This window comes from Cupriavidus sp. HMR-1 (assembly GCF_000319775.1).
In the GTDB taxonomy this organism is placed as follows: domain Bacteria; phylum Pseudomonadota; class Gammaproteobacteria; order Burkholderiales; family Burkholderiaceae; genus Cupriavidus; species Cupriavidus metallidurans.
The window spans coordinates 1-53,814 of sequence record NZ_ANKP01000062.1; the positions used below are offsets into that span (position 1 = coordinate 1).

General features: G+C 63.1%; 37 protein-coding genes and 1 pseudogene. 23 read left to right on the forward strand and 15 right to left on the reverse strand.

Annotation, left to right across the window (positions count from 1 at the left end):
• Positions 1-140: 140 nt before the first annotated feature.
• From D769_RS09650 to D769_RS09690, 9 genes are all read left to right on the forward strand, one after another.
• Positions 141-488: a hypothetical protein gene (locus tag D769_RS09650; protein WP_008644454.1), complete on the forward strand. Its 348-nt coding sequence runs from the start codon at positions 141-143 to the stop codon at positions 486-488.
• Positions 489-534: 46 nt separating this feature from the next.
• Complete coding sequence (locus D769_RS09655; RefSeq protein WP_008644460.1) at positions 535-1,815, forward strand: TadE/TadG family type IV pilus assembly protein; 1,281 nt, start codon at positions 535-537, stop codon at positions 1,813-1,815.
• Between the two features lie 21 nt (positions 1,816-1,836).
• Positions 1,837-2,367 carry a TadE/TadG family type IV pilus assembly protein gene (locus tag D769_RS09660; protein ID WP_008644461.1) on the forward strand — a complete coding sequence of 177 codons (531 nt, stop codon included), beginning with the start codon at positions 1,837-1,839 and terminating at the stop codon, positions 2,365-2,367.
• Positions 2,364-2,822 (forward strand): TadE/TadG family type IV pilus assembly protein, encoded by a 459-nt coding sequence (locus D769_RS09665; RefSeq protein WP_008644462.1) that lies wholly within the window; start codon positions 2,364-2,366, stop codon positions 2,820-2,822. Before D769_RS09660 ends, D769_RS09665 begins: the two co-directional genes overlap by 4 nt.
• Positions 2,823-2,872: 50 nt before the next feature.
• Positions 2,873-4,066, forward strand: coding sequence for an AAA family ATPase (locus D769_RS09670; protein ID WP_008644463.1), 1,194 nt, complete (start codon positions 2,873-2,875; stop codon positions 4,064-4,066).
• Positions 4,067-4,164: 98 nt separating this feature from the next.
• On the forward strand, positions 4,165-5,535 hold the full coding sequence (locus D769_RS09675) for a CpaF family protein (RefSeq protein ID WP_008644464.1): 1,371 nt from the start codon (positions 4,165-4,167) through the stop codon (positions 5,533-5,535).
• Positions 5,536-5,577: 42 nt separating this feature from the next.
• Positions 5,578-6,555, forward strand: coding sequence for a type II secretion system F family protein (locus D769_RS09680; protein WP_008644465.1), 978 nt, complete (start codon positions 5,578-5,580; stop codon positions 6,553-6,555).
• Between the two features lie 51 nt (positions 6,556-6,606).
• Positions 6,607-7,578: a type II secretion system F family protein gene (locus D769_RS09685; protein WP_008644466.1), complete on the forward strand. Its 972-nt coding sequence runs from the start codon at positions 6,607-6,609 to the stop codon at positions 7,576-7,578.
• 232 nt (positions 7,579-7,810) lie between these two features.
• The gene (locus D769_RS09690; protein ID WP_008644467.1) at positions 7,811-8,599 is read left to right on the forward strand and encodes a metallophosphoesterase; all 789 of its coding nucleotides are present in this window, start codon (positions 7,811-7,813) and stop codon (positions 8,597-8,599) included.
• A gap of 133 nt (positions 8,600-8,732) precedes the next feature.
• On the opposite strand, the gene tssJ is transcribed toward D769_RS09690, so the two are convergent.
• From tssJ to vgrG, 10 genes are all read right to left on the reverse strand, one after another.
• Positions 8,733-9,302, reverse strand: coding sequence for a type VI secretion system lipoprotein TssJ (gene tssJ / locus D769_RS09695; protein ID WP_035881517.1), 570 nt, complete (start codon positions 9,300-9,302; stop codon positions 8,733-8,735).
• A 36-nt stretch (positions 9,303-9,338) separates the two neighbouring features.
• On the reverse strand, positions 9,339-10,421 hold the full coding sequence (gene tssG / locus D769_RS09700) for a type VI secretion system baseplate subunit TssG (RefSeq protein ID WP_035881461.1): 1,083 nt from the start codon (positions 10,419-10,421) through the stop codon (positions 9,339-9,341).
• A 17-nt stretch (positions 10,422-10,438) separates the two neighbouring features.
• On the reverse strand, positions 10,439-12,259 hold the full coding sequence (gene tssF / locus D769_RS09705; protein ID WP_008644471.1) for a type VI secretion system baseplate subunit TssF: 1,821 nt from the start codon (positions 12,257-12,259) through the stop codon (positions 10,439-10,441).
• A gap of 21 nt (positions 12,260-12,280) precedes the next feature.
• Positions 12,281-13,867: a type VI secretion system protein TssA gene (tssA, locus tag D769_RS09710; protein WP_008644473.1), complete on the reverse strand. Its 1,587-nt coding sequence runs from the start codon at positions 13,865-13,867 to the stop codon at positions 12,281-12,283.
• A 183-nt stretch (positions 13,868-14,050) separates the two neighbouring features.
• Positions 14,051-17,521, reverse strand: a complete 3,471-nt coding sequence (locus D769_RS09715) for an ImcF-related family protein (protein WP_008644475.1) — start codon at positions 17,519-17,521, stop codon at positions 14,051-14,053.
• Entirely contained in the window at positions 17,518-18,759 is a 1,242-nt protein-coding gene (locus tag D769_RS09720) for a hypothetical protein (RefSeq protein WP_035881458.1), read from the reverse strand. The genes D769_RS09715 and D769_RS09720 overlap by 4 nt, the downstream gene beginning before the upstream one ends.
• Positions 18,760-19,017, reverse strand: a complete 258-nt coding sequence (locus tag D769_RS30965) for a PAAR domain-containing protein (protein ID WP_008644479.1) — start codon at positions 19,015-19,017, stop codon at positions 18,760-18,762.
• A 527-nt stretch (positions 19,018-19,544) separates the two neighbouring features.
• Positions 19,545-20,444 (reverse strand): tetratricopeptide repeat protein, encoded by a 900-nt coding sequence (locus D769_RS31780; protein WP_152414954.1) that lies wholly within the window; start codon positions 20,442-20,444, stop codon positions 19,545-19,547.
• Positions 20,441-23,044 (reverse strand): chitinase-like protein, encoded by a 2,604-nt coding sequence (locus D769_RS09725; RefSeq protein WP_008644481.1) that lies wholly within the window; start codon positions 23,042-23,044, stop codon positions 20,441-20,443. Before D769_RS09725 ends, D769_RS31780 begins: the two co-directional genes overlap by 4 nt.
• A 9-nt stretch (positions 23,045-23,053) precedes the next feature.
• Positions 23,054-25,408, reverse strand: a complete 2,355-nt coding sequence (gene vgrG, locus D769_RS09730; protein WP_008644483.1) for a type VI secretion system Vgr family protein — start codon at positions 25,406-25,408, stop codon at positions 23,054-23,056.
• Between the two features lie 288 nt (positions 25,409-25,696).
• Between vgrG and tssB the strand changes: the two genes are divergently transcribed.
• The 8 genes from tssB to tssE all read left to right on the forward strand — a co-directional run bounded on the left by tssB (position 25,697) and on the right by tssE (position 35,291).
• On the forward strand, positions 25,697-26,212 hold the full coding sequence (tssB, locus tag D769_RS09735) for a type VI secretion system contractile sheath small subunit (protein ID WP_008644485.1): 516 nt from the start codon (positions 25,697-25,699) through the stop codon (positions 26,210-26,212).
• Between the two features lie 25 nt (positions 26,213-26,237).
• Entirely contained in the window at positions 26,238-27,815 is a 1,578-nt protein-coding gene (tssC, locus tag D769_RS09740) for a type VI secretion system contractile sheath large subunit (RefSeq protein ID WP_008644486.1), read from the forward strand.
• Between the two features lie 116 nt (positions 27,816-27,931).
• Positions 27,932-29,278 (forward strand): type VI secretion system baseplate subunit TssK, encoded by a 1,347-nt coding sequence (tssK, locus tag D769_RS09745; RefSeq protein ID WP_081596785.1) that lies wholly within the window; start codon positions 27,932-27,934, stop codon positions 29,276-29,278.
• Entirely contained in the window at positions 29,275-29,925 is a 651-nt protein-coding gene (locus tag D769_RS09750) for a DotU family type IV/VI secretion system protein (RefSeq protein WP_008644488.1), read from the forward strand. Before tssK ends, D769_RS09750 begins: the two co-directional genes overlap by 4 nt.
• A 10-nt stretch (positions 29,926-29,935) precedes the next feature.
• Complete coding sequence (locus D769_RS09755) at positions 29,936-31,654, forward strand: OmpA family protein (protein WP_008644489.1); 1,719 nt, start codon at positions 29,936-29,938, stop codon at positions 31,652-31,654.
• Between the two features lie 14 nt (positions 31,655-31,668).
• Positions 31,669-32,154, forward strand: a complete 486-nt coding sequence (locus tag D769_RS09760) for an Hcp family type VI secretion system effector (RefSeq protein ID WP_008644490.1) — start codon at positions 31,669-31,671, stop codon at positions 32,152-32,154.
• A gap of 24 nt (positions 32,155-32,178) precedes the next feature.
• Complete coding sequence (tssH, locus tag D769_RS09765) at positions 32,179-34,860, forward strand: type VI secretion system ATPase TssH (RefSeq protein ID WP_008644491.1); 2,682 nt, start codon at positions 32,179-32,181, stop codon at positions 34,858-34,860.
• Entirely contained in the window at positions 34,857-35,291 is a 435-nt protein-coding gene (gene tssE, locus D769_RS09770) for a type VI secretion system baseplate subunit TssE (protein WP_008644492.1), read from the forward strand. Before tssH ends, tssE begins: the two co-directional genes overlap by 4 nt.
• Before the next feature lie 292 nt (positions 35,292-35,583).
• On the opposite strand, the gene groL is transcribed toward tssE, so the two are convergent.
• Together groL and groES are read right to left on the reverse strand one after the other, a co-directional pair.
• On the reverse strand, positions 35,584-37,227 hold the full coding sequence (groL, locus tag D769_RS09775; RefSeq protein WP_008644493.1) for a chaperonin GroEL: 1,644 nt from the start codon (positions 37,225-37,227) through the stop codon (positions 35,584-35,586).
• An 84-nt stretch (positions 37,228-37,311) separates the two neighbouring features.
• The gene (gene groES, locus D769_RS09780) at positions 37,312-37,602 is read right to left on the reverse strand and encodes a co-chaperone GroES (protein ID WP_008644494.1); all 291 of its coding nucleotides are present in this window, start codon (positions 37,600-37,602) and stop codon (positions 37,312-37,314) included.
• 361 nt (positions 37,603-37,963) lie between these two features.
• Here groES and D769_RS30970 point away from each other — a divergent pair.
• Positions 37,964-42,511 (forward strand): annotated as a pseudogene (locus tag D769_RS30970) (autotransporter outer membrane beta-barrel domain-containing protein); the annotation flags it as partial.
• Here the strand turns inward: D769_RS30970 and D769_RS09785 are convergent.
• The 3 genes from D769_RS09785 to D769_RS09795 form a co-directional block, all read right to left on the reverse strand.
• On the reverse strand, positions 42,449-44,386 hold the full coding sequence (locus D769_RS09785) for a 7TM diverse intracellular signaling domain-containing protein (RefSeq protein WP_008644505.1): 1,938 nt from the start codon (positions 44,384-44,386) through the stop codon (positions 42,449-42,451). The pseudogene D769_RS30970 and the gene D769_RS09785 sit on opposite strands and share 63 nt — an antisense overlap.
• Before the next feature lie 11 nt (positions 44,387-44,397).
• Positions 44,398-45,105 carry a response regulator transcription factor gene (locus D769_RS09790; protein WP_008644506.1) on the reverse strand — a complete coding sequence of 236 codons (708 nt, stop codon included), beginning with the start codon at positions 45,103-45,105 and terminating at the stop codon, positions 44,398-44,400.
• Positions 45,106-45,263: 158 nt separating this feature from the next.
• Positions 45,264-46,010 (reverse strand): TetR/AcrR family transcriptional regulator, encoded by a 747-nt coding sequence (locus D769_RS09795; RefSeq protein ID WP_008644507.1) that lies wholly within the window; start codon positions 46,008-46,010, stop codon positions 45,264-45,266.
• A gap of 245 nt (positions 46,011-46,255) precedes the next feature.
• On the opposite strand from D769_RS09795, the gene D769_RS09800 reads away from it, so the two are divergent.
• From D769_RS09800 to D769_RS09820, 5 genes are all read left to right on the forward strand, one after another.
• Complete coding sequence (locus D769_RS09800) at positions 46,256-47,968, forward strand: fatty acid CoA ligase family protein (protein WP_008644508.1); 1,713 nt, start codon at positions 46,256-46,258, stop codon at positions 47,966-47,968.
• Between the two features lie 4 nt (positions 47,969-47,972).
• Positions 47,973-49,580, forward strand: coding sequence for a carboxyl transferase domain-containing protein (locus D769_RS09805; RefSeq protein WP_008644509.1), 1,608 nt, complete (start codon positions 47,973-47,975; stop codon positions 49,578-49,580).
• Between the two features lie 13 nt (positions 49,581-49,593).
• Positions 49,594-51,633 carry an acetyl/propionyl/methylcrotonyl-CoA carboxylase subunit alpha gene (locus tag D769_RS09810; RefSeq protein WP_008644510.1) on the forward strand — a complete coding sequence of 680 codons (2,040 nt, stop codon included), beginning with the start codon at positions 49,594-49,596 and terminating at the stop codon, positions 51,631-51,633.
• A gap of 201 nt (positions 51,634-51,834) precedes the next feature.
• On the forward strand, positions 51,835-52,767 hold the full coding sequence (locus D769_RS09815) for a hydroxymethylglutaryl-CoA lyase (RefSeq protein WP_008644511.1): 933 nt from the start codon (positions 51,835-51,837) through the stop codon (positions 52,765-52,767).
• Positions 52,768-52,850: 83 nt separating this feature from the next.
• Positions 52,851-53,814, forward strand: a 964-nt coding sequence (locus tag D769_RS09820) for a SulP family inorganic anion transporter (protein WP_008644512.1), incomplete at its 3' end; no start/stop codon positions are given.

The window sequence follows — 53,814 nt, forward strand, 5'->3', positions numbered from 1 at the left end:
GAGGACAACAGTGCGCGTGTCGCGCGCATCGAGGCCACCGCGCTCCGCCTGGCCCAGGCAAGGGCCGGGGCCGCGACCACCACCGGCACCACGGGCAGCAACTGATCCGCCGCGCGCAAGGGAAACCAAGGAGAACGATCATGAACAAGACACTCAAGCTTTCGCGTGGCGCCACAGTGCTGGCGATTGGCACCCTGGCCTGCATCGGACTGTCCGGCTGCATGACCTCGACGCCGTCGTGGGACCAGCATCGCGGCGAGGCCCTCGCCGCGGTCAAGCAGCAGCAGATCATCAACCCGGATGCGCCGGCCGGATTGCCGACCATGGACGGCACCGACGGCAAGACCGCCGTAGCCGCCATGCGTAACTTCGACCGCTCGCTGATCCGCTTCCAGACCGGAACGGGCAGCCCCGTCGGTGGTTTCGGCATCGACTTCGGCGCGGGCGGATATGGCGGCGTGGGTATGGGCGGCGGCAGCCAACGCTAAGCAAACCGCGGGGAGCACCATCATGTCCACAACCAGGTCTCGCGGCATGTCACTGCCTCGCATTCACGAGAGGCAGCGCGGCGCCGTTGCCATCATCGTCGGCCTCATGATCGTGGTGCTGGTCGGCTTCATCGGCCTGGCACTCGATCTCGGCAAACTGTATGTGAGCAAGAGCGAGTTGCAGAACCGCGCGGATTCGTGCGCGCTGGCCGCAGCGCGCGACCTGACCGGTGCTACCCCGCTAACGGTTTCCGAAGCCGCCGGCCTGACCGCGGCGGCCCGCAATCTGGTGCTGTTCCAGGGCAACCTGGAACAGCAGCCGAACATCACATCGGCCGAATCCGTGACCTACAGCGATTCGCTGGCGGATCCCTTTCTGGACAAGAACTCTGTCACCTATGCGCTGAACACGATCAAGTACGTCAAATGCGACGTCTCGCGCGGCAACATCGCGAACTGGTTCGCGCAGGTACTGAATGCAATTCCCGGCATCCACATCGGAGCGAATACTGTTGGGGCCTTCGCTGTCGCAACGACGACTTCGGCGCAGACCACCTGCGCGATTCCTGTGTACATCTGCAGACCCGACACCGCTACGCCGGCGGTGCCCGGCGGATACACGATCGGTCAATGGCTGACAGCCAAGATAGGGACCTCGGGCGGAGGCGTCTACGGAGGCGGGAATTTCGGCTGGGCCGACCTGAGCGGTGGCAAGGGCAACACACCTGCTCTGGACACCCAGCTTCAGGGAGCGGGGCAATGCAATCTGCCCGCCTTGAACACCCAGATCGGTACGACCGGCAACAAGGCCTCGCTCTCGGACGCGTGGAACAGCCGCTTCGGCATCGCCACGAACAAGACCACCGGCGTGACCGACTTTACGGGTTTCGCCTACACGAGCACAACGTGGACGGCGCAGAGCAACGCTTACAACGGCACATCGACCGACAGCAAGGGTACCTCCCAGCCGAACTTCCTGGCTGCCCGCAAGGCTTATCAGCCCTATCAGGGGGACTCCGTTACCGGCCTGAGCACGAAAGGCACAGCCGCGTCGCAGGCCACCTATCAGGCTGGCGCTGACCGGCGCCTGGTGCTGGCGCCGATCGTTGACTGCTCGACGTTCAGCACGCCGGGCACCCATCAGGCCAACGTCACGGGCTGGGCCTGCGTGTTGATGGTCGACCCCATGCAGCAGGGCGGCAACATCGACACGGTACATCTCGAGTATCGCGGCGACTCGAGCCTGCCAGGCAGCCCCTGCGCCACGCAGGGCATGCCGGGTGCGAGTACCGGCGTCGGCCCGCTCGTCCCAGTGCTGGTGCAATAGGCGTCAAAACGGGAGTCGATCATGAAACGACTGACCAACGCACACAGGCAATCACGCAGGCGCCAGCGCGGCGTCGCCGCAGTCGAGTTCGGCATCATGCTCGTGCCGATGCTGCTGATGGCGTGCGGCGTGGCCGAGTTCGGCCGCGCGATCTACCAGTACGACACGCTGACCAAGGCCACCCGCTCGGCAGCGCGCTACCTGTCGCAATACTCGCCCGATGACGTCGCCTACCCGACGGCGGCCACCAAGTGTCTGGCGGCCTATGGGAACACCGCCTGCTCGGGCCAGCCTCTGGCACCCGGGTTGACCACCGCCATGGTGATCATCTGCGATCGCGTCGATTCGTCCGGCTGCCCCGGCGCCACCCAAACGTTCAGCAACGTCGCAACCTACGACAGCACCAGTGGTGGCAGCGGCACGCAGGCCGGCACCGTGAACCTGATCGCCGTCAGGATCAGCGGCTACACCTACACGCCGCTGCAGTCGTTCATCAACGTGTCCGGCCTGACTTTCGGCGACATCACCACCGTCATGAGGCAAGTGCTATGAAACATCGCGCCCATCCGCTCCGCGTCGCACGCCAGCGCGGCCTGGCCGCCGTGGAGTTCGCCCTTATCGCCGGCATGTTCTTCACGCTGCTGATCGGCATCATGGAGTTCTCGCGCGTGCTGTTCTACTGGAACACTGCGGCCGAAGTCACGCGCATGGCCGCGCGATCGGCCGTGGTCTGCGACTCCGGCGCCAGCATCATCAAGACCAGGATGGAGAACATGCTGCCGCTGCTGCAGGACTCGAACATCAGCGTGGTCTACGCCCCGACGGGCTGCGACAGCGATCCCGCCACGGCGCGCTCCACCTGTCAGACAGTAACCGTGAGCGTGTCCAACGTGACCATCGCCACCATGATCCCCGTGACGCGGTTGCGCATCGGCATGCCGCCGTTCACGACCACCATGACACGCGAGAGCATGCAGACATCGACCGGCGGGTCGGTTTGTAGCTGACATCCAATACACCCATTCCATCCATCCGACCCGAACATCGCGAGGACACCATGCTGAAGATCCTGATTGCATCCGATGACACCGCACGGCTGGCGGAGATCAATCGGCTCGCTACCATCGCCGGAAACTTCCAGACCACGTCGCTGCAGGAAGGACTGGCGCGGCTGCCGTTCCAGGCGAGCCGGCTGCGCATGGCCGATTTGCTGGTGCTCGATCTGTCCGAAATCGGACCCGCGCAGATGTTCGGGGTGGAAACCCTGCGCCAGCAGCACCCCGAACTTCCCTGCATCCTGATCACGCAATCCCAGGACTCCAGCGTGCTGATCCAGGCGATGCGCGCCGGCGTGCGCGATGTGTTGCCCTGGCCGCTGGACAAAGGCCAGCTTGTCGAGGCGCTGAAGCGCGTGGAAGCCACACACGTGCCGCGCATGCAGGAGGTAGCGCAGGTCATATCGATGATCTCCTGCAAGGGTGGCGCGGGCACCAGCTTCGTGGCCGCAAACCTTGGCGACGCCCTCGCCCGCCACTTCGGCAAGCGCGTGCTCGTCGTCGACCTGAACCGCCATTTCGGGGATCTCACGTACATCGTCTCGGACAAGGCGCCGCCCAGCACGTTGTCGGAGATCTGCAGCCAGATCGATCGCATGGACGCGGCGTTCCTGGAAGCCTGTCTCGTTCACGTGGACAACGGATTCGACATGCTGGCGGGCGCGGCCGACCCGGTGCGTGCCAGCCAGATCCAGAAGGAAAAGCTCGAGTGGATCCTGTCGGTCATGCAGCCGAACTACGACTACGTGATCTTCGATGTCGGGCAGAGCATCGACCCGCTGTCGATCAGCATGCTCGACCACAGCGACCGCATTTGCGTAGTGACCGAGCCGAGCATCGCATTCGGCCGCCCCAGCCGACGGTTGCTCGACATCCTGCGCGCGCTGCACTACCCCGACGACAAGATTCGCGTGGTGCTGAACCGCGTAGGCCGCAAGAACGAAGTGCCCCGAACCACGATGGAGGAGATCTTCGGCATGAAGGTGTCCTTCACCCTGCCAGACGATCCGGCGGCCGTGGACGAAGCCGTCAGCCACGGCGAGCCGGTTGCGAAGCTGAGCAAGCGCAGCAGCATCGCCCGGGCGCTGCAGGCGATGGCCATGCAGTTGGCGCCCTCGCATGAAGCCGAGCGCCGCAGCCGGCAGGAGGGCGTGTCGCCGTTGCGCAAGCTGATGCTGCGCGCCCGTAGCACCTGAATCCGCAGGCCATCGATCCGTCAGAGCCATCAGAGCCATCAGAGTCGTCAGTGCCATCAGTGCCACCCGAACCGAATACGCTTAGCAAGGAGTCCATCATGTCAATCCGCGAACAGCTCGCCAGCGCCGGGACACCCTACACGGCAAATGGTCACGCCGCGATCCATTTCTCGATGGCCACCAACACGACATCGCCGGGGTACCACGCGCTGAAGCGCGACGTGCACGAGACCGTGCTGGACCGCGTGGAGCTGGAACGCCTGGCGCACTTCCCGCAGGAACAGGTGCGTCAGGAGATCGCCTCGCTGGTGAGCCTGATCATCGAGGAACATAAGGTGCTGCTCAACGACAACGAGCGGCGACAACTCACCGTCGAGATCTATGACGAGATGTTCGGCTTCGGGCCGCTGGAACCACTGTTGAAGGACCCCACGGTCTCGGACATCCTGGTCAACACGGCACGGCAAACCTACGTGGAGCGGCGCGGCAAGCTCGAGCTGACGAATGTGGTGTTCTATGACGACGCCCATCTGATGAAAGTCATCGAGAAAATCGTGTCCCGCGTCGGCCGCCGTATCGACGAAACCAGCCCGATGGTGGATGCGCGCCTGCCGGACGGCTCTCGCGTCAACGCCATCATCCCGCCGTCTGCCATCGATGGTCCGCTGCTGTCGATTCGTCGCTTCTCGGTGAACCCGTTGCAAGTGTCCGACCTGGTCGAGCTGAAGAGCCTCACGCAGCCGATGGCGCAAATGCTGCAGGCGCTGGCGCATGCCAAGATCAACGTGCTGGTCTCGGGCGGCACGGGCAGCGGGAAAACCACGCTGCTGAACATCCTGTCCGGTTTCATCCCGGAAGACGAACGCGTGGTGACCATCGAGGATGCCGCCGAACTCCAACTGCGCCAGCCTCATGTCCTGCGCCTGGAAACCCGGCCGCCCAATATCGAGGGCAAGGGAGAAATCACCCAGCGCGCGCTAGTGCGCAACGCCCTGCGGATGCGCCCTGACCGCATCATCCTCGGCGAAATCCGTGGCGGCGAGGCGCTGGACATGCTCAACGCCATGAACACCGGCCACGAGGGCTCGCTCACGACGATTCACGCCAACACCCCGCGCGATGCGCTGACGCGGCTCGAGAACATGGTCAGCATGGCAGGCCTGACCATGCCGGCCAAGGCCATGCGCCAGCAGATCGCCTCGGCGATCACCGTGATCGTGCAGGCGGCGCGTCTGACAGACGGCCGGCGCAAGATCATCAGCATCCAGGAAATCACCGGCATGGAAGGCGACATCATCAACACGCAGGAGATCTTCACGTTCCAGCGCACAGGTGTGGCCGAGGATGGCGCGGTCCGCGGCCACTTCAAGGCCACGGGCGTGTATCCGAAGTTCGCGGAGCGGCTGCGCGTCTTTGGCGTCGGGCTGCCGGACGAGACCTACGATCCCGCGCGGCGCTACGAAGTCTGAGCCCACGCACTGATCAACGACAACATATCCGGGGGGTAACACATGAGCACGATCTTCTATGCCTTCGGCATCCTGCTGTTCGTCGCCGTGGTGCTCAGTGTCGAAGCCATCTATCTGTGGTGGAACAATGCCCACGGCCCCGCGGCCAAGCGCATCGAAGCGCGGCTGAGAGCGCTTTCGGCCGGCGGACACGTCAGCGCCGAACGGCTGTCCATTCTCAAGAAGCGCCTTCTCAGCGATTCGCCGCGGATGCAGCGCTGGCTAATGAGCGTGCCGCGTATCGGCGCGCTGGACCGCTGGCTCGAGCAGTCCGGCAGCACATGGTCCGTGGCACAGCTGTTCGGCTACTGCGGCCTGGTGGTGCTGTGCGCGGTGGCGCTGATTCCGTTGGTGCCGGTGCCGCTGCCGATCATACTGGGCTGCGTGGCATTCGTCTGGTTGCTGCCGTTCCTGCATGTCATGCGGCTGCGCACCAAGCGGCTCAAGCAAATGGAAGTGCAGCTGCCAGACGCCGTCGACATGATCAGCCGCGCGCTGCGTGCGGGCCACTCGTTCGCCGGGGCGCTCGGCATGGTCGGCCAGGAAATCAAGGCGCCGCTGGGTCCCGAGTTCCGCACCACGTTCGAAGAGATCAACTATGGCGTGGCGCTCGACGAGGCCATGACGAACCTCGCCATGCGTGTGCCTGTTGGCGACCTCCGCTACTTCGTCATCGCCGTGCTAATCCAGCGCGAGAGTGGCGGCAACCTGGCGGAGATCCTCGACACGATCGCCACGATGGTGCGCGAGCGGCTGAAGCTCTTCGACAAGATCCGCGTGCTCTCGGCCGAAGGGCGACTCTCCGCGTGGATTCTCGGCCTGCTGCCGTTCGGCACGGCGGGCCTGATCATGGTGGTCAACCCGGGATTCATGCGGGTGCTGTGGGAAGACCCGATTGGATGGCGAATGGTGGGTACCGCCATGACGTCGATGATCTTCGGCGTGCTGTGGATGCGCAAGATCATCCGCATCCGGGTATGAGTCAGATAACAACAGGCAGGCTTGAGCGCGCATCCTGAGGGGGAGTCGATCATGCAAGACATCATGCAGGGGTTTCGGGCAGACCAGTTGATCGTGCTGGCGCTGGTCTTCGTTGCGGCATTCGGCACGGTACTTGGCGTGCTCTATGTGTTCTCGCCAGACCGCATGCGCGGCAGGATGGAACAGATCGCCAACGAGACTGGCACTGTCCCGGGCAACGCCGGGCAGCAGCAGGCCTGGGTCGAGAAGCTCGTGAAATGGGCGCAGCCGGTCTCGCGGCTCTCGTTGCCCAAGGAGGGTTGGGAGAATTCGCAGCTGCGCGTGCGCTTCATGAACGCCGGATGGCGCGATGCGAGCGCCGCCCCGCTGTACTTCGCCGCCAAGACGCTGCTGGCGGTGGCGCTCCCGATGATCGGACTGATCGCGACAAGCAGTGTCCCGGCATTCCAGGAACAGAGCATGATGTTCGCGGTGCTGGCAGTGCTGGCCGCGATCGGTTACTACATTCCGAATATCGTGCTGTCCCGGAAAGTGACGGCACGCCAGAGAACGGTGTTCGAGGAGTTCCCCGACGTCATCGACCTGCTGACGGTCTGCGTGGAAGCCGGCCTCGGCCTTGATGCCGCACTGATGCGCGTGGCCGACGAACTTGCGCTGCGCTGCCCGGTGCTGGCCGACGAACTGCAACTGATGCTGCTGGAGCTCCGCTCCGGCTTCTCGAAGGAGAAAGCGTTGAGCAATCTGTCGCTGCGCACCGGCGTCGAGGACGTCGACAAATTCGCGTCCATGCTGATCCAGGCGGACCGTTTCGGTACCAGCCTTGGCGAATCCTTGCGGGTGCTGTCCGACATGCTTCGCACCAAGCGCCGGATGCGCGCGGAGGAGCAGGCGGCGAAGATTGCGCTGAAGCTGCTGTTTCCGCTGATTTTCACGATCTTCCCCACACTCCTGCTGGTGTTGCTAGGGCCCGCGTTCATCCAGATCTACCGCGTGTTGCTGCCAACCATGACCGGCACCAACTGACGGTCGCACAAGCGGCGCCTTGCCATAGCGGTTCCCCCGGCTGTCTCGCCCTGGTGCAACACCAGGTGGACAGTCTTGCCCGGACAGTGTCCGGGCTTTTCTGCTTTCTGCGGCGACGACGCGTCAGTGACCCGGTCGTGGCTGGCGGCTTGACCCGCGCGCCAGTCTTCTGAAAAATACTGGGCAAACCCATCCCCCACCCCTGTCCGTACAGTCATCCGGGAGCCGCCGCATGAAGATCCGCATCCTGAGCGATCTGCACATCGAACACAACATGCCCGAGGAGGTCCCCGCCTGTGGCGCGGACCTCACGATCCTGGCCGGAGACATCGCCAACGGCCGCGACGGCATCGACTGGGCGGCGCGCGTGTTCGAGGGGCCCGTGCTCTACGTGCCGGGTAATCACGAGTACTACGAAAGCACGTTCGACGCAGTGGATCGGCAGATGGCCGACGCGGCCGGGGAGTCGGGGAATGTCACGCTGCTCAGCGACGGCATCGCCGAGTTCGAGGACGCCGACGGCCAGCGCGTGCGCGTGATCGGCACCACGTGGTGGACCGACTACTGCCTCTATGGCGTCGATCGTGTCGACGAAGCCATGCAGGCGTGCTCGCGCGTGATGTTTGATCATCGCCTGATCGCTACCGCCGATGCCGACGGCCAGCACCGCCCATTCACGCCCGCCGATGCGCTGGCTCGCCATCACGCGGCCACGGCGTGGCTGGCCGGTGCACTGGCGCAACCGTTCGACGGCAAGACCGTGGTGGTCACCCATCACGGCCCCGACCTCGGCAGCCTCGACGCACGCTATGCGCACGACATCGTCTCGGCCGGCTTTATCTCCCGCCGCCCGGATCTAGTGGCCCAGGCCGACCTCTGGATCCATGGCCATACCCATACGAGCTTCGACTACTGGATCGACAGTTCACGCGTGGTGTGCAACCCGCGCGGCTACATCTCCCGACGCAGTGGCGAGCCGGAGAACCCGGCGTTCGACTGGAGCAAGGCTGTGGCGCTTTGAAGCGGCTTATGAATACGAATCTTGATTTGTGTTCATAAGAGACATACTGCCTACGCCGTACTCCGGCAAGCGCGGGCCGGTCTCGTTACTGCCGCGCATCTCGCCGCATCAAGGCGACAGGCGCCGACGGTCGTCACGTATCGCTCGTTGCGCCAAGCTGTGACGCCTGCGACTTGAGTGCACCTGACGGCACCCCGATACGTTCGAGGACATTCCCACGCGCCTCGATCTTCACGGGATCGGTCTTCTTCCACTGCTTCTTCGGGATGACCAGCTTCCACACCGCGTTGTTGCCCACGTCGCGGAACAACGCCGCGACGCCAACGTACTCGCAGTCCTCTCGCATCGGTTCTGCAAGACTCACGCTCGCCGCCGGGCGCAGCACCACATCGTTGCTTGCGAGCAGATCCGCCTTCAGCGACTCCAGGTCATTTGTCTGCAACTGCACGTAGCTCAGCTGTTCGAAAGCCTGCGGCGTTTTCAACTGATAGATCCGCACCACTGTCGACAACGATTCGCCTGCGCTGTTTGTATTCAACGACGACCGGCTGACGAGATCGAGGTTCATGGTCTTGACCTGCGTCGTGAAGGCCCACTTCGCTGCTTCCACTGTGCTGTTCTTCACGGCTTGTGCGGCCCCGCATCCGGCAACGGTAAGGGTGGCGACTAAGGCTATGCCCCCGTTTCGCAGCGCTTGCTTCATCGTGTTCATCCCTTCGTTCTAGTGTGCGGCTTGATTTCATTGACTGCGATGGCTTGGCGGCGCGGATGCACCGGCGCTGAGTCCATTCCATGTTCCCAACTGCACGCGCGTGATCGCGTCTTTCCGGGTCGCGTTGGCGGTGGCCACGGAGTACTGGAGTTGCGTGCTATATCCAAGGTTCACTTCATTCGAGTTCAGGACCGGAGCCGGCATCAGCGCTGGCCTCACCTGCATTTCCAGATGCGCGTGCGCGGCATGGCCGAGATAGAAACGCAACAGCGCCATCAGCTCCCGGTGCATGGCCCGACCCGGCATCAGCCCAAGCACCGATTCGGGCGTCTGGGGCGTGATCACCACACGCACGGTGTTCGCCCGGTCGTAGAAGCCGCGTCCCAGCACGCAGTTCTCGCCGAGTGGCATGCGCTCGGTGGCATCGAGGCGCACCCACACGGGGTAGAACTCCTCCACCAGGATCTGCGCATCCGGCACGGCGTGCTGCAATACGCCAGCAAGACCCTCGGCAGTCCGCGTGCGCTGGCTGGCCAGTCCCAGCATCGACAACAGCTTGCGCGGGCTGACGGTACCTTCGACGTGTTCGCCCTGTGCAACGCTTGGCTGCCCGGCTCCCGGCTCGCGCAGCCCCAGCCCGAGCAGACTGAGCAGGTAGCGTGAAACCTCGTCTTGTCCGCCCGGCAGGAAACCCATCGGATAGCGATACTTGCGCGCGACCCGGTAGAACTGCGTGACAACGCGGTGGTGAAACAGGTCCAGGAAGGCCGCCAGCGGCTCCGCGCCATCGCGACGCTGGGCAATCTCGTCCACGAAATAGGACGGCATACGCGCGTCGACGCCGTACAGGCCAAGGAAGGCCGTGCGGATGACTGGTGGCCGGTCGGGGTCGTCATCGTCGTACTCAACCGCATCGATCTCACGTCCCGGAAATCCAAGCCCCCCACTGGAGCGGAAGCGCACCGGTTCGTCGGCCAGGGAATCCGTGGTGCCCAACGGCGGGCGATGCGGCGCGGACAGCTCGATCAGTTCACAAAGCCGGAAGAAATTCATCCGGTGTGCATTGGCGAGCAACGCTCGCAACAAGGGGCCTTCCTTCGGGGGTGACATGGTCTGACTCGGTGCGCTCAAAACGGAGCCCCCTCCCCTTTGCTGTCGGGCCACACCTGGCGCTTGCCGCTAGGCTGCGACACGATCACCAAGCGCGTATAGAGATTGACGGTTGCGTATAGCGACAGGAAGCGGTTAAGCATCTCGCCAAACAATTCCACATCGCCTTCGCCGGCAAAGCGCGTGCTATCCAGCACCACTTCGATCTCCACGCCGCGCAACAGGCCGCCTTTGACGAGCTTCTGGAGCGGGCGGTGCCGCACGTCTGTGATGGCCTCGATACGCCGACGGTTCAGTTCCCCATCGGTCCAGTCGTACAGCGCCAGGCTGCCGCGCAAAACCTCGGCGTCGAGCAGCGACAGGTAGTTGGGCGCCAGGTGCGACAGCACGCGCCAATGGAAGCGATCGGCGGTAGGTGGATACACCGGCAGCGTCGGCGCGGTCAGGTTGCGCACGGTGCCAATGTGCGTAAATCCCCCGCTCGTGCGGGTGATGCCTGCCTCGCGCAGGCCCTTGCGCGGCAGCATGCCATTGGTGCCGATGACCGACAGTGACAGCGTCTCCTCGGGCAGGGACTGTTGATGATCCCAGGCGTGCCCTCCCAGCACCACCCAGGTGTCGAACCTCCCCGAAGGACCGCGGCGCACGCGGGTGTGGAAATAGCGCTCCGGCATCTCGTGGCGCAGCATGCCACCCCGGTGGCGGAACGCGGCGAACGGCGCGTACTCGAAGCGCTTGCCACTGCCCGCCTCGAAGCCCCGTACGGTTTCCACCGAATAGGGCTCCACATGTTGACCATGCTGTTCCATGGCCCGCACCCGGTACTCGGTCTCGAAGTGGGTGATGGTGATCGGGTCGGCTTCCAGCTCGAACAAGTTGATGATCGGCGTGCAAAAGAGGCGCACGTTATCGGCCGAGAAGCGCATGTCATCCGGGAACGGCCGATTGAGTATCACCTCCACATCAAAGTGCTCGATGCCTTCCGGGATGGCGTCCAGATCGAGCCCCACGAGATCTACGAACATGAACTTCTCGGGGAAGGTGAAGTACTCCAGCAACAGTTGGTAGCCCCCGAAGGCGTTGTCAGCCTTCGGCCACAGGCGTTCCTCGGTCGCGAATCCGGCTGGCTCCAGCCGCACCCCCGTCATCGGCTGCGGTGCGCCGGGCCGGTCGGCCGGATAGCCCGGTACCCGCACTTGTATGGCCAATGGCTCAGCGGTGAGCGCCGAATAGAGCGCCAGCGCCAGCGGACGATCGGCATGCAGGTAGAGCCGCAGGCGCGGCACCGCCAACTGCTCGCGGCGCCCCTGAGTTTGTAGTGCCAGCCGCAGCCGGATGACCGAGCGGCCATCCTCGCGCGCATAGGCGTTGGCTTCAGTGAGCCGCAACGGGTATAGATCGACCGGTTGCGTGGTCCGGTAAGTGCATTCGACACTGCCCTCACTCCCGCCTTGTATCGCGAGCGCGATGGGGTCGGAGACCACCTCCAGCCCGGCCGGCAGCGTTTCATGGCGCTGCAGCGTTCCGCCGTTCGGGGTCAGTTCCAGGATCGACAATGACGGGATCATGCGCAGGTAATGCGGCCATAGCATGCTGACCAGGCCCTCGGTCAGTTCCGGCAACTCGTCGTCCAGCTTATGGCGCAGCCGCCCCATCAGGAAGGCGAAGCCCTCGAACAGCCGTTCGACGTGGGGGTCCCGCTCGCCGATACGGTCGATGTTGAGCATGCGGGCGCGGTCAGGGAACGCCTGTGCGAACTCCTTTCCGGCTTCGCGCAGGTAGCGCATCTCCGCTTCGTAGTAACGCAGGATCTCGTTGTCTTGGGTGGGATGGTTCATGCAGTACAGGATGGGTACGCTTTAGGCGGCGGCGGCGACGGCCACGGCCACGGCGCGGGCAGGATCGATGGCGATCAGGTCGCCCACCAGCGCCTCGATGCGCGCGCTCAGGGCTGCCTTGTCCGCGTCCTTGCGGGTGAGGCGCACTTTCAGCAGGCGCAGCAGTTGCTGCTTGACCTCGAACGCGAGGGCGGGCTCCCAGTTGGCCAGCTGATAGCGCTGGGTGCCGGATTCGAGCGCGGACAGCAGGTGCAAGGCAGTATCGGCCCGGTCGGCGCGCTCGGCCACTCGCGCCATCACCAGTTGCCGGACAAAGCGATCGCGCTCGCCAGCCGGTGCCGGCAACCCCTGCAGCCAGGCAAAGGCAGCCTCCAGGCTCTGCTGTGCGGCGAGGTCGGCCGCCTGCGCTTCCGTTTCCGCCAAGTCGGTACTCACAGAGGCCACCGCAACCGGCGTCACAGGTTCGCCGCGCTCGATATCCCGCACGGTGGCGTAGCGCGCAATCCATTCGAGCGTGGCGTCGTCAGCAAACGGCGTGCCGTCCGAGAAGGCAAGCTGGTCCAGGCCCGGCAGACGTTCCAGCATCAGGGCGCAGTCGGTGGCCAGCAGGTCGCGCACGCGTGCGTAGGCGCCACCCGCCTGGTCCTGCGCCATGAACGCGTAGTACTGCAAGTCCAGCCAGAAATGATTGGCGCCCTCGGCGAAGGCCGGCTCGATCCGGTCGAGCAATTCCGGCCACTGCTTTTGCAACGCCAATCGCTTGATTTGCGCGCGTAGTTCGGCGCGTGGGGCTATCAGACGGGTCCTGCCGCTGGCTTCATGCGGCGGCGCCTCGGTAAGGGTGTCCCAACGCACGCAGCGCATCAGCCGGTAGGCGGCGAGATAGCCGTCGGGCTGCTGGCGCAGGAACAGCGCCATCTGGCGCGCCCGATCCACCAGGTCGCGCGTGGAGGCCACCTCTCCGTCCAAGAGCGACGCCGTGGCGAGGGCTTTCGGAGCAGCGATGTTCCCCTCACCCTCCGCCGACAACGGCGTCTCGACCCGTTCCTCGAACCGGCGAAACAGCGCATCGAGCGCCGGACGGGCCGGCTCGGGCCACTTTCCGATGCCCTCCAGAATCAACGCCATCGCCGACAGCGTGCGCTCCAGCGGGCCACCGACCAATCCCTTTACCCCGTCAAGCCGGTCGGTGAAGGTGGCACCGGCCAACCATTCGAGTGCGGCCTTTTGGCTTTCCGCGCGGGCGGGTAGCAACTTGGGGCCGAAGCGATCGATCAGTGCCGCCAGTAATTCGAAGCCGTCGGCGATCCCTTCCGCACCGTCGCGCCTCATACGGCCATAGATGTAGTAGACCGTCAGGCGGACATCCTTGGCGCCGGTCTTGAGCAGGCGCTCGGCCGACTCCACGATCAAGGCATCATTGATATCCGAGCGCTTGGCCACTTCCTCCTTGATGGCGAGGAAGTCATCCTCGTAACCCGGGTCGTCTCCGACCGGTGCCTCCTGACGGACCGGCTGCAGCCATGGCTCCCACCGGGCCAGCGTGGAGCGGGCCAGATCGGCGGGGGCACGGGCGCCGAACAGCGCGTTGAACAGGTTATTGAACATGCGCTTCCTTCGCGTGCTTTACGTGTTTTACGTGCTTTAAGTGCTTTACGTGCTTCAAGTGCGCGTTGGCTCGCGCGGCCGAAAGGTCGAGGCATAGGCAGACGCTTCCATCGCCAGTGTCAGGTGCCCCTGCGATGAATGGACATGGGCGAAGTGCCGTGACGCCGACCATCCTCGTATTCATCACACGCCTCCGCGTTTGGCTTTCCGTGCTGCGTGCGATGGCACATCCACCGCTGCGCCGCCCTTGCCGACCAGGAACACGCGCTGCGGCAGCTTGAGGCCCATCAGGGGCAGCAGTTCCAATATCCCTTGGCCAGCCTCACTACGCATCAGGAAGCGAATCTCGTAAGGCGCCTTGGCAGACCGGGTGTCGGTGGATTCCTCCAAGAGGCCACGTGTATCCGGCACAGCCGGCCACGTGATCTGCACTGTGGCGCTATCGATCGGGGCAATGTGGCCGAGTCCGATCATGCGCAGCAGCGCAAAGCGTCCGCCATATTCGTAGTTCTTGTTGGTGCCTGCCTTCTCGGTTTGCCATTGCAGAAGCGTGCCCGGATCCTGGAGGTTGCTCGCGGGCCATGTCATCCGTTGCCAGGTTTCACGCTGGTTGTAGTAGTGCAGCTTCTGGCCGTCGATGGTGAGCTTCGTATCGGTGAGTCCCGGCGTCGCAATCGGCTTGAGTTCGAAGCGGTACCGCGGATCCCCCTGGACCAGCATGTGGGCGCCGATGCGCTGCAGGATGTTGATGGTCTTGAGGAACTCCGGGTCAAACGTAATGCCACGCGCGCCCGCTGCAGGCACCCACTGACCGCCCTGCAACTCCAGCACCCCCGCTAGCTGGGTGGCCAGGAATGTCTGGATCGTGCCACCCTGCGGACGCAGGAACTGCGCGAGTTCAGGCAGTGAGGCGTCGTTGGTCGTGTTGGCGAATGGATAGCGCCCGGCGAAAATCCGATTCCACTCCGCCACAATGAACCGTTGCCAGACGTCGTTCAGACTGGCCTGTGCCGGCAGCACGATGGCCTGCGTCGCCTGCGCAACCGGACGCACAAACAGCGCTTCGCCCATGCCCGCCCATTCCGCGCCGAGGCTCGCCGCGACCAGTTGCGCGTAGGCCTGCGTATCGGCCAGATCCGAACTCGTGCCCCGGAACATCGCCTGCGCCATCTGGCGGGCCCGGTCATCCGCGTCGGCGCCGGTACTGACCTGTTGCAGGTGCAGGCGCAAGGCCGTGATCCGGTCCAGATACCGCTGCAGACTCAGGTCGTTGTTGCCACCTTGCACTGCTTGGCCGGGCTGTCCCGCCAGGCGCAGTACCGGGCCAAACGCGGCGTCCAGCGGGCCGGTCGGGGCCGCCTTCGCGCTGTCAGGCGCGTCGTCCTTCTTGCCAAGGATGTCCTTGGCCTTGCTCACCAGCGCGTCCGACAGGGAAGTCTTCTGCACGCCCGCGCCGCCCTGGTAGGCAAGCGACTTCATCAGCGCGATCGCCGGGGATTGGCGCGCATCGGCCAGCAGCTTGAGCTGGTCGATGGCGCCGGGCAAGGTGGCCGCCGACTCCCACTGCAGGCTGTTCATGAAGTCCTGCCAGTGCGCGGCATACTCCGCAAAGTACTGCTCGGTCAGGGCCGCACGCAGTTCGTCGGAGGATTTGGTAGCCATGACGCCGGCCACTTGGCTGCCGGTCAGTACCCAGTCGGCGGCGACATCGCGACGCGTGGCGGCGGCGTCAATCGCGTTCGCCACATAGCCCTCGTACGCCTGGCGCGTAAAAACGCCAGGTACAGCGGCGGTGGATCGCAGCAGGCCGCGCGTATCCGTACCAGCGGTCAGCGACGGCAGCGTCAGGTCCGGATACTTGTTGCCGGCGCCGCTCAGGATGCCCCGGTACAGCGTCTCCTGGGCACTGCGCGCGCCGATGACCGCCAGCAGCGTCTGGCGCGCACCGGCCACCAGTTCGGGGCGGGGCTCAATCTTCCAGTCCGGGTTGGCCTTCAGGTGCCGCGCGTAGAACTTGAAAAGGCGCTCGGCCAGATCCTGTTTCTCTCCCGGTGTGATGCGGGCTTCGGTGGACCAGTCCTGCGGGAGACGCCTGGCAAGGAAATCAGGCTCGGTGCGCTCCGGATGGGCCAGCATCAGGTAGGCTTTGAGGTCGTCACGACCGCCGAGCGCCCACTGGCTGGTCTTGTCGTCCAGCGCCGTAGTCTGCAACTGGCCGAGGTCCACCAGCGTCGCCTCCAGATTCTGCTGCACCGGCGCGACAAGCCTCTCACGGCTGGCCTTCGCGTAGGGCTGCCACAGGGCGGCCAGCACATCGGCGTCACGGTTCAGGCCGAAGCGGGTCAGCAGCGGTGCGTGCTGCTGCGTGCGGTATTCGTAGCGCTCGATCTGCTGCTGCAGGGCCAGCAGTGCATGCAGGCGGGCGGCGGGGTTCGATGCCGAACGGATCTCCGTGACGGCTTGCAGCGCAGCATGAACATCCCGGCTGTTGAACCAGCTTGATGCCAGCATGCCTGCGAACCACAAGCCGACTGCCGCCAGCGCGAATCCAGCGCACACCGTCATCGGGTGCCAGCCGATTCGCTTGCCGGGCTGGCGGCGAGCCGCCTCACTGAGGTAGCGCCAGTGCGGCAGATTGGCACTGCCTAGCATCTCGGGCTGAGTGCTCGTCCCCGAGGGGTATGGGGCAAAGGCGATGCCACGAATGGGAATGGCCCAACGCTGGCGAGCAGTCAGACCGGCGCTCCAGTCAATCAGCGCCTTGCTGCGGGTATCGAGTTGCTGGGATAGTTTGGCAAGGTAGGAATTGCGATCCCCGTGAGCTAACTGCGCCATGCCACGCTGCGCCAACTGGCCGCCTAGTGACCGCAGTGCTACCTCGATGGCGGTCGCATCAGCGTGATTCGACAATTCACAGGCGACGACCGGCGAGTTGCTGCTGCCTGCAGCGTTCGTTGCCGCCACATCCAGCATGTAGACCGGCGCCGACCACCGCAGGGCCTTTACGACACGCGCGAGACTCATGCCATAGGGGTGAGTGCCGTGGCGCTGGCTCGGAAGATCCGCCTCGCCGTCGGTTACAGCGATCACCGCATCCACTGGACGGTGGCGTCGCAACTTGTAGAGCTGCTTGAGCCACGCGACGTCCGGCTGACCGCTCTGGCTGGCCCCGGACCACAGCAGTACGCCATCGTCGGTCAATAACCACCCGGAGGTAACGAGGCCTGGCAGGAGGCGAGCAATAGCCGTATCGTTGCATGTGAGCAGCAGCCACGGCTGGCGAAAGCGCCAACGCCAACCCCAATGCGCACGCAGCGCCTCGCGCAATGCTCGGCACTGCTCCTTAGCGTCCAGACTTGATTGTCCGGCATTTGCAGCAGCACCGAGACTGTGCTTCTGCTGCAAATGCGCCCGCAAATATCGAATCGCTTTCATGCTGGCAATCCACAAGAAAACAGCGTGCAACACCTTCAGGAATACCAGCCCGAGTAGCAACAGTACCAGCAGGCACAGTTCCGTGATCACCAACCACTCAGTCGTCCAGCGCCGTTCAGACACCAGAAGCGGCGCCGTCAGTGCCAATGCGACATAGACAAGAAACAGGGCTACGCCAAGATAGAACTCTGCGGATAGTTTGGGATTGTTATCGCTCATACCTGCTTTCTGCACACTAAGGCGACGATGTGGTCATCGTTTTGGGAAACAACAATCTGCGGGGATTCGGTGCGAGAGGCGTATTCGATAGCAAGCACCGTGGCAAGCCAGGCTCCGGCGCTAGCGCAGTCGCCAACCGCAGCATCGATATCGAACCATGGCGCATGCGGATCGAACGCAGACACGCCCTTGATCTGCCGCACCGCACCCTCTGTCAGCGCATGAGCCCAAATTACTTGGGCTTGTGGGGCCGCAGCTTTTCCCCAGCGCACGGCAAGATGCGCAGCCTGGCCCGCGTTCTCAAGCGAGTCGATGGCTGGCCGATGCAAGAACAGCGGCGCCATCAAAGGCGACGCACTGCGAGCGAGTTCGGGTCGAGTCACCAGCAAGGCCACACCTGCCTCCGCCACTCCGTCCTCCAACCGCTGGCTAATGGCGGGACGAAGCCGCACCGCTAACAGCAAATGCGCATCGTGCGCCGCCAATCCGTCGTGCCACACATCTGCCTCAGACAGTGGCATCTCGTTTGCGCTCACAGTAGTGGTCACTCGCAATGCGGGGGTGGTAGCCGAAATGAGCTTCGCTAGGCCAAGACGCACCTCTTCCACTTCGCACAAGGCTTGCAGGCTCAGATGCACGTGAAGGGAGCAACCCGCCGGCAACACCAGCAAACCTGCGCTGATCCGCTCGACCAGTCTGCCAAGCAGCCAGTCAGTGATTACCTGTTGGCGAACGAACTCGGTCTGCGCGTTGCCAGGGGGAAGCGGTTTACCGGGTATTTCCAGCCAGCGCGCCTGCACATCAGTACCGGGCTCCGCGCCACTGGATCTCAAGCCCAATAGTGTCGCGCCGCTGACGATGCCATCGACATCGTCCTCTTTCTCGTCACCAGCAAAACACCAGCCATGCCCAAGCACCGCGAGGGGCACGCTGGCCTCCGCGTGACATTCGACGTCAATCTTGTCACTGGCGGCATTGTCGGCAATGGTCTGACGGCATCGCAGATGACCGTGCCCAAGGTATAGAAAGAGTAGGAATGCCCACAGAAACGGCGCATAGGCGACACAGCAAAGCCAGAAAAACGCATCAAGTGGCTTCCCGGCAGGCCACGACGTAATGGTGAGCGCGGCCCCGGCCCCCATGATGACCACGAACAGCAGCGCCCACACCACCACCGACGGTTGAGGCGACTCCGGCACCGCGACGCGCGGCGGAACTCTAGCAAAATCGACAGGCATCTATCGAACCGTCGCGCCTTCCGAGGTAGCAATCAGGACGCTGCCGCATTCGGTTTGGTCTCCATCCCGTGCCAAAGGAACACCAGCGTCGGTCATGCGGGCGCTTCCTGAGGTAATCGGATTGTCCCCATGAATCGGGCACGACACGATGTCGCCAACACGGGCGGCCCGCCGCCCCTTCACCTTAATGCGGTCGGAGCCCGTCAGGATCTTGCCGCCGTGGGTCGTGTCGTCGTTTTCGCATGCAAGGTTTTTCACGTATTCATTCCTACTAGGTTATCTTTCAACCTTTGCGAACAAGGAAGACATCTTTGCGGCACAAAGTTATTAGCCAAAATGCAATAGGTTTTCGTATCAACTACCGGGCAACACTGTCGACTGGCTACGTAACTTGTTACCCGCCCGGGACTATCACCGACCACGAGCCCTGATAGTTGACAGGACGACATATCTTCCGTTGGGCGATACACGAGAATAATCTGCACCAGAAAAGAAGGCACCTCCCGTGGAGGTCATTCTCTCGGAGGACAGGAGTTCCACCACCTCCCCTCGCGACTTTATTAACGTCGCCCGCCTCCAGCCTTTCCCAGATACTTTCTGATCCTGACCATGAAGAGGACCGGAGAATTCCATTTGAAATTTATCATTTACCGGAAGAGTCCTTTTGCTCGACATCACGGCAGATGCGAAAAATGCAAGGCGTACCACTTCCACTCAGATTTTCTCCGAGTATTAATATATTATATATAGTTATAATAAGCCCCCCCAACACAAAGCAATCACCTCTATTTAATTCTCTCAATAACTCGAGATGGAATTTTACCGCCCATATTTTTCGAAATCATACCGTCATAATATTGGCCATATAATTTCCTTGCCTTCCGACCAATATCGACATTCCAGTAGGCGTCCGCCAGATTCAATTTTGCGACGATTCGATCTGGAAATTCTTTTACTATTTCCTCCAGGAGAGCTATAGCATCACCAGATCTCCCATTTTCTATCAAGAAATACGCAATATTATTGAAATCTGCCACATTATCTGAATCAACATACTCAGCAAGCTCAGATACGTCATAAGGCGCCATCGAGGACAAATAGGCTCTTAGGGTATCCTTGCCTCTACTTGCCTGCCGAAAGGCACTTAGATTAGCTTGAATCTTCTTGCGGACATCTACGACTGATTCATATCCATATGAGCCGGTTGACCCAATGATCGCGCAACCAGAAACTCTAGCCACTCTCTCTGACGAATAATATTTTTCATTAACAACATCGGCACGCTCACCCGTAACCCGCCTAACAAGGCACCAATTCGAGTAATTTGAGTTCCATTCATATACATCCCTGTATATTTGTCCACCATTACTTGAACAGCTACCGTCAATCGCGATTCGACGAGTATTTTGAATTTTGTAAATTGACATGGAACTACATTCATCAAATTTATCAATCGAATATTTGAACGTCTTATTTAGGAACTGTGATTTATATTCAACATAAATTCCGCCCCCACTATCGCGATATATTATTCTTCCTGGCATTCCGTTGTTTTCAAAATCATCTACCAGATCGAAGTCAGCTGGATTGGCCAGAGCCAATGCATAACCTCCAGCGTCAGTTAGCAGGAACAAGAAAAAATGGAAAATATAATATATCTGACGGAAGCTCAATATTGATTTCACGATGAAGCCTCCAATGCTGCAAGTCTGTTCTGCACGTATGTTTTAACCGAGCCAGATATTCCATACCAATTCTTGTCTTTTGGCTGGCCGGCTACATCTACTGGGCTTCCCGCTGCCAAGTCGAGTTCCAGATAGCGTTTGTACCCCCTCTTCGCCTCATCGTTACTTTTCCTCGCTATTCCGCCTTTGCCAAGCCCAGAGTCGTTCCACATGCCCCATGCGCAAGATGCCCTCTTCTCGTTGTAGGCACGACTTTCCTCGAATCGATACTTGCCATCTCTGTTGAGTTTGAGGCAACCCTGAAGATTTAGGGACTGTACTGCCCGGTTGAAATATTTAAGGCGGTCATCGTATCCGTTAAATCCACCATTAATAACTCTAGTAATCCAAATAAAATCGTCGGCATTACTTGGATCACGCAATCCTTCCTTAACAATATAAAACCAGGCTGCAGACAACAATGCATGATTTGGTTTCTCAAGTTCAGCCATGGCCATCTGATTGGATGTGCAATCCACTCCGGAATAGGCCTGATATTCTTTGTAGTTCTTTTCAAAAGTTATCTGCATTAACCCGCGGCCACGCCAAGGGTCATATGTTTTCGCCCCACCGAGTTCTTTGGTGAATTTGAACTCACCACTTTCGTGAAGAATTTGCGCAAGAAAATGCCCCTGAGATATACAAGAATCGAATCTGTGATCGACAAAAGCACGATTTAGAGGGCTAACGTACTCATCAAGCAGCTCATCCGATGTTGCTCGAGCTACCTGTTTCAGCATATCGGTGGTAATTTCCAGAGCCTTGCAGTTTTCCCTTGCAAAATTCCCAACCAATCCAATCGGATGAATATGAAACACATCCGATCCCGGCAGATCACTCACACCGGCCTTCACCTCATCCCACCAGACCAGCTTCTCGATACGCTTCTGCTCGGCCTCGTGCTGGACTTGCGGCCCGGTTCGTGTCTCAATTTCCTGGATAAGGCGCCTCCACTTGACCGGGTTAGCCCATTCGCTTTCGTGTTTGATAATCAGGCGTGACATGCGCAGCGCGCGCCACGGATCGTTGGCGGCATCGCACAACTCATCCGCCGCCTGTCTGCCGTCCCCGGTGGCGTAAATGGCCCGATATACCTTTGCCATCAAGGGACTGAGTTTGGCGAGTGCGCCTGGAGCGGGGACATCGGCACCCAGTAAGTAATCGACATACGCCTTGGTGGTGGCGAACATCGTATGTGTCGGATCGTGCGGGTCGTCGAAAGAAGCATCGAAGTCAATCCAGGCCTGCGCAAATTCGCGGGTCACCCGGCCGCCGGCAAAACTCTGCTCGCGCACCCAACCACTGACGACCCGGCTTCGCACATCCGCACTGTCCACCTTCCACCACGGCCGCTTCTGGTTGTCTGTACCCGGCGTGGTCTCCATGACCTTGTTGTCTTTCAGCCTGGCCAACCCGGCCAACGACAGCACCTGGATGACGCCGGTCTGCGGGGCGTCTTGTCCTTCGTTGAGGGCGGCCTTGTACAGCTTGGTCTGCCTGGCAATCCGCAAAATAGTTGGCTCGCTCGGTAGCCCGAGTTGCTTCCAACGATCGGGAAAGGGAGAGTGTTGCTCAATCCAGGCGCGACCTTGTTGGAGGAATGGCTTGATGGCGTCGCCGCAGAAGACCTCGATATGCACCATCTGATTCGATGTCTGCTGACCCAACGAGTCATAGCGGCCCAGGTAGCCGATCAGGTCGCCTGCTTTGATGGGCACCGGTTGGGGTGGCACCACCACTTGGTCCAACATGGAGTCCGGCATGACCGCTTCAGCTACATAGCCACCATGCTCCTTGCCCAGAAACGCCCAGCCACCGACCGCAGCGGATGGCGCGACGTACGCCCCCACAGTCGGCGGATACGCCTGTGTCCCGTGTATATCCTTGATCTTGCCCCAATCGCCCGCGCGTTCGCTGATGCTGAACTGCGTGCCTTGCGGCAGGATGCAACGGGGTGCGCCGTGCGGATGGGTGGCCCGGACCCTCAGGCCTTTCTGCTCCGACGGCGCAGTCACGCCGCGCGGGCTGACATGGGGCTTGTCCTGGGCATATTCTGTAACTTTGAATTCCGGAGTCCAGTAAGCTGGCTTGGGCAGTGTCGCATCGCTCTCGTACCCAGCGAGGTCCTGCAGATGCATGTACAGGCTGAAGAACGTAAGTTTGGTGCCCCTGGGGAACTCCATCGCATGGCGCACCAGGGCAAAGCCCGTGCTGTAGGGGGCACTGAAAGCTGGCTTGCCGTTTTGCGCAGGCAGTTCGCTGATGGGGTAGCTGCGATTCAGGCGCCATGCGACCACGTCACCGTCGGCGATGCAACGCACACCGCCTTTCAGGTCAAGGGCTTGGCCGGCGCCAGCTTCCGATATGTGGATGCCACCGTGCCACATTCCCTTGCTGCTGAGGGAATACGTCCCGGATGGCTCGTTCTTCAGGATTCTGTGAAATTCGTGCTCGTCCGTAATCTCGATGGATGCGGTGCCATTGCCTTTCTTGCGGAACGGGAACGTGAAGCGCAATAGCTTCAGTGGTGGCAGAGACGGAGTCGTCGGGGTAGTCGCCATGCGCTTGCCTTACTCGGAGAACCCGAAGTTCATGTCGCCCTTGATGTCTTTCACCGGGGCGTTTATCCAGTTCGGGAAAGTAAAGTTGCCGCCTGCGGGATCCTCGACATTCAGGTTGCCCCTGGCTTCGATCTGACCGCTCGGGCTGGCCAGCACGATCTTTCCGTTGCCAATCGTGATGTACGCGCCGGAGCCGTCGCCCAACGTGATGCCCTGAGACGCGGTGACCATGACCTTGCCCTCGGACGAACTGACGACAACATCCTTCAGCGCCATCAACTCCAACGCATCACCTTGCGCCTGGATCTGAACCTTGCCCTTGGCCGCAAAGAGACGGATACCCAGCTTCGCGGCAAATAGCGATATGGCCTCCCCAGCGGCGACCGTCATTCGTTTAAGAACGCCGATGTCCAGACCACTGCCAGCGGTCACGAACATTTGTTTGCGCGCTGCCAGTTGCATGTTCTCCCCACTCGTCACGCCTACGCCATGCGGGGCCGTGGCAATGAGGACAGGCTTCTGCAGGCTCAGCAGCTTCTGTTCAATGAGCGTGCGTTGCTGGTCGATGTCTGCGAGCCAAGCCTTGGCCGCGCTGGCCGAGTCGTTGAGGGAGCTTAGTATCTCCTTGCCTTGCTTGAGCGTGGCTTCGACATCCTGCATGTCGAGCTGCTGGCCTGTCGCCCCCGGCTGATCATCCGCCGATAGGAACAGCCCCTTGCCACCCCGGATCGCACCCCAACCCGAAGTACGCAGCTCAAACCCATCGCCTCGCTTTTTCTTCTTGTGATCGACGAGGTAGCCAAGATTGAGCTGGGTCTTGCCACCGTACTCCGTGGATAGCTTGACGCTCTCCTGCCCCTGCCAATCCTCGAAGCGCAGCTTGTTATTGGCCTGCGTGCGGAAGACGCTGCGTGACATCCACCGGTCCTGATTGGTGACGTGATCGGGCTGCAGGCTTGCGTGTAATGCGCCACTAATAAAAGGCTTGTTGGGATTCCCATCATGGAAGGCAATCGCCACCTCGGTACCGTCAATCAGCGGAAAGTGAAATCCCGTCTGCAAGGCCCCGGCAAACGGCTTGGCGAGGCGTAGCGGCACGCTCTCGCCGCCCTTGGGCCACTCGTCAAAGTCGAAGTCGAACCGGACGATGTAGTGCCCGTCCTGCGTCAGGTACGCATACTTGTACTGGCCTGGCGACGTGATCCGGCCACTGAGCGCTCCGGCAATGCGCGGCCATTTTGACTCGTCCATCGGCAGGCGGAAGCGCCGGTCGCAAGGAATGGCCTTGTAGGTATTGCGGTACGCTTGATCGCGGGCGCCGGTGTGGATGACTTCGGTGATGACCTGCCCATTGGGCGCGTCCGGCAAGGTCGTGTCGATGCGCAAAATGCGCGCCGGACGCAATGCCAGCACGTTACTTTGACCCGCGTAGATAAGCTGCCAAGCGATAGCCGCTTCGTGCCGCAGTTGCGCTTGCCATTTCGCTCCGGCCTGGTCCAGGTGATGCGTGCCGTAGACGTAGGGCTGGCCGTAGGTCGTCTTGTCCTTGTAGGCGATATTGGCTTCGGCCACTTTTCGTTCCCACGAATCGGCCGAGTTGTAGTCCGCCACCTTGACCGACGCCGGCACCGTTATTGCGTGCGTCTGGATTTCGTAGACTGCTTCCAGGCCCGACTCAAGGCCTGCTGTTTCGCGGTAGGGCACGCACAGCTCGGGCTGGTAGATGTAGTGGTCGATGTCGTCCCCGAACACCACCATCTCACCGAACTTGCCCGGCGTGAAGTAGCAGTACAACCCTTCTTGTTCCATCAGCAGCCGGATGTAGTCCCAATCGGACATCTCGTACTGCATGCGAAAGGCGAGCTGCGGATAGGTGCGCCGGGTCTTGAAAGCGAACTGATGACCCTTCAGCTCATGGCCACGCAGGATGGCCTCGACAATCTGTGGGGCAGTCTTCTGCTGGTAAATGCGACTGCGTTTCGTCAGCCTCAACCGCGCGACCTGCGGCACAACAACCACCTCGTAAGCGCAGAAGTCGCGGGTCTGACGGGTCTTCGAGAACTCCGAAATCCAGCCCGCGAACTTGCGCGGCTCACTGTCGTCGACCGCATTGATGATGAAGGTGGCGTCCCGGTTCAGGTACTCGGCCCGGTCCAACTCCAGCGGATGTGTCAGCCGTACCCGAACTTCATAGGGCTCGCCCAGGCGTTCCACTGCCTCGAAAGACACCACAGACAACGCTGCGGCACTGGCGGTGCCTGGTACCTCGAGGAAGTACGCCTGCCGCCCGGTAACCGTCATGGCCACCGCATTGCGCAGCGCCCCTGCTCCGTTTGCCTTCAGTCCATCCAACTCACCCGCCATGCTTCTTGCTCCGTTGTCAGCGTGATCGAACCAACTACAAGGAGCCAACATCTAGCGACGATATGCGCTCCCGCGCATCGAACGCTACCTGCAATTTGTGGTGCCGGGAATGCGAATCCAGCCTCAGTTGAGTGCAAAGCAAGGTCCAGTGCAAAACCGGATAAATGCGATTTCCCTGCCGACCGGATTCCACTACTCTGCGCGCCGGATCGTTGTTCCTTGGTTGCACAAACCTTCGGAATTTAAGATCGCTTAATTGCGAATTTCGCGAATTAAATAGGATTGAATATGGCCGAGAGTTTTCAGAATGAAGTGCCTAAGGCGCGGGTCAACATCAAGCTAGACCTGCATACGGGTGGCACGCAGAAGAAAGTCGAGCTGCCACTGAAGCTGCTGGTGATTGGCGACTATAGCAACGGGCAGGAAACGCAAGCTCTCGCTGAGCGCGAGAAGGTGTCGATCAACAAGAACAACTTCAACTCCGTCCTCGCCGACTTCAACCCGAAGGCGCGGATCGCGGTCGAGAACACCCTCGCGCTGGATGGTTCGGAGTTGTCGGTCGATCTGGACTTCAAGTCCATGGATGACTTCCAGCCGGAAGTGGTCGCGAGCCGCGTGCCCGAGCTGCGGGCCCTGATGGCCGCACGCAACCTGCTGCGCGATCTCAAGTCGAATCTGCTCGACAACGCCATGTTTCGTCGCGAGCTCGAAAAGATCCTTAAGGACCCCGGTCTGTCCGAGCGCCTGCGGGCCGATCTGCAGAAGATCAGCGAGGCCGCACCGGCTTCCCAATCTGCCCAGTAACCCGACTTCTTGAGGATTGAACCCCATGGCCCAGCATGAAATGTCCCCCCGCGCCAACAGCGAAACTGACGCCGTCGTCCTGGACGCGCCGGGCAAGAGCGTCTACGAGTCCCTGTGCGAGAAAATCAACCTGACCCCGGTCAAGGCGACGCGCCCGATGGAGTCGTTCCAGAGCGCCGATGCACTATCCGAATCGTCGCTGGATGAGCGTGTCGCCCAGGCGATGACCGTGTTCCTGAAAATGATCCAGGACTCATCGCAACAGGTCGATCGCCTCGACAAGAGCCTGCTCGACTTCCATATCGCGCATCTGGACCAACAGATCAGCCAGCAGTTGGACGCGATCATGCACCATGAGACGCTCCAGCAAATCGAATCAGCGTGGCGCGGCCTGAAGTTCCTGGTCGACCGGACAGACTTCCGCAAGAACGTCAAGATCGAAGTGCTGGATGTGTCTAAGGACGCGCTGCGCCAGGATTTCGAGGACACCCCAGAGGTCATCCAGAGCGGGTTGTACCTGCACACCTACATTCAGGAGTACGACACCCCCGGCGGTGAACCCATCGGCTCGATCATCTCCAACTACGAGTTCGACCGCAGCCAGCAGGATATTGTCTTGCTGCGCAATATCTCCAAGGTGTCCGCCGCCGCCCATATGCCGTTCATCGGCTCGGTGTCGCCGAAGTTCTTTGGCAAGGACTCGATGGACGAGGTGGCCAGCATCCGCGATATCGGTAATTACTTCGATCGCGCCGAGTATCTGAAGTGGAAGAGCTTCCGCGATTCAGATGACGCCCGCTATATCGGCCTGACCCTGCCGCGCTTCCTCGCGCGTTTGCCCTATGGCCCGGATACGGTACCTGTGCGCGCCTTCAACTACACCGAAGCCGTCAAAGGGCCGGATCACAGCCGCTATCTGTGGGGCAACGCCTCGTTCGCCTTTGCCGTGAACATGGTGCATAGCTTCATCAAGAACGGCTGGTGCGTGCAGATCCGTGGCCCGCAGGCCGGTGGTCTCGTCGAGGATCTGCCGATCCACCTGTATGACCTGGGCACCGGTAATCAGGCCAAAATCCCGACCGAGGTGCTGATCCCAGAGACGCGCGAGTTCGAGTTCGCCAATCTGGGATTCATCCCGCTGTCGTACTACAAGAACCACGACTTCGCGTGCTTCTTCTCGGCCCACTCTGCCCAGAAGCCAGCGCTCTACGACACCAGAGAGGCTACGGCGAATAGCCGCGTCAATGCGCGCCTGCCATATATCTTCCTGCTGTCACGCATCGCCCACTACCTGAAACTGATTCAGCGCGAGAACATCGGTACCACCAAGGACCGCCGCGTGCTGGAGTTGGAGCTGAACACCTGGATCAAGACGCTCGTCACCGAGATGACAGATCCGGGCGATGAACTTCAGGCCTCGCACCCGCTGCGCGAAGCCAAGGTGATCGTCGAGGACATCGAAGACAACCCGGGCTTCTTCCGCGTCAAGCTCTTCATCGTGCCGCACTTCCAGATCGAAGGGATGGATATCAATCTATCGCTGGTCTCGCAGATGCCCAAGGCGAAAGCCGATCGACTGCTGTCGGCTTCGACGGCGATTTAGACAGCTCGCAGACATGTCGTAGGCCTGCCGCACGGTAGCTATGAGTCACCGTGCAGCGTCTCCCATGTGGAAAGGGTTGTTTCGGCGTATGAGCCGATCACGATGAATCGATCAAGATGAAGATAGCAAGGCCACTGTGGGCGCAGGGCATTTTCATGACCCCGCAGCATTTCCAGCAACAAGCGCTGTGGGAACAGTACACCAACGAGCACATTGCGCGCATCGCGAGCCCCGAGCCATGGGGTACGGTGCGGGTGGAGATCGATTCGCAGGCGCTATCCATCCATCGACTGATGGTCAATGCGCTGGCGATCCGCCTGCCGGATGGCACGGTGATCGACACGGACACTGTAGACCAGACCCCACCCACACGCGATCTCGCCGACGTGCCGTCCAACGTCGACAGCGTCGTGGTGCTGATCGGCCTGCCTCTGGTCGATACGCAAGGCGGCAACTGCGTCGAGACCGGCGAGCGGCCCGTCCGGCCGCGGCGCTTCCTGCGCGAGTATCTCGAAGTCGCCGACCTGCATGGGGAAGGCAAGGAAGAGATCAGTGTCGAGCGGCACGCACTGGCCCTGCTCTTCGATTTCGAGACGCACGGCGACTACGTGACCTGCCCGATCACGCGGCTGGTACGCACATCGCAGGGGCGTTTCGAACTCGATCCGGTGTTCGTGCCGCCATGCCTCTTGCTGTCAGCGAACGACCGGCTCACCGAGCGCATGCGCCGACTCTCGGAGATCCTGGCTGCCAAGAGCGCGAGCCTTGCTGTGCGCAGGCGTGAGCGTTCCGACCAGATTGCGGATTTTGCAGTCGCTGACGTCGCACTCTTTTGGCTATTGCACAGCGTGAACGGAACCTGGCCGGATTTGGCCCGCCTGTGCGCAGCACCGCAGCAGCATCCGGAGCGGCTTTATGCTGTTCTCTCCCGTCTGGCCGGGTCGCTCCTGACCTTCTCCACCACAGAAACGCTGCAGGCCATCCCGGCCTATGACCACCAGACGCCCGAACCGATGTTCGCGGAGCTGGAATCGCTTATCCGTACGCTCCTGGATACGGTGATTCCGTCGCGGGTCGTCCCTGTGGCGCTTGAGCAAATCCGGCCCACGGTCTGGATGGGCAAGATCCTCGACGAGCGGCTTGTCGAAGGCGCCGAATACTACCTGTCGGTCCAGGCGAGACTGCCCGCCCAGATACTGATCGAGCAACTGCCCCGTCTGTGCAAGGCCGGGGCGCCCGATGAGGTCGAACAGATCGTCAATTCGGCCTTGCCGGGGATTCCATTGCGAACCATGTCACGTCTGCCCGCGGCCATTCCGGTTCGGATCGAGAACCAATATTTCGCGCTCGACAGTGGCCATCCAGCATTCCAACGCATGCTGGCTGCTCGGGCCTGCCAGTTCTATGTCCCCGCTTCGGTGCAGGACATCTCCCTTGAGCTCTTTGCGGTATTGCCAGCATGACAACGCTGACCACCATTCTGCCCCTCGCCCTGCGCGACACCGCGCTCACCGTAACGGAGCTAGCCGATGACGCTGCGCCCGGCGATACCTTCGCAGTATTTCGAGAAAAGTGTCTCGATCAAGTGACCCGCCTGCGGGAGGAGTTCCAGGCCGCGGGCCACGCCCCGGCCGTGGCCGAGGATGCCGTCTATGCCCAGTGTGCCTTGTTGGACGAGTACGCATTGCGTTGGCTCGCCGGCGACGAGCGTAGCGCCTGGGAGCGCGAGCCATTGCAGGTCCAGGAGTTCCAGAGCCATAACGCGGGCGAGGAGTTGATTGCGCGCATCGAACGCAGGCTGGCGGAAGCGCAGCCGGTCATTCCCCTGCTGGTCGTCTTTTATACGGTACTGGGCTTGGGCTTCCAGGGCAAATTTGCGTTGGAGGGCAACGCCGCCCGCGAGGCGCTGGTGCACGCCATCGATGAGCGCCTCAAGCACGCCGGCGTGCAGAAGACTACCGGGCCGGTCATCGTCACCGCCGGCAAGGCGCGGGGATGGCGCGGCCTGTCGCCACTGGCCTGGGTAGCCATTGCACTGGTCAGTACTGGTCTGGTGTATTTTGCGCTGGATCGATGGCTGGCCGTCTCTATTGCCCGGCTGGCGAGCTAAAAGGGACGTCGTGACCGGCTACCCCTACCGCAGCCTGTTCGGCTGGATCGCGGCACTCGCGCTGGCCTGGCTGGCGTTCAGTTCGCCCTGGCGGCCTGCGTGGAACCTGTTACTCGGGGCATTCGTCATCGCGGTGGTAGCTACCGCCATCGTGGTAGCCACACGGCGCGTTCGCGCACGCCAACGCGCCTCCCGAGACGTGCTTGAGGCCATCAACGTGTTGCTGGATGCGCTGCCGGGCGATACTCGCCGTAACACGCCGTTGGCGCTGGTGGTGGGAGATCGCGACGGAGCGCCAGCGAGGGCATTCGGCGAGGCGTTGGTCCGGATCACCGATACAGCGATCTGGGTGCGCGTCGATGATGCAACGCGGCTAGCGGTTGTGGCCGACGCACTCAAGCGCTGGCGCGAAGGACAGGGCCCGGACGCCGTTGCCTGCCTGATTGCAGCGGACCACGCTCGCGACGCCGCCGCGCTGATCGTCGGACTCAGGCGCTGGCGTGTCGCCGTTGGCGAAGCCAGCCGGGCTGTTGGCTATTCCTTGCCCGTCTGCGTTGCCGTCTATGCCGAAGAAGCCGGCGGACCGGCCGACGATTGCGCGTGGTTCGGCGTGTCCGGCGGCACCGTCCCTTCAGCCGAAACGCTGTGCTCGCAGCTTTGGGATGGTCTCATGAGCTTGCCACAGGCGGCCGTCCCTGCAGACCGCGAGGCACGCATGCACCGTGCGGCCCGCCTCGACGCGCTAATCAGGTGGGCATCCGGCGCCTTGTTGCCGCCGTTGCGTGACGACGAGCGTAATGGCTTACGCAGCGGTCCCCCCGTCGATATCAGCGCGTTTGGGGTGACCGCCATCGACGGTGCGCCGGTCCCTGATTCTCTCTATGCGCGCTTCGTTACGCAAGTAACCGGGTTGGCACGCGGCACGGGAGTGGGGCGCAACGCGTCTTATCCCTTGCCGGAGCCGCTACTGCGTGGCATCGCCTTGCAGCCTGTGCAGCGGGCTATGCCGCGTGCAATAGCGCATGCACTCGCCTGGCTCGCGCTCGCCTTCTGCGCAGCGGCTGCGGCCTCCGCGTGGCAAAACCGTGCCCTGGTCGCACGTGTCATGACCGACATGGCTCGCTATCGAGTGATCGGCCCGGACCATGATGTTGCGCGCGTGGATGCACTACAGGCGCTCAAGCGGGACCGCGATGAGCTCGATCAATACGGCCGGTCCGGCGTGCCGCCTCGCCTCGGGTTGGGCTTCTACCGGGGTGCCGCACTGCTCGCGCCCCTCAATACTCTGATCGCCGCCTATCAACCCCCAGCGCCGCTGCCCGCGACCATCGAACTCGACAGCCTGTCGCTTTTCAAGAGCGGTAGCGCGCTGCTCAGCCCCGGCTCCAATCGCGTGCTGATCGGTGCGCTGGAGATGATCAAGGCCCATCCCGAGAAGCGCGTGCTCGTGGCTGGGCACACAGACTCGGTGGGAGATCCGCGAGCCAACCTGAAGCTTTCCGAAGCGCGCGCCGCGTCCGTGCGGGATTGGCTGGCGGACGCCGCCGACCTGCCGGTCACCCGCTTCGCCATCCAGGGCTACGGCGAGACCCGTCCCAAGGCTCCCAACGAATCGGAAGCCGGGCGCGCGGCCAACCGCCGTGTCGAGATCACGCTAATCCCCGATTGTCGCGACGAACATCACGACAACCGGGAATCCCTGGGCCATCCGGCCTGTTCATTGCAGTAGAAGGAGCAAGAAAAATGGCAATTCCCGCATATATGTGGATCAAGGACGACGGTGGCGCCGACATCAAGGGCTCGGTCACTGTCTCGGAGCGTGAGGGCAGCGTCGAAGTCGTGGCATTCAATCACTCGGTCAGCATCCCGACCGACGCCAACACCGGCAAGCTGACTGGCACACGCGTGCACATGCCGATCCTGTTCACCAAGGAAACTGACGCTTCGACCCCGTATCTGTACAAGGCGGTCACCAGCGGCCAGACGCTCAAGTCGATCGAGATCAAGTGGTACAGGATTGACGACGCCGGCAAGGAAAAGGAGTACTTCAACACCAAACTGGAGAACGTGAAGGTGGTTGGCGTCACGCCTAAGATGCTGGACATCAAGAACCCGGTTTTCGAGAAGCACAATCACCTCGAAGACGTCGAGCTGCGCTACGAGAAGATCACCTGGTCGTACAAGGACGGCAACATCATCCACGCCGACAGCTGGAACGAGCGCTCGTAAGCGCCACCGCAGCGATACGCCACCATGACCACCCGCGACTACTCTCCCTTTCTGCGACGCCTGAACGACCACTGCGCCCGTGCTCTGGCGAATGCAGCCAGTCTTTGCGAAACCCGCGCGCACCGTGACATCGAGGTGGAGCACTGGCTGATCAAACTGCTGGAGCAAGGCGAAGGCGACCTGCTTGCCATCCTGCGTCGCCACGAACTGGATGCCGATGGGATCTGGAACGGACTGTTGGCTGCGGTCGACCACCTGCCGCATGACCTCCGGGGCAAGCCGGGGCTATCGCAGCGCCTGGGCCAGTGGCTGGAGGCCGCGTGGATGCGTGCCTCGCTCGAATCCACGGCCCCGGGCATAGACAGATCGATTCGTTCGGCCCACTTGCTGGCGGCGCTGGCGGAGACGCCGCACCTGTTGCGCGCCCCGGATGCCTGGCCGCTGCTGAGCGTGTCTGCCGCGCAGATTGAGCGGCTGATGCCTGAACTGGACAAGATATCTGTCGAGGCAACATCGCCGGTCACGCCGAGCCAGGGACCGCCGAGCATCGCTACAAGGCGCCCTGCCGACCAGCCCGACAATTCAGCCCTCTCTCGTTTCACCACGGACGTCACGCAGAAGGCGCGCGATGGCAAGATCGACCCCGTGTTTGGCCGCGACTTCGAGATCCGGCAGATGGTCGATATCCTCGCCCGGCGCCGCAAGAACAATCCGATTCTGGTCGGCGAACCGGGGGTGGGCAAAACTGCGCTCGTCGAAGGGCTGGCGCTCAAGATCGCCGAAGAGGACGTGCCCGCAGCCATCCGGGACGTGACCGTACTCACCTTGGATATGGGCCTCCTGCAAGCCGGTGCGGGCGTCAAGGGCGAGTTCGAGCAGCGCCTCAAGAATGTCATTGAGGCCGTCCAGCAGTCGCCGACGCCCATTCTGCTTTTCATCGACGAGGCGCACACCCTGATTGGCGCCGGCAATACGGCCGGAGGCGCCGATGCCGCCAACCTGCTCAAGCCTGCACTGGCGCGGGGCGAATTACGCACGATCGCGGCGACCACCTGGTCCGAATATAAGCAGTACTTCGAGCGCGACGCGGCGCTGGAGCGCCGCTTCCAGATGGTCAAGGTCGATGAGCCCGATGATGAGAACGCCTGCCTGATGTTGCGCGGGCTCAAGGATCGGTACGCGCAGCACCACAACGTCCATATCACCGATGCCGCCGTCGCAGCCGCCGTCCGTCTTTCACGTCGCTATCTGATTGGGCGCCAGCTCCCCGACAAAGCGGTTGACCTGATCGACACGGCGGCTGCGCGGGTGCGCATGAGCCAGGAGGCCAGGCCCGTGGCGATCTGCACTCTTGAAGCCGAACGCGCAGCGCTGGGGGTCGAGTCCTCGGCGCTGCAGCAGGATCAGGGGGCCACCGGCGAGGACAAGCGCAATCGTCTGTCGGCCATCAAGACGCGCCTACGCGAGCTTGCCATCGAACTCGGACAGCTCGAGTCCGAATTTGCGAAGCAGAAAGACGCTGCCGACAAGCTGATGGTGCTGCGTGCCCAATGGCAGGCCGCGACCGACGCTTCCGAGCGCCACGATCTCGCGTCCTCCATTCAGGCCGCCCACCAGGTCCTGGCCGCGCACGGTCAGGCGACACTTCTACATGCAGAAGTTGCTGAGACTGTCGTAGCACAGGTAATCGCCGACTGGACCGGCGTGCCGGTTGACAACCTGTTGTCGAATGAACTGGCCACCCTGCTGGAACTGGAGGCACGCCTCGGACGGGTCGTGGTTGGGCAGGACGAGGCTCTTGCCGCGCTCGGCAAGAGCCTGCGCGCCGCCAAGGCGGGCTTGAAGTCCGAGGAGGCACCGCTGGGCGTCTTTCTCCTCGTGGGGCCTTCTGGGGTCGGCAAGACCGAAACGGCGCGGGCACTGGCCGATCTCATGTTCGGCGGTGAACGCTCGCTCATCACGATCAACCTGTCGGAGTATCAGGAAGCCCACACCGTATCGCAATTGAAGGGGTCGCCGCCGGGCTATGTCGGCTATGGCGAGGGCGGCATCCTGACTCAGGCTGTCCGTCAGCGACCCTACAGCGTGGTCCTCCTGGACGAGGTGGAGAAAGCCCATCGGGACGTGGTCAACCTGTTCTACCAGGTCTTCGATCGCGGCTTCATGCGCGATGGCGAAGGCCGGGTCATTGATTTCCGCAACACCGTCATCCTGATGACGTCGAATCTCGGCAGCGAGCAAATCCTGGCGGCCACCGACGCCGCAACGGAGGCTGGCGGGGAAATCCCCGCCAGCGCGCTGATGGAGACCATCCGGCCGCTCCTGATCGACCGCTTCCAGCCCGCGCTGCTGGCGCGCTTCCAGACCATTGTGTACCGGCCGCTCGCCGCCGAGGCCATGGCCACGATCGTACGGATGAAGCTAGCCAAGGTGGCCGAGCGCATCGAACGCCGGTTCGGCGTGCCGCTGTGCTGTGACGACGCCCTGGTGGCCGAACTGGTGCGCGCCTGTCTGTTGCCCGATTCCGGCGCACGCAATATCGACAACCTGCTCGACCAGCAGATCTTGCCCGTGCTGTCGCGTGAGTTACTGGTACGCATGACCAGCAAGCGGGCACCTGCATCTATCCGCCTTTCGTTCTCTGAGGACGACGGCATTGGGCTGGACTTCGATGATGCGGCAACCACCACAGAGGAACACGCGTGACGCGCGGCGGGCCAGGTCTCTTCGAAGCGGTTACCGGGTTCTTTGCGAATGGCGTTGCCGTTGACGAGTTAGATGCCTCGACCCAGACCTTCCTGTCGGTCCAGGACAACATCCAGCGCATCCTTAACAGTCGGCGCGGTGGCCTTGCGCATCTGCCTGACTACGGACTGGGAGATCTGTCCCGCATCTACCGCCACCTGCCTGCCTCGGCGCACACGCTCAAGCGGGAAATCGAGACGACGCTCCTGCGCTACGAGCCGAGATTGAAGGCCCTCGACCTCGAGATCGAGGAGCCCGAACCGGGCATGCTGTTGAGCTTCACGATGACCTGTCACTTGCATCAATCTGGACTGGTGCGATTCGGCACGCATTTCATGCCGGACGGCAAGACACGGCTCAAGCTGCTGAGGTCGGTGCACGATCATGACTAACCACCAATCCCCCCTGAGCGCTGCCAGGGATCTCAGCGGCACATGCCGCCGCACACTACTAAAGCACCGAACGCGCCGGCGGCAGCACCAACGACATTGCCGAACAACTGGCCAAACTGCTGCCCGAGGTGATTTGCAGCCCCGAGCGCATTCTGGATAGGCTGACCGCCGCTGCGGACGCGCTTGGAAAGGCGTTGTCCGCGATCTGAACGGCCAATGAAAAACCCCCGAGGGCTCGCGCTCTCGGGGGTTTTTCTCAGACAGGCTGATTGGCTCAGCAGTCCGGCATGAATTACATCATGCCTTCCATGCCGCCCATGCCGCCCATGCCGCCCGGCATTGCCGGAGCCGACTCTTCCTTCGGCGATTCGGCCACTGCGCAGTCGGTCGTCAGCATCAGCGAAGCCACCGAAGCGGCGTTCTGCAGCGCGGTGCGGGTCACCTTGGTCGGATCCAGCACGCCCATTTCCACCAGGTCGCCGTACTCGCCCGAAGCCGCGTTGTAACCGTAGTTACCCTTGCCTTCGATAACCTTGGCCACCACGACCGAAGCTTCTTCACCAGCGTTCAGCACGATCTGGCGCAGCGGCTCTTCCATGGCGCGCAGCACGATCTTGATACCGGCGTTCTGGTCGGGGTTCTCGCCGTGCAGGCCAGCGATCGCAGCACGAGCACGCAGCAGGGCCACACCACCGCCCGGGACGATGCCTTCTTCCACGGCAGCACGGGTAGCGTGCAGTGCATCTTCCACGCGTGCCTTCTTTTCCTTCATTTCGACTTCGGTGGCTGCACCAACCTTGATCACGGCAACACCGCCGGCCAGCTTGGCCACGCGCTCTTGCAGCTTCTCACGGTCGTAGTCCGAGGTCGCCTCTTCGATCTGGGCGCGGATTTGCTTCACGCGGCCTTCGATCGCCGATGCGTCGCCGGCGCCGTCGATGATGATGGTGTTTTCCTTGCCGATCTCGATGCGCTTGGCCTGGCCCAGGTCCTGCAGCGTGGCCTTTTCCAGCGTCAGACCGATTTCCTCGGCGATCACGGTACCGCCGGTCAGGATGGCGATGTCTTCCAGCATGGCCTTGCGGCGGTCGCCGAAGCCCGGAGCCTTCACGGCGGCGGTCTTCAGGATGCCACGGATGTTGTTCACCACCAGCGTGGCCAGGGCTTCGCCTTCCACGTCTTCAGCGATGATCAGCAGCGGGCGGCCAGCCTTGGCCACTTGCTCCAGCACCGGCAGCAGGTCACGGATGTTCGAGACCTTCTTGTCGAACAGCAGAACGAACGGGCTGTCCAGTTGAACAACCTGCTTTTCCGGGTTGTTGATGAAGTACGGCGACAGGTAGCCACGGTCGAACTGCATACCTTCCACGACTTCCAGCTCGTCGGCCAGCGACTTGCCGTCTTCGACGGTGATCACGCCTTCCTTGCCAACCTTGTCCATGGCTTCGGCAATGCGCTCGCCGATCGAGGCGTCGCTGTTGGCCGAGATCGCGCCAACCTGGGCGATTTCCTTGCTGGTGGTCGTCGGCTTGCTCAGCTTCTTCAGCTCTTCGACGGCGGCGCCAACGGCCTTGTCGATGCCGCGCTTCAGGTCCATCGGGTTCATGCCGGCGGCAACGAACTTCATGCCTTCGCGCACGATCGACTGGGCCAGCACGGTTGCGGTGGTGGTACCGTCACCGGCGTTGTCGCTGGTCTTGGAAGCCACTTCCTTGACCATCTGCGCGCCCATGTTCTGCAGCTTGTCCTTCAGTTCGATTTCCTTGGCCACGGACACGCCGTCCTTGGTCACGGTCGGGCCGCCGAAGCTGCGCTCCAGCACCACGTTGCGGCCCTTCGGGCCCAGGGTCACCTTCACTGCGTTGGCGAGGATGTTCACGCCTTCGACCATCTTGGCACGGGCGGCGTCGCCGAACACTACGTCTTTTGCTGCCATGTTCTGAATCTCCGAATCTGGATGGATGCGTCCCGCTGGATTGTCAGGGGGACGATCGGGAATTGGGTGGCTTGTGGGCGTCGATTACTTGTTGACGACAGCCATGATGTCTTCTTCGCGCATGACCAGCAGTTCCTGGCCATCCACCTTCACGCCCTGGCCGGCGTACTTGCCGAACAGCACGCGGTCACCCACCTTGACGTCGAGGGCGATGTTGTTGCCCTTGTCATCCTTCTTGCCAGGGCCAATCGCCAGCACTTCGCCTTGATCGGGCTTCTCGGCAGCATTGTCGGGAATCACGATGCCGGATGCGGTCTTGGTTTCATTGTCCAGACGCTTCACGATCACGCGGTCGTGCAGAGGACGCAGGTTCATACGGACTCCTAGATACAAAAGTGAGTGTTAAATCACAAAATGGTCGTCTGATAGCGACGACCATCGGGTTTCGGGTACCGCGGGGGCGACTGTTAGCACTCTCCCCCAGCGAGTGCTAATTATAGGGACGGGGTATTTCGTTTTCAAGACGCGGGCTGAATGGGGGTTTTCCCGTACAGATCACAAGAATGCGCCGAGGGAAACAGTCCCAGCCGATGAATGCGCCCCATAGATCACACAAAAATCTGGTCCTCCCACCCCGAATTCCCTAGTTCTTGGGATTCCCTGTAGTTGTTGCAATTTGTAACTTCGAGGCTTTGCCGCCCTCTGGGGCATTCGCAGCCACCGGGGAGGCCGCACCTTGAACCACATCTATCGACTTGTCTGGAATCGCACGCTGTGCGCATTGAAGGTGGCGCCGGAAACGGCCGGAAGCCAGGGCTCGGGAGGCACGGGCACCGCAACCATCGCCCCAACGGCTTCCCGGCGGCGTGCCGGCTGGAGCGTCGGCTTGCCGGCACTGTCGGCGCTTTCCGCGGGCCTGCTCCCCGCCATTGCGATGGCTGCCACACCGATTGCCGGAACGCTGCCAACCGGCTCGGTCTGGATCAGCGGGAGCGGGACTGTCAACTCGACAGGGACCACCACGACGGTCAATCAATATTCGTCATCGGGCACGATCAACTGGTCCTCTTTCGATGTCGCTTCGAACAGTACGGTCAATTTCACGCCGAATACGGGTGCGAGCGCCGTCACCCTCAACAACATTTCTGGCACTACGGCCAGCCAGATCTACGGAACCGTGTCGGCAGCCGGGCAGACGATCCTTGCCAATGCAAACGGCCTGGTTTTCGGTGGCACGACATCAGCCGGCGGACTTCTCGCCACCTCGCTCGGTGTTTCCGCCCCTGCCACGACGGGAGGCAGCTACAGCCTTGATGCAGCGGCCATGCGCGGCACCGTAGCGTTTGCTGGCGGTGCAACGTTCATTGGCAACTCCGCGGCACTCGTCGGCGCCGGCGTGTCGAACAATGGCGTGCTGACGGCCAATGGCGGGCGAATCAGCCTGGTGGCCGCGGACCACGCAACGATGACGTTCGACGACAAGGGTCTGATGAATGTTGCCATTGCCGGCGCACTGAGCACCGCGCAGGGCGGCACCGCGGTCGTCAATACCGGAACCCTCCAGGCAACCGGCGGCACGATCATCATGGCGGCAGCAGCCCAGCCGGGGTTGTACGGCACGCTAGTCAACAACAGCGGCGTCATCATCGCGAATGGTGGAAACGTCAGCCTCAGCGCAATAGGGGGCGCCGTAGTCAACAACGGCAGCATCGACGTCTCGCAGGGTGGCCAGTCCCAAGCTGGGCAGGTTCAGATCACGTCAGACGCCGCCGTGATCCTGGGGGGCAACATCGACGCGTCGGGCACGACGACGGGCGGCTCGATTGCCATCTCGGGTGGTAGTGTCCAGCTCGGTGGCACGCTGACCGCCGGGACAGGCCAGATCAGCCTGCAATCGTTGGGGGACGTCCTCCAGACCTGGGGCAGCCTGACAGCGGGAACCCTGACAGGCAGCGCCGTCGGCAGCATGAAGCTCGACCAGAGCAGCAACAGCATCGCCGCGCTCGGGCCGATCAGCACGGGCAGCGACTTCGCGTTGACCACGACCCGTTCGCTTGGACAATCCGGCCCGTTGTCGATCGGTGGCGATACCACGATCAACGCAGGCACGAACGCCATTACGCTGACCAACGCCAGCAATTCGTTCGGTGGCGCGGTAAACCTGACCGGTGGCACCACGCAGATCACCAGTGCCGCGGGACTGAACTTGGGCACCGTCAACGCCGGCACATTGACCGCCACAAGCACGGGTGCGTTGGTCTTCGGCACCACCGCCGTGAACGGCAGCCTGTCGGCAACGAGCAACCGCGGCTTCATCATGCAAAACGGTGCGCTCACCATTGCGGGCAACAGCACCTTCAATGCCGGCACGGGCGCTATCTCGCTAACCAACATGGGAAACTGGTTTGGTGGCACCGTGAACCTGACCGGTGGCGCCACGATAATCAGCAGCGCCTCGGCCCTGACCTTCGGTAACGTCAATACGGATACATTGCTTGCCACGAGCCTGGGTCCAATGAACCTTGGCACCGGCACGGTGCGTGGCTACCTGTCGGCATCCACCAACGACAATGCCATCACCCAAAGCGGAGCGCTCAGCGTTGCCGGTAGCACCACCATCAGCGCCGGCACTGGCGCCATCACGTTGACCGACGCGAGCAACAGCTTTCAGGGCCCGATCGCTGCAACGGGGTCCAGCGTGGCATTGCGCGCGGCTGGCGATCTGCGCGTCTCGGCGCTAAACAACAGCACGAACGGCGCGGTCAGCCTGACCGCTGGCGGGGCGTTGACGCTACCGGTATCGGCAATCAACACCGGCACGAGCAATCTGCAACTCGCGGCCAACGGCGGCACGTTGCTAGCCAATGCCGCGTTGAGCGGCAGCAATATCACGATCTCTGCCCGCGACAGCATCGCGCTGTACGGGCCAGTGACGGCCAGCGGACAACTCGCGCTCAGTACAAGCACCGGCCAGTGGATCTTCGCGCTGGGGGACGTGCAGGCCGCCACCACGCAAATCGGCAGCGGCACACTGCGCATCGGCAACGGCACCACCACCGGCAGCATTGGCGGCAACGTGGTCAACAGCGGCACACTGATGTTCAACCGGACCGACAGCATCGGCTATGCCGACGTCATCAGCGGCACCGGGAATCTCGTCCAGCAAGGCACCGGCACCTTGACCCTGACTGGCGTCAACACCTACACCGGCGCGACACAGGTCGCCGGCGGCACGCTTGCCCTGTCCGGCGCGGGCAGTATCGCCAACTCCAGCGGTGTGCAAGTCGATGCGGCGGGCATCCTCGACATCTCCGGCATCACCGCCGCGCAGGCCAGCTTCGGCAGCCTGAGCGGCGCTGGCCAGATCAAGCTGGGCGCCAGAACGCTGGCAACGGGCGGTGACAACAGCAGCGGCACCTTGTCGGGCGCGATCTCGGGCACGGGCGGCTTGCTCAAGACCGGCAGCGGCACGCTGACGCTTGGCGGCGACAACAGCTTCAGTGGCGGCACCGCGCTCAAGCAAGGACGCATCGACCTTGGCAGCAACGGCGCGCTGGGGACCGGCACACTCTCGATGGATGACGGCACCACGCTCGGCATTGCCACCGATGGGCTGCGCATCGCCAATGCGATCCGCCTGACGGGCAGCAACGATCCTGTGATCGACACTGGCGCCTTCAATGCCACGCTCGCCGGGGCCATCAGTGGTTCGGGCTTTCTCACCAAGAACGGCAGTGGCGCCTTGACGCTTGCCGGCGCCAACGACTACACCGGGGCCACCAACGTTGCGGCCGGCACGCTGCGGGCGGGAGCGGCCAACACCTTCAGCGCGGCATCCGTTCACACGGTGGCCAGCGGCGCCACGCTGGATCTCGCCGGTTTCAGCCAGAGCGTCGCGGGACTGAACAACGGGGGCGTGGTCTCGCTGATGGGCACGACACCCGGCGCGACCTTGACGGTGACGGGCCCCTACACGGGCAACAACGGCACGCTGCGCATGGGCACTGCGCTCGGCGACAGCACCGGCGTGAGTGACCGGCTGATCCTCAGCGGCCCCGCCGCCGTCGCCAGCGGTCAGACCACGCTGCAGATCTCCAACCTGAATGGGCTTGGCGCGCTGACCGCGGGCAACGGCATCGAGGTGATCAGCGCCGTCAATGGCGCCAGCACCACGGCGCAGACCAGCAAGAGCGCGTTCGTGCTCGCAGGTGGCCATGTAGATGCCGGCGCCTACCAGTACCGCCTGTACGCTGCCGACGCCAAGGGATCGGGCGAGAACTGGTATCTGCGCTCCAATGGCGAGACCACCGAAACCACCCCGACCACCGAACCTGCGGACCCGCCCGTCACGACCTACCGTGCCGAAGCCGCGTTGTACGCGGCGCTGCCGAGTCAACTGCGCCAGAGCAACCTTGCCATGATCGGCAACCTGCACCAGCGCGTGGGCGATGACGACCCGAGGTCCGCCACATCGGGCACCCTATCCGGCACCCCATCGGGCACCCCTGCCGGTCGCGATCGCCGGGCATGGGCCCGCGTGCTGACCACCGATGTCGACGTCAGCCAGGACGGCACGGTGGCGCCCAAGAGCAAGGGCCGGTTGACCGGCTTCCAGGCCGGCACGGATTTGCTGGCCACGCAGGACTGGCGCGCTGGCCTCTACGTCGGCCAGCTGGATGGCAACGTAAGCGTCAATGGCTTCATCGGCGGCATCGACAATGCTGGCGCCGGCCGCAACGATCTGCACAACCAGTATCTGGGCTTCTACGGCACGTATGCCGGGGACAGCGGCATCTACGCCGACGCGGTGCTGCAGTTGGGCCGTCACCGCTACACGGTGACGCCAGCGTCCAGCTCCGGGGTCGAGACCAAGGGGGACAGCCTGCTGGCATCGCTGGAACTGGGACGCGCCTTTCCACTTGGCGGCAGCGCCTGGAGCATCGAACCCCAGTTGCAGGTGATTCACCAACGCATTCACCTCGACAACGCGCAGATCCCCGGAGCAATGGTCCAGACCGACGTGAACAGCAGCTGGCTCGCGCGCGTCGGCGCGCGGGTGAAGGGTGAAATGGAGGCAGGCTCCGCCGCGTTGCGGCCATATGGCCGCGTCAACCTCTACATGGCATCGAACGGTAGCGACGTCGCCCGCTTCACAAACCCGGCCGCCACCACCGACATCGTGGCAGCGACCGGCGGCACGAGCATCGAGGTGGCCGCGGGCCTAACCGCGGCCCTGAACCGGCGCTTCAGCCTGTACGGCGAGGTCGGCAGGATCTGGGCCGCCGGCGGCAATGCCAAGGTCAGAAACTCGATCCTTGGCTCCGCCGGGTTGCAGGTCAAGTGGTAGGCCAGTGCCACCAGCATCGAGCGGGATATGAACGGCCAGCACGGTCCCCTCTCCCGTTGATCGCACGCTGAACGTGCCGCCAAGGCGCTCGGTACGCGCCCGCATGCTGCGCATGCCCGCACCGGCGTGCCGCCCGGCGGCGGCCGGATCGAAGCCAACGCCGTTATCGCTGACCAACAGCTCCAGCCCGCGCGTGCCGACGCGTACCGCGACGTCCGCGCGGCTGGCCTTGCTGTGCTTCATCACGTTGGTCAGTGCTTCCTGCAAGGTCCGCATGACATCGAGAATCCGCGAATTCGGCAGATGGCATTGCTCAAGGCCATCGAGCTGCCAATGACACGCGATGTCATGGCTCTCCAGCAACCGGCTAAGGCGGTGGCGCAGCGGCACGATCTGCCCCGCCAGCGCCGGCTCGCCGAACTGCTGGCTGGCGGTCGTATCGACGATGATGCGCAGGTCATCGCGCAACGCCCGGAGCATCGACAGCACCTGCCCGGGCGGGATGTCATGCGGGCTGCGCTCCAGCGTGGCGATGCCGCTGACGAGTGTGCCGCCGAGCCCGTCGTGCAGGTCGTGCGCCAGATTGAGCCTCTCGTTGAGCCGCGCGTTGGCAACCTCGTACTCGCGTTGGCGCCCCAGGTTGACGACGAGTTCGGCCTTGGCTTCGGAAACCTTGCCGTGCAACTCGTCGTTGAACCGTTCGATCCGACGCAGGTTGGCCACGAAGCGCCATGCCAGCACCAGCGCCATAGCGATCATCTGGACCTGCGAAGTCAGCGCCGCGTAGTAGGCGTTGTCCGTCAGGATGCCGAGAAAGGACAGCAGGTCGTGCACCGCCGCGACGAGGAAGATGGCGATGCAAACCGACAGGATGCGATGATCGGTGCGGCCATGACGCCAGGCGAAGCCCAGGAACACGATGCACGTCGCGAAGAAGACGCACGCTGCCCACAGCGTGAGCACATTGCGCACCGTGGACAGGGATTCGGTCGGCGCCCAGATCACCGCCGCCGCTCCCACCGCGGCAAGCAGCCAGAGTCCGCCCTCGACACGCGGCAGACGCCGCTCGCAGAACCGCGCCATGGATAACATGTACGCGACGCTGTAGACCAGCAGCGCGACGGTGTTCGCACGCTCCCAGGCGTCGGTACTCGCGAACGGCCAGGTGGTAGTCGCCACCTGGTTCAGCGCCACGCACCACCAGGCCAGCGACATCAGGCTGAACCATCCGTAAGCCGCTTCCTGCCGACGCATCACCCAGAGCGAAAAGAAGAGGCAGCCAAGCGCGACGGTGACGGCAAGGCTGATCAGTTGCAGATCGTGCCGCAGCCAGTACGCGCGATCGTATGCGGGCCGCAGGTGTTCAGGGGCGGCGATCGATACGGGCCCGAGGCCAGGCTGGTAGGCCGACAACCCCGAGACGCGAACCAGCAGCGTGTTGGCGCCCTCTCGCAGCAGCGCGGCAGGCAGCAACTGGTAGCGCGGGGTATTCCAGGCACGCGTGAGCGGTTCGACCAGGCTCGTGTCGCGCATCAACAGGCTGCCATTGAGATAGACCGCGCCGGCCATGTTCAGGTAGTCGAGCAGCAGCGCCACGGGCTGGCGCGGGTCAGAGCCCTGCCAGCTCAGGCGATACCAGACCACACCGTCGAAGCCGGGCCAGCGCGTGGACCAGATGTCCGGCAACGACACGGGCACCCAGCCCGTGGCGGGCGGGCCATCGTCCTGCCAGGTCGACTGTGCGGCTTCGATTCGGGTAAAGGTGACGGCCTCCGATTGCGCCCGGGCGCTGGCTGCGCCGGCAAGCAGCACGACGCCGCAGATCAGCGCAATAAGCCAGAGGCACGCGCCTCGAAGACGGCCTGGGTGCGGGAGTGAACTGCCAGTTTCTTGTATGTGTTTCTGATATGGCATTCGACCGTCAACTTTGATAAGGACAGCACCTCCGCAATTTCCCGATTGGTCAGACCCTTGCTTACCAGCGAGAGGATTTCTATTTCTCGCGCGCTCAGTGGCGACGCACCGACCATTGGCTCGGCCTGGACTTCCGCGCCGCCAGCCAGCGGCGCCATCTTGCCAGCCAGATCGAGAATGCGCCTGGCCACGAAGGGGTCGATCGGCGCACCACCCCGCAGCGCGCTGCGAATCGACAGGATGATCTCGACGTCGTCGCGCTCCTTGAGCAGGTAGCCGGTGGCACCGGCCTGCAGCGCGCTTACGATGACCCGTTCCGTATTCCACGTGGAGATTACCAAAATTGGCAAGGCCGGGTCTTGCTCGTGCATCACCCGAATGAGGTCGATACCGTTGCCGTCGGGCAACCCCACGTCAACCAGCGCCATGGCGAACGGCTGCGTGGCCAGCAACGTGTTGGCAGCCTCGAGGCTGCCGGCAAACCATATGGCGTCGTCGCTATAACCCAGTGCGGCCAGGATCGTGCGTAGCCTGGACTGCATCGGCGGCTCGTCTTCAACGACCAGCAGGGGCGCTGGCAATACCGATTCAGCCGTGTCGGGCAAGGGTTGGATCATGGGGTGACAGTGGTGGGGGGCGGCCTGAGTGTAGCCGTACTACCGCCGGGCTTGGCGAACGCCCGGACGATTCCGGACGAGGTCATGCCAGCCTGCCAGAAACGGGCCGTATGTGGCATCCCCGATTACAGGTAGCCGGGGATACCGGCGATGCGGCGTCAAGAGGCTTCGGAACCCTCGGCGGGGCCTTCAGCGGAGCCCGCCGCCCCGCCCGCCGCCTGCACCCGCGCCAGCGCCGCGCTGACCTCGCCATAGAACTGCCCCAGCGCGGCGGCATGCAGGTTCTGCGGCTGCAGCGCGGGCCACAGCAGGGCGATCATGTCTTGCGTGGTGCGGTCAATGTCGACCGGGCGGCCGCTCACGATGGCATCCCAGAGAATGTGCTCCATCGGGCCCAGGATGGCCGAACGCATCAGCCGCAACGGCATGTCGGCCCGGATCTCCCCACCCGCCTGCGCGGCAGCCAGCAGCGCCATCAGCGGCGCCGTGTAGCGCCGTTGCAACGGCACGAACACCTCGTCGAGCCCCTGCCCCTTGGCGCGCCCTTCCGACAGCACCAGCGCGCACAGGCCGGTGCCATGGATCAGGAACAGCCGCAGGTGCGTGCCGATAAAGAACTCCAGTTGCGCCCGGGCGGTGCCCTCGCGCGGCATGCCGCCCTCCATCGCCGCGATGATCTCGTCGTACCAGTCCTGGATCACGCGGACACACAGGTCCCGCTTGCTGTGGAAGTACGTGAAGATCGTGCCCTCGGAAATCCCCAGGCGCTGCGCGATCTCGGTCGTGGTCGCCCGCTCGTAGCCAAGCGCCGAGAACACTTCGCGGCCCACGCGCAGGATGTCGCGAATACGCTGCTCCGCCTTGGCGCCTGCCGGGATACGACGCTGATTCACGATCTGCTGCATTTGCGGTCCCTGTTGCGTAACCTGAACGGTGATGGCCCGGAATTATAGGGCGCGAGCGGCGCTCGGCACGCCTGTCCGACCGCGTTCGCCCGAAAGTTGAATACCACTCAAATTTCGTTTGCCCTTTGACTCAGCAGAGTATACAGTCTCCGCATCGTATTCCTAATATAACGCTCAATAGGCTTGATTTCCTGAGATTGAGTATTACTCAATTCACGGCGATCCGGCCGCGACAGGAGACAGGTATGGCGATGCAACCGGGAACCTCCCTGCCCATTGGGGGGCTGTCTTACGTGAAAGGGGCCGACACCCCACCACTCAGCGAACTGACGGTGCCTGCGCTGCTGGCGAACACTGCCGCGCTCCACGGCAGCCGGCCAGCGGTGGTATTCCGGGAGCAGAACATCCGCTGGACCTGGAATGAATTCAGCGCCGAAGTGGACAGGATGGCCGCCGGCCTCCACGCGCTGGGCCTGCGCAAGGGCGACCGGGTCGGCATCTGGTCCCCTAACCGCTTCGAGTGGCTGCTGACGCAGTTTGCAACGGCCCGGGTTGGCCTGGTCATGGTCAACATCAACCCGGCGTACCGCCTTGCGGAACTCGAATACGCGCTGAACAAGGTCGGCTGCAAGGCGATCATCGCGCCGGAAGCATTCAAGACCTCGCGCTACCTGGACATGCTCGCAACACTGGCCCCCGAGCTGGCCAAAGCCGAACCGGGCGCGCTGAACGCCGCCCGGCTGCCGCTGCTGCGCTGGGTTATCCGCATGGAAGACGTGCCGACGCCCGGCATGCTGACCTTCCGCGAATTGCTGGTGCGCGGCGCGAACGTGCCAAAGACGGCGCTCGACGAGATCACCGCCGGACTCGACGCGCGCGACCCCATCAATATCCAGTTCACCAGCGGCACCACGGGCGCGCCCAAGGGCGCCACGCTCACGCACCGCAACATCGTCAACAACGGCCGCTCGATCGCGGGCGCGATGCGCTTTTCCGAACAGGACAAGCTCTGCATCCCGGTGCCGTTCTACCACTGCTTCGGCATGGTGCTGGGCGTGCTGGCCTGCGTGTCCACCGGGGCCAGCATGGTGTTCCCGGGCGAGGCATTCCACCCGGGCGCCACGATGGCCGCCGTCAGCGAGGAACGCTGCACGGCCCTGCATGGCGTGCCGACCATGTTCATCGCGCAACTCGACGACCCCGACTTCTCGAAGTACGACTTTTCCAGCCTGCGCACCGGCATCATGGCCGGCGCGCCCTGCCCGGTGGAAGTCATGAAGCGCGTCATGGCGGACATGCACCTGGCCGAGATCACCATCGCCTATGGCATGACCGAAACCAGCCCGGTGTCGTTCCAGAGCGCCACCGACGATCCGATCGACAAGCGGGTGTCGACGGTCGGCCGCGTGCAGCCTCACCTGGAATGCAAGGTGGTCGACGTGGATGGCCAGACGCTGCCCATCGGCGCCACCGGTGAACTCTGCACGCGCGGCTACTCGGTGATGCTTGGCTACTGGGACGACGAGGAACGCACGCGCGAGGCAATCCGCGACGGCTGGATGCACACCGGCGACCTGGCCACGATCGACGAGGAGGGCTACTGCAACATCGTCGGCCGCGTGAAGGACATGCTGATCCGCGGCGGCGAGAACGTCTACCCGCGCGAGATCGAGGAATTCCTGTTCCGGCACCCGAAAGTCCAGTCCGTGCAGGTCTTCGGCGTGCCCGACGAGAAGTACGGCGAGGAAGTCTGCGCCTGGATCGTCCTGAAGCCGGGCCAGAGCGCCACCGACGAGGAAATCCGGAATTACTGCCGCGACCAGATTGCCCACTACAAGATCCCCCGTTACATTCGCTTTGTAGACGAGATGCCCATGACGATCACCGGCAAGGTGCAGAAGTTCGTCATGCGGGACCAGATGACCCAGGAACTCGGAATCAGCCCCAAGGCCAAGTGAAGCCATGCCAACCATAGAAACCAAACTCAACGCCCGCTCGGAGTCGTTCAAGGCCAATGCGGAGACGATGCAGGCGCTCGTGGCCGATCTCCGGCAGAAGATCACGAAGCTGGCCGAAGGCGGTGGCGAGGCCGCGCGCGACAAGCACCTGTCGCGCGGCAAGCTGCTGCCGCGCGACCGGGTGCAGCAACTGCTCGACCCGGGCACGCCGTTCCTGGAACTGTCGCAACTGGCCGCGTACGGCATGTACGACGATGCGGCGCCCGGCGCGGGCATCATCACCGGCATCGGTCGCGTGGCCGGCCAGGAATGCGTGATCGTCTGCAACGACGCCACGGTCAAGGGCGGCACGTACTACCCGATGACGGTCAAGAAACACGTGCGTGCGCAAGAGATCGCCGAGCAGAACAACCTGCCATGCATCTACCTGGTGGATTCCGGCGGCGCGAACCTGCCGAACCAGGACGAGGTGTTCCCCGACCGCGACCACTTCGGCCGCATCTTCTACAACCAGGCCAACCTGTCGGCGCAAGGCATTCCGCAGATCGCCGTGGTGATGGGCTCGTGCACGGCCGGCGGCGCGTATGTGCCGGCGATGAGCGACGAGTCGATCATCGTCAAGAACCAGGGCACGATCTTCCTGGGCGGCCCGCCGCTGGTGAAGGCAGCCACCGGCGAGGAAGTGACCGCCGAGGACCTGGGCGGCGCCGACGTGCATACCCGCCTCTCGGGCGTGGCGGACTACTTCGCGCAGAACGATCATCACGCGCTCTCGCTGGCGCGCAATATCGTGCAGCACCTGAACCGCCGCAAGCCGGATCAGATCCGCCTGCACGACCCGGCCGAGCCGCTGTATCCGCCTGAAGAACTGTACGGCGTGATCCCGACCGACACGCGCAAGCCGTACGACGTGCGCGAGGTCATCGCCCGCATCGTCGACGGCTCCGAGTTCGACGAATTCAAGGCCCGCTACGGCACCACGCTGGTCTGCGGCTTCGCGCGGATCTGGGGCTACCCGGTCGGCATCGTCGCCAACAACGGCATCCTGTTCTCGGAGTCGGCGCTGAAGGGTTCACACTTCATCGAGCTGTGCTGCCAGCGCAAGATCCCGCTGGTGTTCCTGCAGAACATCACCGGCTTCATGGTCGGCCGCAAGTACGAGAACGAGGGCATCGCGCGCAATGGCGCCAAGATGGTGACGGCGGTGGCCACGGCACAAGTGCCGAAGTTCACGGTGATCATCGGCGGCTCGTTCGGTGCGGGCAACTACGGCATGTGCGGACGCGCGTATTCGCCGCGCTTCCTGTGGATGTGGCCGAACGCGCGGATCTCCGTGATGGGCGGCGAGCAGGCCGCCAGTGTGCTGGCGACGGTGCGCCGCGATGGCATCGAGACCAAGGGCGGCCAGTGGAGCCCGCAGGAGGAAGAAGCCTTCAAGGCACCGATCCGCGACCAGTACGAACTGCAGGGACATCCGTACTACGCCAGCGCGCGGCTCTGGGACGATGGCGTCATCGATCCCGCGCAGACGCGCACCGTGCTCGGCCTGGGCCTGTCCGCCAGCCTCAACGCCCCGATTGGCGACATGAAGTTCGGCGTGTTCCGCATGTAAGGGGAAAACAATAATGTTCACGAAGATCCTGATTGCGAACCGTGGCGAGATCGCCTGCCGTGTGGCGGCCACCTGCCGCCGCCTCGGCATCCGCACCGTGGCCGTCTACTCCGACGCCGACGCCAACGCGCGACACGTCGCCTTCTGCGACGAGGCCGTGCATATTGGTGGCGCCGCCGCGCGGGACAGCTACCTGCGCGCGGACCACATCATCGAAATGGCGAAGGAGACCGGCGCCCAGGCGATCCACCCTGGCTACGGCTTCCTGTCCGAGAACGAGGACTTCGCGCGCGCCTGCGCCGAAGCCGGCCTCGTGTTCATCGGCCCGCCGGCCTCTGCAATCCACGCGATGGGCAGCAAGAGCGCCGCCAAGCAACTGATGGAAAAGGCCGCGGTACCGCTGGTGCCCGGCTATCACGGCGAAGACCAGGACGCCGCCCTGCTGCGGCGCGAGGCCGACCGTATCGGCTACCCGGTGCTGCTCAAGGCCAGCGCGGGCGGTGGCGGCAAGGGCATGCGCGTGGTGGAAGCTGGTGATGGCTTCGACGCCGCGCTGGCCTCGGTGAAGCGCGAGGCGTCGGCCAGCTTTGGCGACGACAAGGTGCTGGTGGAGAAATACCTGACCCGGCCGCGCCATATCGAGATCCAGGTCTTTGCCGATTCGCACGGCAACTGCGTCTACCTGTTCGAGCGTGACTGCTCGGTGCAACGTCGCCACCAGAAGGTGCTGGAAGAAGCGCCAGCGCCAGGCATGACCGAGGAACGCCGCCGCGCGATGGGCGAGGCGGCGGTGGCCGCGGCGCGCGCGGTGGGTTACGTGGGTGCGGGCACCGTCGAGTTCATCGCCAACCAGGACGGCTCGTTCTACTTCATGGAGATGAACACGCGCCTGCAGGTGGAGCATCCGGTCACCGAGATGATCACCGGCCAGGATCTGGTGGAGTGGCAACTGCGCGTCGCGGCCGGCGAGGCGCTGCCGCTGGCACAGGAGCAACTGGCCATCCACGGCCATTCGCTGGAAGCGCGCATCTACGCCGAGAACCCAGACAAGCAGTTCCTGCCGTCCACGGGCACGCTGCGCTTCCTGCGCACGCCGCCCGCGGTGCAGTTCATGCGCGGCGGCGATGCCAACGCGCCGGCTGCGGTCCGCATCGACGCGGGCGTGCGCGAAGGCGATACGATCAGCCCGTACTACGACCCGATGATCGCCAAGCTGATCGTCTGGGGCCGCGACCGCGACCAGGCACTGGCGCGCATGGCCCAGGCACTGGCCGGGTATCACGTGGTGGGGCTGTCGACCAACGTCGCCTTCCTGCAGCGGCTGGTGAAATCGGAGGCTTTCCGTACCGCCGACCTCGACACCGGCCTGATCGAACGCAACCAGACAGTACTGTTCCCGCCGCAGAAGACGGCTGGCATCGAAGCGATCGCGCTGGCGATGGCGGCACTGCTCGAACGCGAGACGCGCACACGCCGCATCGACGAGGCGGACCGCCACTCGCCGTGGACCCACGCGGGCGGCTGGCGACTGAACGGCCGCGACGTGCGCACGTTGCACTTCCACGGCGGCGGCCACAAGCTCGAGGCCGTGCTGAAGGGCAACGCCAGCGACACCAGCAAGAACACACTGATCTACGCCGACCAGGCCGCGCCGTTCGCGTACACGTTCAATGCCGACGATATCCGCGTCGACCTTGGCACGCGCCGCACGCACGGCCAGGTGCACGTGGAAGGCGACACGTTCCACGTCTTCCACGACGGCCGCCATACGGTGCTGGAGTGGCTCGACCCGCTTGCGCACGCCAGCGAGAGTGAAGGCGAAGGCGGCAAGCTGACCGCGCCGATGCCGGGCAAGGTGATCGCCGTGATGGTCGAGGCCGGCAGCAAGGTCACGCGCGGCACGCCGCTGCTGGTGATGGAAGCGATGAAGATGGAACACACGATCACCGCGCCGGCCGATGGCGTGGTGAGCGAGGTGCTCTACGGCGTGGGCGAACAGGTGAGCGAGGGCGCGCAACTGCTGGCATTCGCCTTGGCGGAGGCAGCGGCCTAAGACGCTGTTTCAACATGAAGCGAAGCGGTTCTGGCTAGACGCGGGGCCGCAGACAGTACAAGTCGTACCGCAAGGCCCTGCAACGACGCCAGAATCGTTTTGAAATGGCTTCTAACTGTTTTGGCTCCCCTCCCCCGCTGTGCGGGAGAGGGGCAGCGCATCACATCGGCCTGGCGTGACAAACAGGCTCTGGAGACCCCCATGACAATCCCCCAATACGTAAAGATCGTCGAAGTCGGCCCGCGCGACGGGCTGCAGAACGAAAAGGCGATGGTGCCCACCGACGTCAAGGTGGCGCTGATCAACCGGCTGACCGACGCGGGCTTCGTCAACATCGAGGCCGCATCGTTCGTCTCGCCGAAGTGGGTGCCGCAGATGGCTGACGGCGCCGACGTGATGGCCCGCATTACGCGGCGCCCCGGCACGCTGTACTCGGTGTTGACGCCGAACATGAAGGGCTTCGAGGGCGCCGTGGCCGCCGGTGCCGACGAGGTGGTGATCTTCGGCGCGGCCAGCGAGGCGTTCTCGCAGAAGAACATCAACTGCTCGATCGCCGAGTCGATCGCCCGCTTCGAACCGGTGGCTGCTGCCGCGAAGGAAGCCGGCGTGCGGCTGCGCGGCAGCATCTCGTGCGCGCTCGGCTGCCCGTATCAGGGCGAGGTATCGGTGCATGCCGTGGTGGACGTCGTGCGCCGCCTGCGCGAACTCGGCTGCGACGAGATCGACATCGCCGACACGATCGGTGTGGGCACGCCTATCCGGGTGCAGGAAGTCATGCGCGCCGCAGCGGCCGAGTTTTCGATCGACCGCCTGTCCGGCCATTTCCACGACACCTACGGCCAGGCGCTGTCGAACATCCTGGCCAGTCTGGAGGTCGGCATCGCCATCTTCCACGCGTCCGTGGCCGGCCTGGGTGGCTGCCCCTACGCGAAAGGCGCCACCGGCAACGTGGCCACCGAAGACGTGCTGTACATGCTGCACGGTATGGGCCTGCACACCGGCATCGAACTCGATGACGTGGTGCGTGCCGGCGATTTCATCTCGCAGGCCATCGGCCGCGCCAACAGCTCGCGCGTTGGCCGGGCGTTGCTGACGAAGTGGGCCTCTCAGGCGGGCGAGGCGACCTGCGCGTAACCTGACCACTGACACGCCGTCCTTGCGGCGGCCGTGATCGCGCCTAGACTCAGGTTCTGTGAAGTCCGCTCGGAAACAGAACCATGAGACGACAACGGCGGCCGCACCCCTGCCCCCTGCTGTCCAGGCGCCAGTCATCTGGCGCCGCCACGCTGCCCATCCCCGGGTGGCTGCTGACGTACCGGAAGGAATGGCTGGCGCCCGACGTCATTGCCGGGCTGACCGCCGCCGCCGTGGTCATCCCCAAGGCCCTGGCCTACGCCACCATCGCGGGCCTGCCTGTCGAGGTCGGCCTGTACACCGTGTTCGCCCCGATGCTGATCTACGCGCTGCTCGGCAGTTCGCGCACGCTTAGCGTCAGCACCACCACGACACTGGCAATCCTCGTGGCCGCCGCATTCCGGCATGTGGGCCCATCGCCCAGCGCCGAAACGCTGATCACGGCCTCGGCCACGCTGACCTTCCTGGTCGGCGCCGTGCTGCTGGTGGCCCGGCTGTTGAGGCTGGGCTTCGTGGCCGACTTCATCTCCGAGCCGGTACTGATCGGCTTCAAGGCGGGCATCGGGCTGGTCATCGTGGTGGACCAGATCCCGAAACTGCTCGGGATGCATTTCCCGAAAGGCCCGTTTTTCCACAACGTGCTGGCGATCATCCAGAACATTCCGCACGCATCCGTCGCCACGGCCGCGGTCGGCATCCTTATGGTCCTGCTGCTGTTGGGCATGGAGCACCGGTTTCCACGTGCCCCGGCGCCATTGATCGCGGTGGCCGTGGGCATCATCGGCGTATGGCTGCTGAATCTGACCGCGCATGGGGTAGCCATCGTCGGCGCGGTGCCAACCGGCCTGCCGCCGGTCACCCTGCCTGACCCGACGATGATGGAACGGCTGTGGCCCGAAGCGCTGGGTATCGCGCTGATGAGCTTCACGGAAACCATCGCCGCGGGGCGCGCGTTCACCCAGGTTGGCGAGCACGCGCCTGCCGCGAACCGCGAGTTGACGGCCACCGGACTGGCCAACCTCGGCGGCGCGTTCCTCGGCGCGATGG

Bases quoted from the DNA above. Each gene is read 5' to 3' on its own strand.
- D769_RS09650 (WP_008644454.1), top strand. From the start codon at position 141: ATGAACAAGACACTCAAGCTTTCGCGTGGCGCCACAGTGCTGGCGATT.
- D769_RS09655 (WP_008644460.1), top strand. From the start codon at position 535: ATGTCACTGCCTCGCATTCACGAGAGGCAGCGCGGCGCCGTTGCCATC.
- D769_RS09660 (WP_008644461.1), top strand. From the start codon at position 1,837: ATGAAACGACTGACCAACGCACACAGGCAATCACGCAGGCGCCAGCGC.
- D769_RS09665 (WP_008644462.1), top strand. From the start codon at position 2,364: ATGAAACATCGCGCCCATCCGCTCCGCGTCGCACGCCAGCGCGGCCTG.
- D769_RS09670 (WP_008644463.1), top strand. From the start codon at position 2,873: ATGCTGAAGATCCTGATTGCATCCGATGACACCGCACGGCTGGCGGAG.
- D769_RS09675 (WP_008644464.1), top strand. From the start codon at position 4,165: ATGTCAATCCGCGAACAGCTCGCCAGCGCCGGGACACCCTACACGGCA.
- D769_RS09680 (WP_008644465.1), top strand. From the start codon at position 5,578: ATGAGCACGATCTTCTATGCCTTCGGCATCCTGCTGTTCGTCGCCGTG.
- D769_RS09685 (WP_008644466.1), top strand. From the start codon at position 6,607: ATGCAAGACATCATGCAGGGGTTTCGGGCAGACCAGTTGATCGTGCTG.
- D769_RS09690 (WP_008644467.1), top strand. From the start codon at position 7,811: ATGAAGATCCGCATCCTGAGCGATCTGCACATCGAACACAACATGCCC.
- tssJ (WP_035881517.1), bottom strand. From the start codon at position 9,302: ATGAAGCAAGCGCTGCGAAACGGGGGCATAGCCTTAGTCGCCACCCTT.
- tssG (WP_035881461.1), bottom strand. From the start codon at position 10,421: ATGTCACCCCCGAAGGAAGGCCCCTTGTTGCGAGCGTTGCTCGCCAAT.
- tssF (WP_008644471.1), bottom strand. From the start codon at position 12,259: ATGAACCATCCCACCCAAGACAACGAGATCCTGCGTTACTACGAAGCG.
- tssA (WP_008644473.1), bottom strand. From the start codon at position 13,867: ATGTTCAATAACCTGTTCAACGCGCTGTTCGGCGCCCGTGCCCCCGCC.
- D769_RS09715 (WP_008644475.1), bottom strand. From the start codon at position 17,521: ATGAGCGATAACAATCCCAAACTATCCGCAGAGTTCTATCTTGGCGTA.
- D769_RS09720 (WP_035881458.1), bottom strand. From the start codon at position 18,759: ATGCCTGTCGATTTTGCTAGAGTTCCGCCGCGCGTCGCGGTGCCGGAG.
- D769_RS09725 (WP_008644481.1), bottom strand. From the start codon at position 23,044: ATGGCGACTACCCCGACGACTCCGTCTCTGCCACCACTGAAGCTATTG.
- vgrG (WP_008644483.1), bottom strand. From the start codon at position 25,408: ATGGCGGGTGAGTTGGATGGACTGAAGGCAAACGGAGCAGGGGCGCTG.
- tssB (WP_008644485.1), top strand. From the start codon at position 25,697: ATGGCCGAGAGTTTTCAGAATGAAGTGCCTAAGGCGCGGGTCAACATC.
- tssC (WP_008644486.1), top strand. From the start codon at position 26,238: ATGGCCCAGCATGAAATGTCCCCCCGCGCCAACAGCGAAACTGACGCC.
- tssK (WP_081596785.1), top strand. From the start codon at position 27,932: ATGAAGATAGCAAGGCCACTGTGGGCGCAGGGCATTTTCATGACCCCG.
- D769_RS09750 (WP_008644488.1), top strand. From the start codon at position 29,275: ATGACAACGCTGACCACCATTCTGCCCCTCGCCCTGCGCGACACCGCG.
- D769_RS09760 (WP_008644490.1), top strand. From the start codon at position 31,669: ATGGCAATTCCCGCATATATGTGGATCAAGGACGACGGTGGCGCCGAC.
- tssH (WP_008644491.1), top strand. From the start codon at position 32,179: ATGACCACCCGCGACTACTCTCCCTTTCTGCGACGCCTGAACGACCAC.
- groL (WP_008644493.1), bottom strand. From the start codon at position 37,227: ATGGCAGCAAAAGACGTAGTGTTCGGCGACGCCGCCCGTGCCAAGATG.
- groES (WP_008644494.1), bottom strand. From the start codon at position 37,602: ATGAACCTGCGTCCTCTGCACGACCGCGTGATCGTGAAGCGTCTGGAC.
- D769_RS09790 (WP_008644506.1), bottom strand. From the start codon at position 45,105: ATGATCCAACCCTTGCCCGACACGGCTGAATCGGTATTGCCAGCGCCC.
- D769_RS09795 (WP_008644507.1), bottom strand. From the start codon at position 46,010: ATGCAGCAGATCGTGAATCAGCGTCGTATCCCGGCAGGCGCCAAGGCG.
- D769_RS09800 (WP_008644508.1), top strand. From the start codon at position 46,256: ATGGCGATGCAACCGGGAACCTCCCTGCCCATTGGGGGGCTGTCTTAC.
- D769_RS09805 (WP_008644509.1), top strand. From the start codon at position 47,973: ATGCCAACCATAGAAACCAAACTCAACGCCCGCTCGGAGTCGTTCAAG.
- D769_RS09810 (WP_008644510.1), top strand. From the start codon at position 49,594: ATGTTCACGAAGATCCTGATTGCGAACCGTGGCGAGATCGCCTGCCGT.
- D769_RS09815 (WP_008644511.1), top strand. From the start codon at position 51,835: ATGACAATCCCCCAATACGTAAAGATCGTCGAAGTCGGCCCGCGCGAC.